41 protein-coding genes and 2 pseudogenes are annotated in these 57,671 nt (G+C 70.9%); 24 read left to right on the forward strand and 19 right to left on the reverse strand.

Translation table 11 applies throughout. The features are described from left to right. Nucleotides 1-59: 59 nt before the first annotated feature. The 8 genes from ABZS80_RS29945 to ABZS80_RS29980 all read right to left on the reverse strand — a co-directional run bounded on the left by ABZS80_RS29945 (nt 60) and on the right by ABZS80_RS29980 (nt 9,719). Nucleotides 60-269, reverse strand: coding sequence for a hypothetical protein (locus ABZS80_RS29945; protein WP_355061081.1), 210 nt, complete (start codon nt 267-269; stop codon nt 60-62). 813 nt (nt 270-1,082) lie between these two features. Continuing rightward, nucleotides 1,083-1,655, reverse strand: coding sequence for a GrpB family protein (locus ABZS80_RS29950; protein WP_355061083.1), 573 nt, complete (start codon nt 1,653-1,655; stop codon nt 1,083-1,085). Nucleotides 1,656-1,982: 327 nt separating this feature from the next. Then, on the reverse strand, nt 1,983-2,825 hold the full coding sequence (locus tag ABZS80_RS29955; protein WP_355061165.1) for a replication-relaxation family protein: 843 nt from the start codon (nt 2,823-2,825) through the stop codon (nt 1,983-1,985). Nucleotides 2,826-3,162: 337 nt separating this feature from the next. Further along, on the reverse strand, nt 3,163-5,514 hold the full coding sequence (locus ABZS80_RS29960; protein ID WP_355061167.1) for a DUF87 domain-containing protein: 2,352 nt from the start codon (nt 5,512-5,514) through the stop codon (nt 3,163-3,165). A 161-nt stretch (nt 5,515-5,675) separates the two neighbouring features. Then, nucleotides 5,676-7,364, reverse strand: a complete 1,689-nt coding sequence (locus ABZS80_RS29965; protein ID WP_355061169.1) for a DUF87 domain-containing protein — start codon at nt 7,362-7,364, stop codon at nt 5,676-5,678. Between the two features lie 104 nt (nt 7,365-7,468). Then, nucleotides 7,469-8,422 (reverse strand): PrgI family protein, encoded by a 954-nt coding sequence (locus ABZS80_RS29970; RefSeq protein ID WP_355061085.1) that lies wholly within the window; start codon nt 8,420-8,422, stop codon nt 7,469-7,471. Further along, the gene (locus tag ABZS80_RS29975; RefSeq protein WP_355061087.1) at nt 8,419-9,339 is read right to left on the reverse strand and encodes a hypothetical protein; all 921 of its coding nucleotides are present in this window, start codon (nt 9,337-9,339) and stop codon (nt 8,419-8,421) included. The genes ABZS80_RS29970 and ABZS80_RS29975 overlap by 4 nt, the downstream gene beginning before the upstream one ends. Before the next feature lie 2 nt (nt 9,340-9,341). Further along, complete coding sequence (locus ABZS80_RS29980) at nt 9,342-9,719, reverse strand: pilin (RefSeq protein WP_355061089.1); 378 nt, start codon at nt 9,717-9,719, stop codon at nt 9,342-9,344. Between the two features lie 647 nt (nt 9,720-10,366). Here ABZS80_RS29980 and ABZS80_RS29985 point away from each other — a divergent pair. Continuing rightward, a complete protein-coding gene (locus ABZS80_RS29985) occupies nt 10,367-10,936 on the forward strand; it encodes a dihydrofolate reductase family protein (RefSeq protein WP_355061091.1) in 570 nt (189 codons plus the stop codon). An 87-nt stretch (nt 10,937-11,023) separates the two neighbouring features. Here the strand turns inward: ABZS80_RS29985 and ABZS80_RS29990 are convergent, their stop codons facing one another. Beyond that, nucleotides 11,024-11,881, reverse strand: a complete 858-nt coding sequence (locus ABZS80_RS29990; protein ID WP_355061093.1) for a hypothetical protein — start codon at nt 11,879-11,881, stop codon at nt 11,024-11,026. 753 nt (nt 11,882-12,634) lie between these two features. Between ABZS80_RS29990 and ABZS80_RS29995 the strand changes: the two genes are divergently transcribed. The 3 genes from ABZS80_RS29995 (at nt 12,635) to ABZS80_RS30005 (ending at nt 15,034) form a co-directional block, all read left to right on the forward strand. Continuing rightward, complete coding sequence (locus ABZS80_RS29995) at nt 12,635-13,546, forward strand: hypothetical protein (protein WP_355061095.1); 912 nt, start codon at nt 12,635-12,637, stop codon at nt 13,544-13,546. Continuing rightward, nucleotides 13,539-14,609 (forward strand): DNA methyltransferase, encoded by a 1,071-nt coding sequence (locus ABZS80_RS30000; protein WP_355061097.1) that lies wholly within the window; start codon nt 13,539-13,541, stop codon nt 14,607-14,609. The genes ABZS80_RS29995 and ABZS80_RS30000 overlap by 8 nt, the downstream gene beginning before the upstream one ends. 86 nt (nt 14,610-14,695) lie before the next feature. Continuing rightward, entirely contained in the window at nt 14,696-15,034 is a 339-nt protein-coding gene (locus ABZS80_RS30005; RefSeq protein WP_355061099.1) for a UTRA domain-containing protein, read from the forward strand. A 232-nt stretch (nt 15,035-15,266) separates the two neighbouring features. Here the strand turns inward: ABZS80_RS30005 and ABZS80_RS30010 are convergent, their stop codons facing one another. The 6 genes and pseudogenes from ABZS80_RS30010 to ABZS80_RS30035 form a co-directional block, all read right to left on the reverse strand. Further along, nucleotides 15,267-15,752 carry a GNAT family N-acetyltransferase gene (locus ABZS80_RS30010; protein ID WP_355061101.1) on the reverse strand — a complete coding sequence of 162 codons (486 nt, stop codon included), beginning with the start codon at nt 15,750-15,752 and terminating at the stop codon, nt 15,267-15,269. Nucleotides 15,753-15,947: 195 nt separating this feature from the next. Beyond that, a pseudogene (locus tag ABZS80_RS30015) lies at nt 15,948-17,213 on the reverse strand (discoidin domain-containing protein); the annotation flags it as partial. A gap of 1,290 nt (nt 17,214-18,503) precedes the next feature. Next, nucleotides 18,504-21,593 (reverse strand): patatin-like protein, encoded by a 3,090-nt coding sequence (locus ABZS80_RS30020; RefSeq protein ID WP_355061103.1) that lies wholly within the window; start codon nt 21,591-21,593, stop codon nt 18,504-18,506. 208 nt (nt 21,594-21,801) lie between these two features. Then, entirely contained in the window at nt 21,802-24,945 is a 3,144-nt protein-coding gene (locus tag ABZS80_RS30025; RefSeq protein ID WP_355061105.1) for an NACHT domain-containing protein, read from the reverse strand. Nucleotides 24,946-25,569: 624 nt separating this feature from the next. Continuing rightward, nucleotides 25,570-27,504 carry a hypothetical protein gene (locus ABZS80_RS30030; protein ID WP_355061107.1) on the reverse strand — a complete coding sequence of 645 codons (1,935 nt, stop codon included), beginning with the start codon at nt 27,502-27,504 and terminating at the stop codon, nt 25,570-25,572. 38 nt (nt 27,505-27,542) lie between these two features. Beyond that, nucleotides 27,543-29,474, reverse strand: coding sequence for a hypothetical protein (locus ABZS80_RS30035; RefSeq protein ID WP_355061109.1), 1,932 nt, complete (start codon nt 29,472-29,474; stop codon nt 27,543-27,545). A 325-nt stretch (nt 29,475-29,799) separates the two neighbouring features. On the opposite strand from ABZS80_RS30035, the gene ABZS80_RS30040 reads away from it, so the two are divergent. Continuing rightward, nucleotides 29,800-31,851: a PQQ-binding-like beta-propeller repeat protein gene (locus ABZS80_RS30040; RefSeq protein WP_355061111.1), complete on the forward strand. Its 2,052-nt coding sequence runs from the start codon at nt 29,800-29,802 to the stop codon at nt 31,849-31,851. 120 nt (nt 31,852-31,971) lie between these two features. Here ABZS80_RS30040 and ABZS80_RS30045 read toward each other — a convergent pair whose 3' ends face one another. Then, a complete protein-coding gene (locus ABZS80_RS30045) occupies nt 31,972-33,915 on the reverse strand; it encodes a hypothetical protein (RefSeq protein ID WP_355061113.1) in 1,944 nt (647 codons plus the stop codon). Nucleotides 33,916-34,099: 184 nt separating this feature from the next. Between ABZS80_RS30045 and ABZS80_RS30050 the strand changes: the two genes are divergently transcribed. Then, nucleotides 34,100-36,364: a hypothetical protein gene (locus tag ABZS80_RS30050; protein WP_355061115.1), complete on the forward strand. Its 2,265-nt coding sequence runs from the start codon at nt 34,100-34,102 to the stop codon at nt 36,362-36,364. 58 nt (nt 36,365-36,422) lie between these two features. Here the strand turns inward: ABZS80_RS30050 and ABZS80_RS30055 are convergent, their stop codons facing one another. Next, nucleotides 36,423-37,688, reverse strand: coding sequence for a Gfo/Idh/MocA family oxidoreductase (locus tag ABZS80_RS30055; protein ID WP_355061117.1), 1,266 nt, complete (start codon nt 37,686-37,688; stop codon nt 36,423-36,425). Nucleotides 37,689-37,837: 149 nt separating this feature from the next. On the opposite strand from ABZS80_RS30055, the gene ABZS80_RS30060 reads away from it, so the two are divergent. From ABZS80_RS30060 to ABZS80_RS30090, 7 genes are all read left to right on the forward strand, one after another. Continuing rightward, complete coding sequence (locus ABZS80_RS30060) at nt 37,838-39,079, forward strand: sugar ABC transporter substrate-binding protein (RefSeq protein WP_355061119.1); 1,242 nt, start codon at nt 37,838-37,840, stop codon at nt 39,077-39,079. A gap of 62 nt (nt 39,080-39,141) precedes the next feature. After that, nucleotides 39,142-40,065 carry a sugar ABC transporter permease gene (locus tag ABZS80_RS30065; protein ID WP_355061121.1) on the forward strand — a complete coding sequence of 308 codons (924 nt, stop codon included), beginning with the start codon at nt 39,142-39,144 and terminating at the stop codon, nt 40,063-40,065. Beyond that, a complete protein-coding gene (locus ABZS80_RS30070) occupies nt 40,062-40,955 on the forward strand; it encodes a carbohydrate ABC transporter permease (RefSeq protein ID WP_355061123.1) in 894 nt (297 codons plus the stop codon). The genes ABZS80_RS30065 and ABZS80_RS30070 overlap by 4 nt, the downstream gene beginning before the upstream one ends. Continuing rightward, nucleotides 40,952-41,956 (forward strand): hydroxyacid dehydrogenase, encoded by a 1,005-nt coding sequence (locus tag ABZS80_RS30075; RefSeq protein WP_355061124.1) that lies wholly within the window; start codon nt 40,952-40,954, stop codon nt 41,954-41,956. The genes ABZS80_RS30070 and ABZS80_RS30075 overlap by 4 nt, the downstream gene beginning before the upstream one ends. 55 nt (nt 41,957-42,011) lie before the next feature. Next, a complete protein-coding gene (locus ABZS80_RS30080) occupies nt 42,012-42,893 on the forward strand; it encodes a Gfo/Idh/MocA family oxidoreductase (protein WP_355061126.1) in 882 nt (293 codons plus the stop codon). A gap of 97 nt (nt 42,894-42,990) precedes the next feature. Next, a complete protein-coding gene (locus ABZS80_RS30085) occupies nt 42,991-44,007 on the forward strand; it encodes an NAD(P)-dependent oxidoreductase (protein WP_355061127.1) in 1,017 nt (338 codons plus the stop codon). A gap of 8 nt (nt 44,008-44,015) precedes the next feature. Next, the gene (locus ABZS80_RS30090) at nt 44,016-45,071 is read left to right on the forward strand and encodes a dihydrodipicolinate synthase family protein (protein WP_355061129.1); all 1,056 of its coding nucleotides are present in this window, start codon (nt 44,016-44,018) and stop codon (nt 45,069-45,071) included. Between the two features lie 43 nt (nt 45,072-45,114). Here the strand turns inward: ABZS80_RS30090 and ABZS80_RS30095 are convergent, their stop codons facing one another. Then, on the reverse strand, nt 45,115-46,335 hold the full coding sequence (locus tag ABZS80_RS30095; protein ID WP_355061131.1) for a hypothetical protein: 1,221 nt from the start codon (nt 46,333-46,335) through the stop codon (nt 45,115-45,117). Nucleotides 46,336-46,416: 81 nt separating this feature from the next. On the opposite strand from ABZS80_RS30095, the gene ABZS80_RS30100 reads away from it, so the two are divergent. The 11 genes and pseudogenes from ABZS80_RS30100 (at nt 46,417) to ABZS80_RS30150 (ending at nt 56,686) form a co-directional block, all read left to right on the forward strand. Further along, nucleotides 46,417-47,592, forward strand: coding sequence for a DegT/DnrJ/EryC1/StrS family aminotransferase (locus ABZS80_RS30100; protein WP_355061133.1), 1,176 nt, complete (start codon nt 46,417-46,419; stop codon nt 47,590-47,592). Continuing rightward, nucleotides 47,589-48,482 carry a dihydrodipicolinate synthase family protein gene (locus tag ABZS80_RS30105; RefSeq protein WP_355061135.1) on the forward strand — a complete coding sequence of 298 codons (894 nt, stop codon included), beginning with the start codon at nt 47,589-47,591 and terminating at the stop codon, nt 48,480-48,482. The genes ABZS80_RS30100 and ABZS80_RS30105 overlap by 4 nt, the downstream gene beginning before the upstream one ends. Continuing rightward, entirely contained in the window at nt 48,479-49,219 is a 741-nt protein-coding gene (locus ABZS80_RS30110) for a hypothetical protein (RefSeq protein WP_355061137.1), read from the forward strand. The genes ABZS80_RS30105 and ABZS80_RS30110 overlap by 4 nt, the downstream gene beginning before the upstream one ends. Then, complete coding sequence (locus ABZS80_RS30115) at nt 49,216-49,974, forward strand: amidohydrolase family protein (RefSeq protein ID WP_355061139.1); 759 nt, start codon at nt 49,216-49,218, stop codon at nt 49,972-49,974. Before ABZS80_RS30110 ends, ABZS80_RS30115 begins: the two co-directional genes overlap by 4 nt. Before the next feature lie 187 nt (nt 49,975-50,161). Next, nucleotides 50,162-51,094 (forward strand): 1-phosphofructokinase family hexose kinase, encoded by a 933-nt coding sequence (locus ABZS80_RS30120; RefSeq protein WP_355061141.1) that lies wholly within the window; start codon nt 50,162-50,164, stop codon nt 51,092-51,094. Nucleotides 51,095-51,110: 16 nt separating this feature from the next. Then, nucleotides 51,111-51,971, forward strand: coding sequence for a class II fructose-bisphosphate aldolase (locus tag ABZS80_RS30125; protein ID WP_355061143.1), 861 nt, complete (start codon nt 51,111-51,113; stop codon nt 51,969-51,971). Nucleotides 51,972-52,285: 314 nt separating this feature from the next. Continuing rightward, a pseudogene (locus ABZS80_RS30130) lies at nt 52,286-52,408 on the forward strand (integrase); the annotation flags it as partial. A 195-nt stretch (nt 52,409-52,603) separates the two neighbouring features. Further along, nucleotides 52,604-53,227, forward strand: a complete 624-nt coding sequence (locus ABZS80_RS30135) for a hypothetical protein (RefSeq protein ID WP_355061144.1) — start codon at nt 52,604-52,606, stop codon at nt 53,225-53,227. A gap of 171 nt (nt 53,228-53,398) precedes the next feature. Further along, nucleotides 53,399-54,463 (forward strand): PQQ-binding-like beta-propeller repeat protein, encoded by a 1,065-nt coding sequence (locus ABZS80_RS30140; RefSeq protein ID WP_355061146.1) that lies wholly within the window; start codon nt 53,399-53,401, stop codon nt 54,461-54,463. Nucleotides 54,464-54,851: 388 nt separating this feature from the next. Then, entirely contained in the window at nt 54,852-55,742 is an 891-nt protein-coding gene (locus ABZS80_RS30145) for a tetratricopeptide repeat protein (RefSeq protein WP_355061148.1), read from the forward strand. 278 nt (nt 55,743-56,020) lie between these two features. Then, the gene (locus ABZS80_RS30150; RefSeq protein ID WP_355061150.1) at nt 56,021-56,686 is read left to right on the forward strand and encodes a hypothetical protein; all 666 of its coding nucleotides are present in this window, start codon (nt 56,021-56,023) and stop codon (nt 56,684-56,686) included. 218 nt (nt 56,687-56,904) lie between these two features. Here ABZS80_RS30150 and ABZS80_RS30155 read toward each other — a convergent pair whose 3' ends face one another. Then, on the reverse strand, nt 56,905-57,300 hold the full coding sequence (locus ABZS80_RS30155) for a hypothetical protein (protein ID WP_355061152.1): 396 nt from the start codon (nt 57,298-57,300) through the stop codon (nt 56,905-56,907). Nucleotides 57,301-57,671 lie beyond the last annotated feature (371 nt).

A 57,671-nucleotide genomic window follows, 5' to 3' on the forward strand; every position in this document is an offset into this window, starting at 1 on the left:
CGCCCGCCCGGAACTCCGGATCGAACTGGCGTCTCGTCTCAGCCATGAACCTTTATCCCTCAAGCTCTGGCCTCCACGCTACGAGGGGAATGGCAGAGCAGCGTTGGGTAGCGGGCGAGGAAGGCGATGCTGTCGTGGTCCTCGTAGACGAGATGGTGCCGGTAATCGGGGTCGCCGGCTAGGAACGCGCAGACGAAGCAGGGCCCGTCGGTTACCCGCCGTGAGTACTGGTCGAAGTCGAACATGGCCCTCTCGGGCTGGTTCCCCATGTGGGGAGACTAGATGGGCTCGGCCACATGACGTGAAGCGAGCACCACTAGCAATCGGCCCTAGCCACGGCGGTGACGCTAGCGTCGCAGACCGGGCCGCTGCTGTTGTTCGATGACGGCGGCGAGCACCTCTTCGTGGTGTCGCCGGGCGACGATCCAACCCACCTGGTCAGGCACTGGCCGTGGTAGCCACGCGACCATATCCGCCCTCCCCGATGCCGACGCTCACCGTATCGGCGGTCCTGGTCAATCAGCCACACTCGGTGCAGACCAGGACGATCCCGAGCTGACGGTCTGCGCGATCGCTAGACCGTCGCCAGCTACGGCAGTTGGTCCTCATCACCGAGGCTCAGCGTGAACGGCGATTTCGGATGATCCGGCTGCCAGCCACGGTCATGCGCTTGCCGTATGGCGCGGGCGACCGCCGAAGGCAGCACCGGCGCGGCGGGAGCGTTTATCCAGTTGCCAGGGTGCGGGGACGCGAGCCGGACGATGAGGGTGGCACAGCTAGGCGGCTCCGTCCGCTCAACGGCAAAGGTCAGCGGCGACCAAGTCAAGCCCTGGCTGTACGTCGGCTTCCGGCGGACGAGCCAGCGGTAGCGGATCCCGTCAACAACGATCGGCCTAGTGCCCCGCTTTCTGAGCGCCATCAGTTCACCCGCCGCTTGTGTGGCCAGCCCCGCCGCCGTGGAGCCTTTCGTGCAGCCAAGGCCGCTGGCCAGGGCCTACGTGATCCGACGCCGACGAGACGGCTTGAGTAGGGAAGGTTACCGCGATCCCTTGACCCCGACCGGGCGCCGCAGTCTTTGGCGCCTATCCGGGGGATGGGGGCAGACTGGCGGCTCTCTGCTCGATCTCCCTCACGAAGTCCCGCTTGTCCCTGGTGTAGCGACCAGGGTCAGCGGCATGTCGGGCAGCGAGGTCCCGTTTCAGCCCGACGTAGGAGGCGGCGTCTTCCGGGTGCGCGCGGAGGTGGTCGCGGAAGGCGATCAGACGACGCCAGTAGTCGCTGTCCTGCTCAGTGACATGCAGGTGATGCGTGCGAAGACGGGTGAGGTCCTCTGGGCCCTTGCGGAAGACCCGGCGGCTGGGGTCGTCTGCCTCGGACTCAGGCGTGTAGATGTAGCCGATCCCCTGTAGGCGCTCCACCAGCGCCGGGAAACCGGTGAAGTCCCGGACAGCGGCGAGGATGTCGATAACCGGTTTTGCCGCCAGGCCAGGCACCGCCGTACTCCCGACGTGCTCTACCGCAAGCAGCGAGTCCGCAAGCGTGCGCGTCAGCAGCTCTCCTTCCTCGGCATAGCGCTCTGGCCAGCTCGGGTCGTACATCTGGACCTGTAGCCGTGCCGCCCGATACCAGAGTGCGTCGCCTGGCTGCCCGTTCATGTGCCCTTCCTACCGGCCTCGTGCGACATGCTTAGCCGCAGCCCAGCTTCGGCGGTGCAGCCAGCCGTGAGTGTGGTTCGGCACCACTCACGGTGATTTCGCGGCCGCAGCTTCGCCCCTGAGCGGCCCATGTGGAGAGTGCGCCGCCGCTGCGATCGAACGAGAGAACGCGTACCGATCGTGAAGGTCCTATGGCGACGAGGATGCCGGCAGACTGGCTGAGCACCTGCCGGGGCGCCAGGTCAGCCACGTTTCCGACCTCCTGTGGGAACACCGAGCCGAGGAGGTCGGCACGGTCGCTGCGCGGTGAGGGGCGCAACCTGCGTTTCAGCCGATGTCGGCGTCTCCGGTGTACCGGTGCGGGTTGGTGGCGGTGTGGTGAGGGCCGTGGTCTGAGGGCAGTTCATGCAGCCAGCGGCGCGGCCCGGGGTCGGAGGCGAGAGCCCAGGCGGGTCCGGCGGGGTGTTCGTCGTGCAGGCCGGTGGCGATGGGCATGATGGTGGGCACCCCGGCGAGCGCGCGTTGGAGGTTGGCCTCCCGGCGGCGGCTGGGCACCCGCAGCAGCACCGGGTAGCGGGGCCCGAACTGGGCGAGGCGCTCGTAGCCGCGCAGCTTGCGTAGGACGACGGCCAGGGACTCAGTGCCGTTGTCGTGCTCCAGGAAGAACCCGACCTGCCGGTCGCCGACACACCACACCCCGTGGGCGTCGGGGCGGATGCCGGCGATGGCGTAGGCGGCGGTCGCGTGCTGCTCGGACCACCACCTCGCCAACCGCACATCCTGGTGGCCACGCGCGTGAGCGACGAGGTCGACGAACAGCTGGTTGGTGCCGAGCAGGTGGGCGAGTTTGCGGCTGCCGACGATGCGTTCGGTGCGCTCGATGCTGCTGCGCGGCGGCCGGGCGTCGGGCCGGTCCGGGTCGTTGTAGGCGGTCGGGTGCACGAGCATGCCGAGCGGGCCGAGGGCGTAGAGGTACTGCCCGTCGCCGGTGGTGATGTCCACGAAGCGGCTGACGGCCTCGATGCCGTGCAGGGTGGCCAGCCGCAGCCGAGCGGAGCGGCGGGAGGTGAACAGCGCTTCGGCGATCTGGTCGGTCGAGAGCACATAGTGCTCGGCGAGCCAGGCGAGGAGTTGACGGTCGCGCAGCGTGAGCCGGCGAAGGTGTTCCAGCCGGGAGCGGCGGTTGGTGTTGCTGCGGGAGGCGAGGACCCGGGGGTTGGCGGACAGCGGGTGGAAGACGGGACGGTCGGTCGACACGAGTGGAATCCCTTTCAGGGGAAGGAATGGATCCCCTCCGTGGGAGGGGTGTCTGGAATCGGCGGCGGTCGCGGCCAGTGCCGGTCGGACGCCGTGTGCAGCACTGACAGCCCTGTCCGGGCGGACCTGTCAGCGGTGAGGGACATCCGGTGGTGAAGGGCTGAGGAAGCGTCCGCGGAAGGGGTGAGGGAAACCCCTGCCGGACGGCTGACAGATGCCGAAGGGATTGCCGCACCCGCGCCAAGGTCGCTCAGGGCTTGCCCTTGTCGCCCCGAGGACGGGATGTGCGCGTCTGGTCGGGCGGCCTGGAGTACCGGTCGACCAGAGCGTCGACCGCGCTGGTGTCCTGCGCCGGGACCGCGCGCGCCGCGACCTGCCGGATCGCCGCCGCCTCACCCACCAACGGCTTGGGTGGGCGGGTTTTCATGGTGAACGCCGGGGTTTGTCGGCCGGCCACCACCAGGCGGGTGGCGGTGGTGTAGGCGTCGAGGTGGGTCAGGTCGTGCTCGTCGAGTTCCGGCAGGGTGTGCCGCGCGAGGACCCGGGCGTCCTCCGGCGCGCAGGAGAAATAGATCTTGTTGCGGGCGTTCGCAGACGCCGCGGCGAGGAGGTCCTTCGGGAACTGGGCGAGGTCCTGGTGTGACAGGACCAGCGACAGCCGGTACTTACGGGCCTCGGCGAGCATCGTGTCCAGGCTGTTGGCGAGGGTGAGGAAGTTCTGCGCCTCGTCGATGATCAGGGTGGCGTCGCGCCGCTTGTCGGGGGCGGTGCGCGCCCGGGCGGTGGCCGCCTGCCACACCTGCGCCAGCACCAGGGAGCCGAGCAGCTTGCTGGTGTCCTCCCCGAGCTGACCCTTGGGGATGCGCACGAGCAGCGCCCCGCCGTCGAGGACCTCACCCATGTCGAAACTCGAGCGCGGGTAGCGCATCGTGCGTTTGACGAAGTCGCGCAGCAGGAACGCCCGGAGGCGGGCGAGCACCGGTCCGATGACCTGGGAGCGCAGGGCGGGGTTCAGTTCGTCGTACCACTGCCAGAACCCGGACAGGCCGGCCGGATCATCGAGGTCAACGGTCATCGCCGAGCGAAACTGGGCGGAGTTGAGCAGAGGCGGAATGTGCTGCAGGGTGACGTTGGCGTGCCGCAGCAGGGTCAGGCACGCCACCCGCATGACATCGTCCATGCGCGGGCCCCACGCCTTGGCGAAGATGTTCCCGAAGATCGACACCAGATTGTCCACGACCAGATCCGGGTCGTCGCCGGAGAGCGGATTGATCGTCGGCGGGTTCGGCTGGTCCGGGTCGAACAGCACCACCCGGTCCGCGACCGATGCCGGGAGCCGGTCGAGGATGTCCAGGACCATGTCGCCGTGCGGGTCGATGACCACCGTCCCGCGGCCGGCGGTGATGTCATCGACGGCCATGTTCACCAGCAACGTCGTCTTCCCGGAGCCGGTGGCCCCCACAACGTGCAGGTGGTAGCGGGCATCCGGCACGGCCAGGGCCACACCGTGACCGCCGACCTGCGCGTCACCGAGCACCTTCATGCCGCGCCCGCCGCTGGCCACGGCGACCGGGGCGGGCATCGACTTCGCCCGCGCCCGATCCAGCCCAGGCACGGCCAGGTCCCGGGGCAGCGCGGCGAGCGCGGCCAGTTCCGGGGTGCAGGTGAGGAACCCGCCGCCGAGACGCCGCGACGCCAGCACCGCGGCCGGCGACGACATGCGGGTACGAGGGACGAGGCGGTTGCGGCCCGAATAGATCGCGAAGGACGACGCGATCGTGTCGGCGATGCCCAGCAGCCGGGGCCGCTGGTCCGTGCTCCCGCGCCGGCTGTCCTTGCCGACGGCGTAGCGCACGGCGGTCTCCCACAGCGGGTGGGAGGTCTTGTCGAGGATCGCCCGCACATCGCGCTCCACGCCCGGGTCGCGCCGCCCGGCCGGAGCTGATCGCGCGGGGCCGGCGGCGCTGCCGGGCAGGAACAACTCCACGAGCCACCGCAGGGGAGTGGCCGGGTTGAGCCCAGGGACGGCGGTTTTGCCGTCGCGCAATCGGGCGGCGGCCCGCCGGGCCCGCGACACGCGACGGGGCGCGGCCGGCCGGGCCAGGACCTGCACACACGTGTACTCGTCAGCCTTGAGCTGGGAGCCGGCGGACATCAGCGCCCGCAGCGGATCGTTGTCGTGGCCGGTGTGCAGCGGCAGCCACTCGGCGGCGATGGGCAGAAGGTGACCGCCCACCGCCGCCGGCACATCCAACGGCATCGGCGGGGGAGCGGTGTCCTCGACCGCGCAGGCGGCGCCGGGCCAGGCGGCGCGGACGGCGGCTTCCACGGCGCCGCGCGCGACGGTGCCGGGCACCCACACAGAGATGAGCAGCCGTCGACCGGTCCACGAGTACTGCCACACCACGTGCGGGCTGCCGTAGAGCAGCCGCCGCCGGCGCGACGGGGTGAGGGTGCCGGCGAGGTTGGCCCACAGCGCCGCGGCGCCGTGCGGGTCGACCTCCGGCGGGGGAGCAATGGTGACCAGGCGGGCGCCGACGGCGTGCCGGCGGTGTCGCCACAGCTGCAGCAGGTTGCGGCCGGCGACGGAGGCGACCAGCATGCTCGCCGCGACGGCGAGCAGCCAGGGCCGCTGCGCCGCCCAGCCGGCGGCGTCGAGCACCCACCGCGCGGCGCCCGTCGGTGGTGTGAGGACATCGGTGCCGGGCGCGGAGGGGCTGGGTTCGGCCGCCGGCAAGGCCAGGTACGTGGCGAGGGAGCACTTCACAGCTCGTCTCCTCCGTCGAGGTCGGCCAGTTCGCTCGGGCTCGTGGTGCAGAGCCGGTGCTCGGCGGGGGAGGCGACGGCCTCGAAGCTGGTCCGGTTGGTGCCGGAGATCAGCAGCCCCGTGCCGACCCGGGCGGCGAGGAGTAGGCGTTGCTCGCCGGCGGTGAGCCCGAATGCCTCGCCGATGGCGTCGATGGCCTGCGGCGCCTGCTTGAGCAGCACCTGGGTGGCGGCGTTGGCGACGACGGCCTGGCCGAGGTCGGTGCCGAGGAGGTCGGCGACGTCTTGGGTGATGACGGTCAGGCCGGCGTGGCGTTTGCGGGCGGCTTTGGACATGCGGAACAGGAACCGGGCGCCCTCGCCGTCGCGCATGAGCAGCCACGCCTCGTCCACGACGACGAGCCGCCGTACGGCCGACCGGCCGGGGGTGTCGACCTGCCGCCAGATCGCGTCCAGGGTGAGCAGGGTGCCGACGGTGCGCAGCTCGTCGGGCAGGTGCCGCAGCGACCACACCACCAGATGCCCGTCGGGGCGGGTAGTGCTCGGACCGTCGAACAGGTCCGAGAACGACCCCTGCACCCACGGTGCGAGGCGGGCGGCGAGCTGCCGTGCGGCGGGGTCGTCGTCGGTCTGCAGGCAGTCGGCGAGGTCGCGTAGGAGCGGGGCGGGCCGGTGGTGGGTGGCGGGATCCGGGGTGATGCCCGCGGCCCGGTAGACGGCCAGGATCGCTCGGTCCAGGGCCGCCCGTTCGGCGGGCGGCGGCTGCTGCCCGAGCAGGACGCTGACGAGGGTGTGCAGGAACAGGCCGCGTCGGGTGAGCACGTCCGGGCGGGTGTCGCCGGCCGGCAGATCCAGGGGGTTGATCTTCACCCCGGCTGCGCCGAGGCGGACCACGGTGCCGCCGACCGCGTCGGCCAAGCGCGGGTACTCGTCTTCGGGGTCGATGACGGCGACCTGCACCTGCTGGTAGAGGTTGCGCAGGATCTCCAGCTTCACGAAGTACGACTTGCCGGCGCCGGAGCGGGCCAGGACGACGCTGTTGTGGTTCTCCTGCGCCCAGCGGTCCCACCACACGATGCCCTGCGAGTCCGGGTTCACCCCGTAGAGCACCCCACCCTCGGCGGGCGGGTCGCCGGGCAGCGGCGCCGGTAGGTCGGCGGAGGCGAAGGGGAACGCGGCAGCGAGGGCGGCGGTGTCCATGGTGCGCCGCATCCCCAGCGAGTCCGTCGCCAGCGGAAGGGTGGTGCTCCAGCCTGCGAGGTGCCGCCAGGTTGCCGGTTGCACCTCGATCAGGGTGGACGCGGCGGCGGCCTTTACCTGCGCGCACGCTTCGAGGAGCTCGTCTTCGGTGCGGGCGTGCACGGTCAGGTAGAGGCCGACGCGGAACAGTTTCGCCGCGCCACGGGCGAGCCGCTGCGCGAGGTCCGCCGCGTCCTCGGCGACGGCGTCGACGCTCGGGTCGGGTAGCTTGCCCCGCCCGGCGTCAGCGCGCCGGGAGGACTCGAAGCGGGCCCGCTGGGTGCGCAGCCCGGCAGCGGCGACCGGGGCGGGCAACGGGTCGATGTGCAACGCCAGGTCCAGGCGGCCCGGCCAGGACAGCAGCGGCTCGAGCCAGGCCGGGCCGACCTCGGCCGGATAGCCGGTGACCACGAGGGTGGCGGCGTACCCGTCGCCGACGCGCAGCATCCGGGGCGTCACCTCCACCGAAGTGGGGGCGACCGTCGCGGTCAGCCCCTGCACCGGGCTGCCCTGCTCGCCCGGGTGGGAGTGGTTGCTTTTCGTCATGCCTGTCAGCTCCTCTCGGGTCGGTGACTCTGGTGCGACGCGGATGCGGTGATGACGGCGTCGGGGCCCGCGAGGCCGCCGGGTCGGGGCGGCCGATAGGGGTCAGCCGCGGCGGCGAGAGCGGCGGTGACGGCAGCGCCATCGAGGGCCCGGGTGGTGACGCCGAGGCCGGCCAGCGCGCGGACGGTGTCCTCGGCGCGCCGGCGGGCGGCGCGCTCGCCGCCGGTAGTGCGGGTGACGATGAGGACCTGCCGGCGCAGTGGATCGCGCCGCGCGGCGAGGTCGTCGAGGAAACGGGCATGGTCCGCCGCCGCGTCCGCCAGGGCGGGGTGCGGCAGCTGCTCGGCTGCCTCGGCGAGGGTGCGGGCGGCGCCCTGCAGGTCCACCGGTTGGGCGGACACGACGATCTGCGTCGGTGCGGACAGCGAGTTCAGCCATCGGCCGTATGTGTCCACCAGCGCTGCCTGCTCATCGGGGGTGCGCAGGGCGAGGTTGACGCTGGTGGCGGCGACCATCGCCGCGCGCGCCCCGGCCAGGCAGATGTCCCCGCCGTCGTCGATCGCGTCGGCGGGCAGCGTCAACGGCGCCGGCAGGGTCACATTCGACGCCGGGGCTTGCACCCAGCCCGGCACCGTGGTGGTCGTGTCGGTCGTCGACAGCGCCTGCGGCGCCCGAGAGTGCCGCACGGCGGCGAGCAGCCACACGTCCAGCGGCAGGCCGTCCCGCCGGCCCACGGCCACGCCGAACACGAGACCGCCGAGCACGACAGCCGCGCCGACCAGTACCAGCGCGGGAACGAACGTGTGCAGGGTCCACCAGGCGCCGTAGAAGGCGATGGCGGCGACGGCGAGGATCGCCAGCTGCCGGAACGTCAGCCCGTACAGCACCTTGTCGGGAGCGTCGACGTCCGCCGGCATCCGCACCCGGCCCGCATCGGCGCGGTCGTCGTGGCGGCTCATCGGCCCACCGCCTTCAGCCCGCGGCCGAGGCCTGGAACGGAACGGGTGACCTGCTGCATGACGATGACCCGCACTGCCGCGCCGAGCATGTTCTCCCCGCGGCCGCTGTTGCCCGTGGCCACGTAGCGGCGCATGAGGGACGGCACCCGCAGCGTCGTCCAGAGCATGACCATGACGACGAACAGGTTGATCGCGCCGCCCGGATCCACCGGCAGTCCGAGCACGGGCAGTAGGTGCTCGGGGTCGGTGAGCATCCAATGCCCGGCGTAGAGGGTGAAGCCCTGCACCACAGGCACGGCGAGGACGCCGGTGTAGGAGCGCCACCACATGCGGGCGATCGGTTCGGTCTGCGGCAGCGCGTGACAAGCGAGGGCCAGTGGCGCGAAGGCGGTCAGGACGATGACGACGGCGAAGCGGACGATCACGCTGAACGCGGTGCCCGCGAGCAGGACGGCGATGATCGCCACGCAGATCACGAACAGCAGCACCGCGGTGGTGTCGCGTCCAGCGAGGATGTGGGTCTTGATGGCGCGCAGCGCGCCGTCGCTGTCGCCGTCGGGTGTGGTGAGCGCGCCGGTGAGGGCGTTGGCCAGGTCGGTGAGCATGCCGCACCACAGCTGGGAGAAGTGCGCGGCGACGAACCCCACGATCAGCCTCGGAATGAGATCTTTGGCGGTGTAGCGGGTGGTTTCACTGCCGCCGGCGGTCATGGTGAGCACCCCGGCGGCCACGAAGGCGAGGACGAAGACGGTGTCGACGACGAGCACCGAACGGCCCGTCAGGGCCTGGACCTGAGGCAGGGCGGTGACCTTCGGGGTGATCAGCAGCGCGCTGCTGATCACCCCGAACAGCGCGTCGAGGCTCGCCAGGATCGCCGCCGCCAGCCAGTCCAGGATCTGGTCGAGTAGCCAGCCCATGATCAGCCCCCGACGATCCCGCGAACGACCTGCAACAGGACAGGGGCGAGGACGGCCAGGCCGTAACCGACCAAGGCGTTCTTCAGTGCGCCCTTGGCCCGCTCGACCTGTGCCGGGTCGCCTCCGGCGGTGGCCCAGTAGACGCCGGCCAGGACGAGGAACAAGGTGGCCAGCGCGGCGAGGATGCCGATCAGCCAGGCCCGCAGATTGGCGATGACAACGGGCAGCGAGTTCACCGCCACGGTCGCCGGCGCACCAGGATCGGCCTGCGCGGCGGCCGGCGCCGCCATGACCAGGACGATCGCGACTGCCACCGTGACGAGGCGGCGGAGGACGTGGACGGTGGTAAGGGCACGAAGACGTGCCCGGATGCGGTACATGGACGGCGTTCACCTCCAGCCCACCCCTCGATCGGGCGAGGGGTGGGCGTTGAAAGGGCATCGACAGGGCCGCCGCCGGGCAGTGGAGACGGAGCGTCGGCGAGCCGCGACAGTCCCTCGGGAGGAGCGCGTCCTCCCTGTCGGGTGTAGCGGGAATCGGTGAGGTGTCAGCGCACCAAGACGGCACGGCACCCGAGGCGCCCGGCTCGCGTCAGCCCCAACCTCGGGCCCGGCGGCGGGCGGAACCCCCGAGCGCCTCGTGCAGCGCTGCGGAGGAGTTCCGCACCCTCAAACCGGCGTTTGTCAGCTCTGCCGGACACCCTCGGATCCGACACCGGTCTGACAGCCATGGCGCTCGCCTGGCCACCAGCCGCGCCGCACGCGTGGGCATAGTGATGCCTGGGCCGCTCGGTCGAGGTCCGTGGCGAGGTGTCCCTCTCAGTTGACCTGTACTTTGCTCAAGCCTTCTGCTGCGACTGGCGGGTTTCTCCGTCGAGGTGACCCATATCCCGTCCGGAGGATCCAGCTCTTGTCTGGCTGTATCTCCGGTGCTCCCGGCCTCGTTTGAATCTGGCACCGACGCCGGCGCCGATGAGTTCTGGGAGGCCGCACGGTCCAACCCTGAAGCCAACGTTCAGGAGGTCTCGATGGGCACCGTGGTGCTGCACAAGAGCATGTCGTTGGACGGCTTCGTCGCCGGCCCCGACATCGGCGCGGAACATCCCATGGGAAAGGGTGGCATGCGGCTACACGAGTGGATGTTCACCGACCGTCCCGACCCGCGCGACAAGGAGGTCATCGCTGCCACGTTCGCCTCGGCGGGCGCGGTCGTGGTCGGCAAGCGCACGTTCGACGTCGGACTGCCCCACTGGCAGGACACCCCGTATCCGGCGCCGACCTTCGTACTCACCCACCAGGCCCGTGACGAACTCGCCATGAAAAGCGCGACGTTCACCTTCGTCACCGACGGCATCGAGACAGCCCTCAGGTCCGCCCAGGACGCGGCCGACGACAAGGACGTGATCGTGATGGGCGCCCAGACTGGACGGCAGGTCCTGCGCGCCGGGCTGCTGGATGAGTTGCAGATCAACCTAGTGCCCGTCGTGCTGGGTGCCGGAACCCGGCTGCTGGACGACCTGGGCAACATCGAGTTGGAGCGCACGCAGGTGATCGCCTCCGACGCGGTCACGCACCTGCGGTTCCGGGTCGTGAAATAGCGGGCAACCGTACCCGCCCCTGACCACGCGACGCCCTTGCCTCCGGGTCCTGCCAAGCCGCCAGCTTGCAGCGGAAAGCCTCGGAGGTCAGGCGGCTGCCCGAGGTGCGCTCCGCAGGGCGCCGGAGCGGCCGGCGCGAGTGCGCGCGCGGTGCGCGGACTGGCGCTGCAGACACTCGCGAGCCTTGGCCGAGACGACGCCGCTGAGCAGTCCCATCGCGAGGGCGTCCGCGAGGCGTTGGTCGATGCCGATCATCCGCTTACGCAGCGCGTCGACGGTGATGCCCAGACGCGCCGCGATCGGTTCGATCGCTCTGCCCCCAAGCCGCACGTCGATGTAGGGCTCGAGGTCACCGGCCTCCAGCAGACCGAGCCGGGCTGCCCGCCGAACCAGGAGGTCGGGGTGGCCGTACGGAACGTGCGGGGCGCGCGGGCCGATGACGTGCTCCAGGTCCTGCACCGGCACCGCGGTGCCCGAGCGGCGCAGCATCTCGTGTCCGGCCCGCCAGGCCGCCATGCACAACGCGGCGTATGGGGCCGGCTTGGCCAAGTCCACGCGGTCGCGCAAGGCGGTGAGGAAACCGGTGAGAATTTCCGCGTCCAGGTCGGCGCCGTCACCGGACCACCCCGCGTGCAGCCGCCCGGCATGCCGGCGCAGCGCGGGCATCGCCATCGCCACCGCCGCGATGACCCAGGACGGTCCGTTCAGGCGAGCGCGGCGAACCAGGTCCCGCCACACCGCGTCACGCGCCGCGTAGGCGCGGGGATGGCGCAGCAGCCAGTCCCGCAGCGCCGGCAGTGTCATGACAGCGGCCGGCAAGCCGGTGCCAGGTCCGAGCCTGTCCAGGTCGATTGCCAGGGGGAGGGGGCCCGTGGTGAGTGCTGCGAAGGCGGCCTCGACAGCGTCCAGTGGGGAGTCCGGCCAATTCGAGTCGGACACGGTCATGTCACACGCTCCGGGGCGATTGTCGACGGCACGCCGAGGTGGTGTCACACCGGCGCGGAAGACACCGATTACGCCACAGCGCCCGCACAAACCTCTGACAGTCCAGGCCAGCAGCACGACGGCACCGTGCCACCGCACCGGCACGCACCAATGCAGGAAACGGCGCCGTCCGCGCCGGATCCTGGCACCGGCCTGACAAGCCGGCTCTGACCTGCTCGTCGACATCGCCAGCTCGGTGGTGACACAAGCCGCGTCGGCGGACCTGACAGCCTCGCCGCCCCCTCAACCGAACCTGACAGCGGTCTGACCATCGCACGGTGCCGCCGTGGCCGTCTCTGACAGCATTCCGCTGTCGGACACCGCCGCTTATGGCGGAACGTGGCCAGGCGTCTGACACGGCGGCCGCACCAGGTCTGACAGCGGCACCGACGGATGACAGACGTGACGGTCGCCGACGAGGCTGCCGCGCCGCGCTGAACCTGACACGCGCGCGGCGACCACGACCCGGCGAATGTCTGACAGCGGCGGCCACCCCAACGGCATCCACCGCTGCCGCCATGGCTGTCCGTCACCTTCGGTCAGGGCGGGCACGACGGCCGCCCGGGCGCGTTTGACCGATCCAGGGGCTCCACGCTTCCACGACCGGGCGGTGCTGTCAGACCTCCGTCAGACGGAAGGGGTGTCCGCCACAGCTGACAACCGCCGATTTGAGGGTGTCAGCGCATCACGGCGCGGCGCGGAGCCCACATCCAGATGAGCGAGCACACGCCGCAACACCCCCACGACCCTGTCCAGTCCGTCGACCCACCCGAGGCCGACCCGACCCTGACCGACGTGGTCACCGGTGACCCACCGGTACCGGTCAGCGTGTGGCGCACCGCCCGCACCGACGCCGACACCGGCCGCAGCATCGGCGCCCGGCTGGCCTACCGGCTCGTCTCCGCCTACAGCCGCCCCGGCGACCCGATCGTCGACCTCACCGACGACCACGCCCTGGCCGACATCTGCCACGCAGGCCGCCGCCGACACCACCCCGGCTGGTTCACCGACGTCTCCAGCCTCATCATCGGCCCCGCCACCGCACCAACCCCGCCCGACCCGGCCGCGCCGCCCGCCGAGGGGGACCTGCCGGACATGGCCGCCTGGTTCGGCGACGACCTCACCGACCCCGACCTGCCCCCGTCCACCGACCCGACCACCCCGGCCCGCCACGGCACCTCACCGCAGGAGGCGACCAGCCTCGTGGTGGCCCGCTGGCCCCTCGACCCCGCCGACACCACCAACCGGATCCGGCTCGCATGGCTGCTGACCGCCTGCGCGAGCCTCCTGCGCCCCGGCGGCTGCCTCGTCCTCGTCATCACCGTCCCCACCACCACGGCCACCGGGCCGGAGGACTTCACCCCGGTGGCCTCCGCCGCCGCGTCCGTGGGCCTGGGCTACCTGCAGCACATCGTCGCCGTCGCCGCGGACACCGAAGGGGACGCCTTCATCTACCACGTAACGGACGAGGAACTCCTCACCATCGCCCAGCAAGCCAGCCCTGCTCGGTGGACGGTGGCGCACCTGAAAGTCCACGCGGACCTCCTGGTCTTCAGCCCGGTACCCGGATGGACCACCGGGCAGGCGAACCGGCGCCGCCGCGAGGGCGGTGACCGCCGTGGCTGACCACACCCCCTTCCCACCCGGCCAGGGCCAGCCCGGCGACGCCGAGGACGCCTACCCCGGCCAGCACGGCGAGGACGGCGGTCACCGCGAGAGCAGCGGACGTCACCGGGCACTGGACCAACCGCAGCGCCTGTCGGTGTGGGCCACCGCGCAGCAGACCGGGCCGGTGCAACGCCGCGGCCGCTACGTCCCCGAGTCCGTCAAGCACCCCGCCCGGATGCTCCCCGCGATCGCCGCGCACGCCATCGCCGCCTACACCCAGCCCGGCGACCTCGTCCTCGATCCCATGTGCGGCATCGGCACCACCCTCGTCGAAGCCATCCACGCCGGCCGCGACGCCATCGGCGTCGAGTACGAGCCACGCTGGTCGAACATCGCCGACGCCAACATCACCCACGCCCACCAACAGGGCGCCACCGGCCGCGCCTCCGTGGTCCGCGGCGACGCCACCCGCCTGGCCGCCCTCCTGCCCGCAGGCCTCGCCGGGCAGGTCGCCCTCGTGGTCACCTCACCCCCGTACGGGCCTACCGTCCACGGCCTCGTCCGGCCCGGGACCGACGGAGTCGCCAAGTTCGACAACACATACGGCACCGACCGCGGCAACCTCGCCTACCGCGACCTCACCGGCCTCACCGACGGGTTCGAACAGATCCTGACCGGCTGCGCCGCCCTGCTACGCCCCGGCGGCACGGTCGTGGTCACCGCCCGACCCTGGCGCAAGAACGGCCAGCTCGTCGACCTGCCGTCCGCGGTCATCGCCGCAGGTTTGCGCGCCGGCCTGGTCCCGACCGAGCGGTGCGTCGCCCTCCTTGCCGCGGTCCGCGGCGGGCACCTCGTTGCCCGGCCGTCGTTCTTCCAACTCCAGGCCGTGCGAAAGGCCCGCACCGGCGGCACCCCGCTACACCTGATCACCCACGAGGACGTGCTGATCTTCCGCCGGCCGCCGATATCCGCCCGCTCCGGCGAACCCAAGGCCGCTCATGCGCAACTGGAGCCTCCTGACGGCTCGCCTTCGCAGAGGGCTGCCCCCGTTCACGGCGTCGCCGAGGAGCCACCGTCATGAGGGGCGGGCACGGGTGCGCCCGTGCTGCCCTCGATTGTCAGTATCGTGCCGCGGGGACCCGTGGCCGGAGTGAACGTGAAGATCGATTGCGCTTCCTCGACGACCTGCTGGTCGTGCTCGAGTGCAACCGGCTCCCGTTGGCGGCCTGCCCTGCCCTGGCCGAGACCGACTTCAACATCGCCTCGCTGTACGCCACCCTGCGCGCGGCGGACCCGCCACAGCTGCCGCGCGTTGCCGATTACTCGGTCGAAGCTCGCCACCCGAAGCCACGAGAGATCGAACTGTTCAAAATCGGTGACACTATTCCGATGCTCGTCGCGACCCAGTTGACCTTCAACCAGGCAGACCGCCCGATCGAGCTGACCATCCAGGTCTACCGAGGGGATTGCTACCGCTTCCGAGCCTCCATCACCAATCGGCCCTGATCAATACCCTTCGGCACCGCCTTGAGCGGTGTCTGGCGATAGCCCCCATATACCGGATGGCCACCGGGTAGCGGGGTGGTCAGTATCCGCATCGAAGGCCCAATGGATTTGCTCTTGGCCATACGGATAGAAACGCTGCTGGACCTGCTGTAGTGACTCGCCGAGCAGCAAGGCGTGCGCATCCGGATCTGCCGCAGATCGCGCGCCCGGTCAGCATCCGCTCGTGCCGAGATCAGTGCGTCACGCGGTCAAGCGTCCGCACTAGCGAGATGCCCGAATCTGCGAACCAGTGTCGGCCATAGAACCGCACGGCGCCGACGTTCCGGTGGTGAATGCCTGCGGACAGGTAGGCGATCCCGTGTGTCACCGCCCACTTCTCGGCCGCATCGAGCAGTGCCGCACCAACACCCTGGTCGGGCGCGTCACCGGCGACAACGGTGTGGACCTGCGCTGAGGATTCCGGACGTAGGATCTGGTGATCCGGCGGATCGGGCATTGACGAGGCCCAGATCGCCCCCGCGCTCACCGCGATCATCCCGGCGGTCATCGGCGCGGCACCGGCCATAATCAGTGCGGTCCAGCAGCTAACCAGCAGACCCAAGCCGCCCGCGCCTGCGCCGCCGCCGTCCCAGCCGCCACCGGCGGCACCGCCCGCAGCCGACACCGCCTCCGCCGGCACCGCCCACACCCCCAACGCAGGGAGCATCGGCAGCACCACGGCCGATGCCGCCGGCCACGGCCACCGCTCCACATCAAGGATCTTGATTGATCTCGATGATCAGGCGGTGGCCGCTCTCCGTCATGTCCACACACCGAACCGATCAGCGGCTATCGGCAGCGTCCCGATTCGGGAGCTAGATTCCCAGTCACGCGTTGGTGGTAGGAATGCGCACATCGCACATCACGATGGTGGGTAGGCCTCCAGCTCGTAGATGCGGGCCGAGGGATCAGTGGTCTGTGTCGGGGTGGTGACGTTGAGGCGGACGTAGCGGCCAAATGCGTCCACGTAGTGGGTACTGACGTTTGCTGTGTTCGCGGTCACGGTGACGACTGTCCACCACTGTATGCCGTCGGCGCTCATCTCAATGTTGAAGGCGCGGGTGTTCAGCGATGCCGGCTCGCCGCCGGCGCCAGCATGACGCAACACGAACTTCCTGATGTTCACGAGCGGGCCTCCTGGGGATCCGAGATCGACGCGCAGCCACTTGCCGATCCCGTTGGAGCACCACCTGTTCGACGTGCCGCCCGTGCTGCCGTTGACTGCCTTCTCCGGGCCTTCGGTCGGAGAGCACTGGCTGTCGGCGATCGCAGGCTTGTTCAGCGCGAGATTGACTTCCGGCGGCAGTGACCCGGCCTGGCCGTAGGCCTCCAGCTCGTAGATGCGGGCCGCGGGATCTGTCGTCTGTGTCGGGGTGGTGACGTTGAGGCGGACGTAGCGGCCGGTTGCCGTCACGTCGTGGGTGGTGACGCTCGCTGTGTTCGCGGTCACGGTGACGGCCGTCGTCCACGTTGTGCCGTCGGCACTGACCTGGATGTTGAAGGCGCGGGTGTTGTACGACGTGGGCTCCCCGCCAGCGCCAGCATGGCTTACCACGAACCGTCGGATGGTCGAAGTGGATCCGAGATCGACGCGCAGCCACTTGCTGGCCCCTTTGGAGCACCACTTGTTCGACGCGCCGCTCCAGCTACCGTTGACTGCCTTCTCCGGGCCTTCGGTCGGCGCGCACTGGCTGTCCGCGGTCGCGGGCTTGTTCAGCGCGAGATTGACCCCGCCGTAGACCTCGAGTTCGTAGATGCGGGCCGAGGGATCAGTGGTCTGTGTCGGGGTGGTGACGTTGAGGCGGACGTTCCGGCCGGTTGCCGTCACGTCGTGGGTGGTGACGCTCGCTGTGTTCGCGGTCACGGTGACGGCCGTCGTCCACGTTATGCCGTCGGCGCTGACCTGGATGTTGAAGGCGCGGGTGTTGTACGACGTCGGCTCCCCACCGGCGCCAGCATGACGCACCACGAACTGCCTGATGTTCGTACTGGATCCGAGATCGACGCGCAGCCACTTGCTGGCCCCTTTGGAGCACCACTTGTCCGACGCGCCGTACCAGCCACCGTTGACTGCCTTCTCCGGGCCTTCGGTCGGCGCGCACTGGCTGTCCGCGGTCGCAGGCTTGTTCCACGCGAGATTGACGTCGGGCGAGGGGGGAACCGCCAAACACGTCGAGCTCACGGTGAAGTCGCCTATGGGGTTGCCCGTGACCTCGGCGCTGCCGCTGATGATCTGCACCCCGGCCTGCACCCTGACCCGCGCCAGCGGCGTGCCATGGATGATGTCACCGTCGGGTCCGGGAACGCTGATCGGGGGTAGTTGTTGGCCTTCCAGCGTCCAGAAGGACAGGGTCAGGCTCGTGAACTCGCCCTGCTCGGGCAGTGGCAGGTCGAAGGTCCACACATCCAAGCCGACAAAGGGACCGTTGCCGGGCACTTGGCAGTTCTGTGGGAAGCCTTCCGCAGTGCGTCCCACCTGCTCCTGCCAGAGGGGGATCTGAGGCTGGGCCCAGGCCGGTGTGGCGACCGACAGACCGATCATGCAGGCCAGTAACGCCACGAACAAACGGAACAGATTACGTATATACATAGGAATCACGATCACCTTTATCTATCAAAATCGGATGAGCGGCACTAAGCGTCCGTGTGAACCGCCTTTCACCGGGCCTAGATGTTCAAGCGGGGCGGGCTCTTGGCCTCGTCGTCCACCACGAGGCTGCCGTTGGTCTGGTCGTCCGTGGTCTTGACCGTCTGCTTCGACATCTGGTGCAGGATTTTGGCCCGACGTTCCTAGATAATCGAGTGCTCGGCGCACGCGTAGTAGCGATTGTCGGTGGCGTGGTTGCCGTTCAATCGCTATTCTTTCCGGGCTCGATGCCCGGACGCAGGTCAGGGTGGTCCTGCTATCGGCGCAGGTCAAGGCCCATCCGCCACAAAACAAGCGGAGCGACAGCCGGAATCAGCATCTGGAACAACACCGTTTTCGGTCACGCGACGGGCAGCTCCTGGAAACCCCTTGTCCCGTAAGGGTTCCGCCAGGTTTCCTGTCGCCAACCCCGCTGTTCCAGCAACTTCATGAGGCTACGTTCGAGCACTAATGCCGATTAGCGGATCTGTTGCGACTGGAGGGCGAAGCGACGGATAGTCATATAGCCTGACTTGCCTTACGACCTCGTCATGTCGCATCACGTCATCCATGAAGGAGCGGGGCCGGTCAAGGCTGCGGTTTTGACCTGCTCACATCCTTTTGCCCGTCTTCCGGTATGGTCCGAGGCAGGCGTGTGTGCGGCGTCGGGGTCAAGGCTGGGCCGTAGGCCCACCCGGTAGGGCCTGGCCTTGACGCCGGCGCCGTGGACGCCCGGGGGTGCACCGAGACGGATCGATCGCCATGACCGCGTCCTCAAAGTCTTGCGGGTCGGCTCGGAGTGGCCTATCCGCGGTCGCGGCCGGACCTCGGGGGCTGTGCGCGGGCCACCCACCAGCCGAGCAGGACGATGAGCAGCGTGACGCCAAGCTTGATCGACAGGCTCCAGATCAGCGCCGCGCCGTTGCGGGACCAGTCCCACCACAGAATGCCGCCAAGTGCGAGCAGGACGACGAGCGCCGCTGCGACCAGGCGCAGGCCGACCGGCCTGGTCCGGGGCGAGAGCAGGGCGGCGGCCGAGAACCCGGCCAGCAGCAGGAGGACCGCGAGGAGAGTCAGCGCGACCGGCACCGCGGGCACCAGCAGGGAGACGGCCAGCAGCACAGCGCCGGCCGCGATGGCGATCTCCACGGCATGCGTACCCATCGCGCTACGGCGGGTGAGCAGGGCCACCATCGCCCAGACGGCGAGTGCGTAGCCGCGGAAGGCGGAGAGCATCACGGCCAGCGGCTTGGTGCGCGCCGTGTCGCCGGCGACGTTGGCGAGGACAGTGGCGGTGTGCGACATGGTTCGGGCGAAGGTGTCACTGCCGACATCGCTCCCGATGCGTTCGCTGCCGATCTGTGCTGCCTCGTCCCACAACCGCCACAGGTCCTGGGCTGACATCTGCTGACCGGACTTCCGGTTGGCGGCGTCGAAGGACGCCAGCCACGCTGTGCTCGTCCTGGCACGATCGGTCCCCTCGGCGCGTACCGCGTCAGCGAGTCCGGGTAGGTCCTCTCTGAGCACCGCGGTCTGGATCGGTCGGGCGAGGGCACGGGTGCAGGCGTTCAACGAGCGAGCGTCCGAGTTGGCGAGGATCTGTTGCGCCTCTCGTTCGCACGCCGCGCGGTCCTGCGCCCACTGCTCGGCCAACCACACTCGGTCCGACGACTGGTCGGGAACCGCGCATCGCTCGAATGCCTCCACCAGCCGGTCCACCGCCTCGGTCTGGGCCGGCCGAGGACCGGCGCAAGTCGTTGCTCCGGGTGCCAGCAGGCATTGCCGTAGTCGCTCCGGTGCCAGCAGGATCCGGATGAGCTGTTCGACCGCGTCCATCCGGCCGTGCAACCAGTCGTTGAGGCGCCACGAGCCGCGGTAGAAGGCGCCGAAGTGATGCAGCTGGATGCCGGTCAGCCGGTCCGGGTGCAGCGACGAGACCTTGGCGAGCTCCACCTCCTGCTCCGGTTCCTGACTGGCGCTGGTGAAGGCGAGCTGCACGACGTCGAGGCGCAACATGTTGTGCAGCACCGTCTGGTCGGCGGCCCGCATCGGGACGAGGAACCGGTGGAGTGCGGCAAGTCGCTGCCTCCACTCGCCGTCCGGATCGAGCACCTCGTTCCCTGCCTCGCTCACCGTCCGCAGGGCGGGGGCGACCTCGCGAAGACTCCGGGCCAGCTCGAGGGCTTGTCGGTGGAGCCGGGCCCGTCGCACGCCGTCACCGGGGACGGGTAGGGCGTCCCACGCCGTCAACGCTGCGGCGAGCCACCGTTCGAGTTCCGGTAGGTTGTCGGCCGTCTGGTTCAGCGAGCCCCGGCGCCTGGGCATCGGGTCGATGCCGTGCTGCGCCGGTCGGGTCGGTGCGGTGGACCAGTAGCGGTTGAGATCGCCCCGGTCTGCGTAGATCTCCTTCAGCGTGTCGGCTGCCTGTTCGCGGCATCGCACGATCGCCGTCCGCTCCGGCGTCCCGAGGTGGGCCAGCCACACCGACCGTTTGAGCAGGTCGACGGTCATGTCGGCCAGGCGCTGGACGGTGGTCTGCCCCCAGTCCCAGCTCGCTCCGGCTCTCTCAAGCGCTTCCGCGAGAGGGCCCTTCGGGACGAACGACATACGTTGCCGCCGCAGCGCGGCGAGCAGTTCCTGCCTGCTCCACTGCTCGGCGGGTCGGCCGCGCTGCCCCGCCACAATTAGCGGGGCGATCGTGTTGGCCGCGTTCTCGACGCGCACCTCCAGGTACGCCGGCCACGCCCCCTCGGAAAGCTGGTCGGCGACGCCGATCATCGCCGTCGCGAACCGGTCCCGAGCCCGGCGGCGCATCCGCACCGTGGTGTTGCGGCTGCGAATCTCGGTGAGTTCCCGGGAGACGGAGTCGGTCGCGCGTAGCCGAGTGAGGACTCCGAGCAGAACCTCGTGGGCCGACGGGAGCGGCGACCCCGGGCCGACGGCGTCCGCATGCGCAGCGGCCGGCGAGTCGGCGGCGGGGGAGGGGCAGAGCTGCTCGCCGGGATCCGGGGCGACGTACGCGAGTACCCGGCGCACCTGGAACCCGGCGGTCTGCCGGTACACCGCCTCCAGAGCAGGGCGGATCGGCTTGTTGAGGAGGACTCCGCCGTCCACCACGTGCTGGGCCTCCCGGAAGTTGGCCCGGCCCGCCGCGGACTCCCACCGCAGATCGCCGCCTGGATCTCCAGGGCTCACCCGCACGAAGTGTGGCTCGAACGCGCCCGGGAAGGACGACGTGCATCGCGCCGCGGCGGCCAACTCATCGAGCACCGCATCGGTGGAGAGGTCACCACTGACCGGCCGTCCGTCGCGGTAGCCGACCCGAAGATCGGCGAACCGGAAGGTGGCGTCGTGGTCGGTCTCGGTGATCCCGACACCCAGGTCGTCGGTGAACGCCGTGGACCGACCCTGCCAGAGGGTCCCGGTCAACACCAGCTCGATCGGCGCTCGTTCATCGTCGGTCCGGCCCGATGGCGATCTGGTGGCGGAGATCAGCTTTTCCAGGGCGTCCCTCACCTTCGGAAGGAAGTAGTCGTCCCCCATGAGCAAGGACTTCGGTCGGCGCGTCAACGGATCGCGCAACAAGCGGTCCAGGCTGCCGTGCTCGTGCCACAGGTCCCGCATGACGGACAGGTCCCCGCCTCTGGCCAGACCCAGCGCGAGGAAGGCGCCATTGAGACCGCCCGCCGAGGTGCCCGAGATGACATCGACACGAACATCGGCCCGAAGCAGATCCAGCAGCGATGCGTACGGCGATTCCGTGTCCGTGCGCGCCGTGGCCAAGCGGAAGACCTCGAGGGTGACGCCGCTGATCCACACCGCCAGGCTGACTCCACCGGTCATCACCACGGCAAGGCGAATGTCCTGCCGGTCGGCTTCGTCGTTCGAGGACACCGGCCGCGGCCGTACCTGGTCCTCACGTGTTTTCGCCATTACTGCCCGACGGTGAGGGCGAGCGAGGGCGTGACCGCTCGGGGGGATCGTCCGTACATGTCCGATACCGTACGCCGGCGGCAGGCTCAGCGGAGCGCGTTCCTGCCGGTTGCGGACGCGCGTCGGCACGCAACCACAGGTAGGCCTTCGCCTCGGTCGGGCGGGCTGGCTACTTCCGCCAAGCGGGGGCCATCCGCTCGGACATCTCCCGCCAGAACGTCCGCAGATCCTGCCGGTTGACCGCCTGCCAGTCCGCCCGCCCGGGCGACCGGAGCGAGCGCCCGACGAGGTCGATTTGATGGGCGCAGAAAGCCTCGTCCATCTGGTACGGCAGTTCGTCTCCCTTCGGCGGCAGCGGGCACAGCCGGAACGGGCAGTCGTCGATGCAGGTGGCGCCCGGTTGTACGTCATGGGCTTGGCGGCGGCTCAGGTTGACCCGCATGGCGGTGCGGTCGATGGTGAGGCACGGAGGCAGCTCGGCCCGGCTCGCCCGGGTGAGCCGGCGTGCCCGCTGGTCGTTGTCCCGTCCCCGGTCGGCGAGGTTGAGCAGCAGCATCACGTCGGCCAGTAGTCGTTGAGCCCGCGGTTCCAGGACGGCCCAGCCGTGCCATGGCGGCAGCCAGGAGGCCTGGTGCCGGCGGATGCCCGGCTGGGGGCTGACCGAGCCGATCTGCCCGACAATCTCCCGCTCGTCCAGCCAGCAGTGCCGCTCGGGATGGCGGTCGATGAGCGCCTCGACGCACAGGTCCGCGACCTCGAGGACGAGGGGGTGGGCGGTACCGCTGCCGGGCTGCGGGGCGCGGAGCCCGCCCCCGGCGATGGAGGTCCAGAAGCCGACCAGGCCGCGCGGGTCCGAACCGTGACCGCGCTCGCGCAGGGCTTCGCCTGGGTCGCGGGGGAGGGCGAGCAGGGTGAGCGCCTGGATCAGCACCAGGTGGGAGTACCAGAACCGGGAGTACCGCAGGGCTTTCTCGGCTTCCTCGATCAGCACGCTGCGGTGCGCTGGGTAGGTGCGGCAGTTCGCGGCCATCCGGAACCCCTGTGCCAGGGTGATCTCGTAGACGCGGGCCCCCTCCCGGAAGTCGGAGGCCAGGCGGTCGACCCAGCGGCGCAGGGTATCCCGCGCCACGCCCTGCCAGTCCGGTTCGTCGGGGGTGTGTGCGGCGTCGGTGAAGAGGAACAGGGGCGGAGCGAGCCAGGTGCGCAGTTCCTCCAGGCGCTCCCGACCCTGGGTGTCTGCCGCCTCCGGCTGCTGGTCGAGCAAGTCGCGCAATGCGCGGACCGCGGCGTTGCCGCCGCTGGCGATCTGGCGGGCTGCGGTCAGCCGGGGAAGGTACGACGTCTCGTGCGCCATCATCTGGAACAGCTGCGGGTACTGCGGTGTGGGCGGCTGTCCCCGGAATCCGGTGGGCTCTAGGGGTCGGTCCCGCAGTTGCCGCGCGGCGTCGCCGTACCGGTGCACCAGGGCGACCTTGGCGTCCTCGAGCGGACGGTCGGTGACCGAGCCGTCTCCCTGGTAGTTCGCCCAGGCGCCGAGGATGGCGTCGGCCAGATTCCGGTGCGCAGTGTGTCCGCTGGCGGCGTCCATCTCCAGCGCTGCCGCGAACAGCTCCAGGGCTCGGGTGCGGTTGCGTGTCCCGGTCGCCGCGGCACACAGCCGGTGGACGAGAGCGATTGACCGGTCCCGGGTGGTCCTCGTGTCGCGGGCGTTCGGGGACGGTCCCACCGTCAGTCGGAGAGCGTTGCGCAGCCTCAGCAGGGCTCCGTGCGCCACCGGTGGCGTGCGCCGCCCGTCCAGCCGCTCGAACGCGCCCGCGCTTCGGGTGTAGAGGGTGAGAGCGGCGAGCAGCTCCCGTCCGGGGCCGTGGTTATCGGTGAAGGCCTGCTCCAGGAAGCCGTCGTCGCGTAGGGCCGCGGTGAGGTAGCGCGAGCCGAGGTACGCCTGGACCACCCCGCTCTGGAAACGCACCCCGTCCTGCCGCTTTACCACGATGTTCAGCTCCTCCCCGGTGGTCTCGGCGAGCCCGAGGTCCTGCGGATTGTCGGCACTGAGCTTGTGCAGCCGGGCCCGGAGCTCGGCCAGAATCCACCGCCGACCAGCGTCCTTCACTCCGTCGCCGCTCACGAGATCGGTCGTACGCACCGACAGTCGGTTGTCGCGCAACCCGATGCAGGCGAGCGCGGAGAGCACCTCCATGGCGTCGGCCCGCTCGGTCTGCGGCATGCCGTAGTCCTCGTACAGATCCCCGGCAACGATTGCCGCCCACCATTCCTCCAGCAACCACCAGCGCAGCGCAGACCTGCCCTGATCCGTCGGCCCGACCCGCTCCAGCCGGTCCACTTCGTGGAGCTGGCTGATGACCCGCAGGTAGAACGGTGAGTCGGCGACGTCGGCGGCCTTGACCAGCTCGGTGATCCGGTCCCAGTGCTGGCCGGCGTCCGAGCGATGGCTGCGGGCCTGCACGTACTCCAACGCGGCACCGGTGGAGAGCGGCTCCAGTTGCAGCAGGAGCGCGTCCAACCCGCGCAGCGGATCGTCCGGCCGTGAGGCGACGACCAGGGGGAGCCGCTCGCGGACCGCGCCGCGCACCGCCTCGCGGAGCACGCTGTCCCGGTCGGCGGGCTGGCCCGAGTCGGCGAGCACCTCCTCCAGGCCGTCGGCCAGCACCACGATCCGGTTCTCCAGCCACAGCCGCCGCCACACCTTGTCGGCCTCGCCGGCGGCGTGCAACTGGCTGTCGATGGTCCTCTGGAACTGTTCGAGGGCGAGCTGGTGGAAGTTCAGCTTCGCGGGGTCCGTGACAGAGCGCAGGTCGATCCCGACCGGCACGACGTCGCTGGCCAACAGCATCTCCGCGAGGCGCACCAGGGTCGCGGTTTTGCCAGTGCCGATGCCGCCCACCAGCAGCAGCGGCCGGCGGCGCTGCTCGTCGCGGAGGCGCTGGACCATCAGTTCGCACAGTTCGTCCCGGCCTACGACGCAGCTCGCTCTGCTGTCGTGTTCGGCGGTGGGAAGCACCATCCGAAGATTGCGCAGGGCGTTGCGGTCGTACCAGCGACGGACCGGGACATACCGCCAGAACAGGAAGACCGCGAGCCCCAGCGCGAGGATGAGCGGCCCCTTGACGAAACCCTCCACCTGCCCGCAGTAGTACGACCTCGGCTGGTCGCCCGCACACCACTTCGACACCCGCAGGAAACCGGGCTCGCTGTTGAAGACCGTCAGGACCAAGGAGAAGACGGTCCACACCACGAGCGCCCCGGCGGCGGCGACGATCCCCCACCGCAGTCCGCGGTGGTGCCGCCAGCTCATCCGGTGGTCGGGCCGCTGGTCCGTGTGTCGGCGGCGGTTCCGCTCGGCATGCCGTTCCCGTCGGGTACGCCACCTGCGCCGGCGCTGGCGTATCCACAACTGGGCCGCCCAGACCGGACCACGTTTCGGCCCACGCATGGACACCCCCATGATCCACATGGCTGGTACCGGCCAGCGGCAGTGAGCCCCCTCCAGGCCCACGCTAATGCTCGTTCCTGGGGCTAGCACCGGGTTCCGGTAAATCCCGCGCCACCCTTCGAGAGGGGGCCGACGGCACACAGTGAGGATGGTGGGGTGGAGGGTCTACGGCTGCATCGGCCGGCGACGCCGACGGGTAACACGCAGCTCCCGCTCCAGATGCCCAGCCAGGGCGCCGTTCCTGTCCTCTCGACGTTCTCGGCGTCCTCCGTCCGGGCTACCCTCCGTGCATTCGGCAGTTGTCTCCTCGCGTTATTGAGGGCCAATCGGGCACCGAATCCGGCTGGTAGTCGCCCTGAGGGGCAGCGGCCTCGAAGCATGCGCCGTCGCGGACCTGCTGCACGGCTTGCTCGTCCTCGGCGTGCTCTGATGGAGTTGGGTGGTGCACACGGTGGTCGCGCCCATGTCCCTACGCGGTACGACCCGTCAGGAGGGCAGTTCGATCAGAGAGAGATTCCGATCCACCGCCGTCCACGCCTTGCGAGCCCCGAGGACGGGCTCGATCCGAGGAACCGTGTACCAGTTGGTGCCGATGCCGGTGTGCAGCGGCACCGCCGACTCCAGCCCAGGGCCAAGCTCGTAGATGTTGTCGCCGAAGTTCGCCCCGGCGTAGACGCGGCCGCGATGGGCGACGATCTCCCCGTAGCCGCTGAGCTTGCCGGACCGCAGGACTGTGCGGGTGGTGAGGTCGTACGCGAGCCACGTGCCGCTCGTGCGCTTGTAGAGCGCGTAGAGCACCCCGTTGAGGACCTCGACGTGTTGCATGCTGGGCTGGTCGGGCAGCGGCGCGAACCGGTCGACCACCTCGCGACGGCTGATGTCGAACACCGCCACCTGGGAGGTGGGTTCGGAGGGCGGGATGCCGTTGCCGCCCCAGGTGTCTCCGGCGATGTAGGCGAGGTCCCCGTCCAGCGCGATGGCGTTCAGCGCCTGGTTCGGCAGGATGTCGAGGCGTACGTCCATCTTCCCGGTCGCCGGGTCGAGGAGCGTGAGGGCGCCCTGCAGGCTGCCGTAACGCGGAGCCGACGCGATCAGGACGAGGCCCGACGGGTCGTGGTGCACCACGTCCCAGGGCCGCTGCTGGTTGTTGCCGATCCTGCCGAAGCTGCGCACCCGGCCCGTGTGGGGGTCCAAGTCGATGACCTCGCTGCTCGGGTACAGAGCGCTGATCATCCCGTTCCGCCACGCGACGATGTCCTTCGCCTCGCCGGCGACGGGGTGCCGGCGGCTGATGCCGCGAGCGGGTTTGTGCACGGTGATCGCGAAGTGCCCGCCGACGTAGACCGAGCCGTCGGGCGCGGCGCACATCGACTGGAGGAGCTCGGGTCCGGCCGCCCGTGCGTCGTCGGTCAGGTCGTCCTGCTCCACCGTGTCCCGGCCGGGCGCGAGGGTTGACACCCGGCCACTGCCGTTGGCGGCGAAGACGGTTCCGTCGGGGAGCAGCGCCACCCCGCGTCCCTCGTCGCCTTCCGGGCCCTGGGCGATCTTGACTAACCGGTCGCCCTCCCGACGGAGGATCGATCCGGTCAGCCGTCCCAGGGCGAGCAGCCCACCGTCGTCGGTGACGGTCAGGGAGTCGACCAGGTACTCCTTGTCGGCGGGCACCTCGACGTAGCCGGAACCGTCGTGGGCGATGTCGTGGACCCCGAAGGCGGACGCGGCGTAGACCCGGCCGCCGCCCGCGGCCAGTGCGCCGAGGCCCGCGTCGAGTGGGGTGCCGGCGGGCATGATGTCGACCTTCACCCCGGTGCTGCGGTTGATCCGGACGATGTGGGAGGGGATCGTGCCCGCGTACACGTAGCTCTCGTCCGCGGCGAGCAGCCGGGCGTACTGGGATCCGGGGAAGGCGCGCCCGAGGTTCGTCAGCGCTCCGGTCGCCGGTTGCAGGGACCAGACCTCCCCCCGGGGATAGGTGCCGAAGTAGACGACGCCGTCCGGTGCCGTGGTGGCGGCGAAGACGATCGTGCCGGACGGGCCGATGGTGCCGAGTCGCCGGGCGGTCCGGGTCGCCGGGTCGTACTCGACGATGTCGCCGAACGAGTAGGTGCCGATGTAGACCTTGCCGCCGGAGACGGTGCAGGCCCAGCCGCCGTCGCCACGTTCGAGCGAGACCACGTCGGTCACGGTGCGGGACACGATGTCGTACATGACCACCTTCGGCGGCGTCTGCCCCCGGGTGACGAAGTACCCGGTGGTGCCGTCGACGGCCATGCCGACGATGGCCGCGCTCAGTGACGCCGGGCCGAACTGCCCCGGCTCGCGCGGGCTGCCGGCCGAGGCCGGCAGTTCACCGAGCATGCTGCCGCCCAGCGCGGACAGCGCCGCGAGTTGAATCACGTTACGTCGGTTGAGATGCGTCATGCGTCTGCTCCTCTTCGCTGAGGGACGTGTCGAATCTGTCAGCGGCCGGCGATCGCGATGCGGACCAGGTTGCGGTCCTTGAGGCCGAACAGCGCGCGCCGGGACGGGTCCAGGGCGAGTTTGGGTTCGCCGCCGAACCACTGGCCGGCGAGTCCGTCGACGATGGTCGTGACCGTGAACGTCACCAGATCAATCTTGTAGACCGCGTTGCCGTCGGTGGTGTACGCGACCCGGCGCACGATGTGCAGGTCCGAACCGCGCGCGCCGACCTTCGTGGTCCGGGTGACGCGGCGCCGTAGCAGGTCGTACTCGAAGAGCACCCCGCTGTCGGTGATGCCGTAGACGGCGAGCGCGGTGTGCGCGAGGCCGGGGATGACCTTCGCCCCGGACACCGGTTCGACCTGCCAGCGCAGCCGGCGGGTGCGCAGGTCGAAGGCGGCGAGCCGGGCGGTGGTGGTGACCGGCGGCAGGCCGAGCCCTTCCTGGATGTTCGTGCCGAGGTAGGCGACGCCGGCACGGCACGTCAGGGCGTAGAGGCTCTGCCGCTCGACGACGGGCCGGTAGGTGTCGAACCGGCCGGTCCGCGGCGCGTAGAGAGCCAGCGTCCCGTTGAGGTGACCCGGCTCCGGCTGCGTGGTCATGGCGATCAGCCCGGTCGCGTCGTCGTACGCCAGATCGCGCGGGCGGTCCTGCTGGTTGCCGGTTCCGGCGAGCAGGGTGGCCTCGGGCTCGCCCGCACGGTGGCGGTAGAGCAGGGCCTGGGTGTAGACGCCGAGGTACGTGGCGTCGCGGACGGTCAGCGCCGTCTTGGGTTCGCCCGGTATGCCCAGCCGGGTCCGTGTGCCGGTGGCGAGGTCGTGGATGTCTGCGCCGCCCTTGCCGCCGACGTAGACGCGCCTCCCGTCGCTGTGCACCGACATGGGCTCCTCGGGCGCGGCCCGGAAGCCGCGCTGCACCAGGTTGACGTAGCGCAGGGAGCGGTCGGCGGGGTCGAAGACGAAGATCGCGCCGTCCTGCACGCCGTAGACGAGGCCGTCGCGGACGAGGAGCCGGTGGGTGGCCGCCTCGGGCTGGGCCACGCCCAGGGTCTCGACGGTTCCGCCGTCGATCGCGCAGCGGTAGAGCATCCCCGACGGCCGTCCGGCGAAGTAGACGTAGCCGTCGTGGATGAGCACCGAGGTCACGTACTTCTCGCCCGTGGTCAGCACCCGGTGATCGGTCGGGGCGGCCTTGTTCAGCACGAGCACCTCGCCGTTGGAGGAGATGCCGCCGGCCAGGTGGGTGTCGGACAGCGTCATGCTCGCCACGAAGTCCCGGCCCGCGAGCGCGGCGGGAAGGATGTCGCGCCTGGCCCCGGTCGCCCGGTCGATCGCGACCAGGTGGGCGTGCGCGCCGACGCCCGCGTAGATGGTGGTTTCGTCCGCGGCAATGCTGCGCACGTAGGCCTCGCCGTCGACCGTCACGCCCAGGTCGCGGCTTACTCCCGTCGCCGGGTCGTACTCGACGATCCGGCCGGGCTCGGAGATCGCGAGGTAGACCTTGCCGTCCGGCGAGGAGGCGAGGTTCCAGATGAAGTGGTACGGGTAGGTGCCCACCCTGTCGAGCGCGCCCGTGACGGTGTCGAGGCGGTAGAGGTCGGAGCGGCTGTGGGTGCCGACGTAGACGTCGGTGCCGACGCGGCACATCGCCCACACGCCGATGCCGGTCGGGATGTCGGTGTGGGAGGTGACGGCGTCGGCGGTGAGGTCGTAGCCGCCCACGAGGTTGGGCGAGAGCCCGCGGGTGCCGGCGTAGAGCACCGAGCCGACGAACTCCCCGTTGCCCAGCGGAGTGGTGACGCTGGCCGGGCCGAGATCGGTGAGGGTGCCTTCGGGCTCGGCCGCGGCTTCGGCGTGGGCGGGGGCCGAGGGGAGGAGCGCTGCTGCGCCGGTGAGCGCGGCGGCCTGCAGGAGGTGACGGCGGGCGACCATGAGCACCGCCTTTCGGTCGGGGCCGGAATTGCGCAGAGTCTAGTACGGCGGTCGCCCGCCAGGACATGGTCGAGGGGGAATTAGTTGATTAAGTTGAGGACACACCCCGGACGCGATCGTGAGTGCGGGGCGTTGACGTTGGCGGAGGACCGAGCCTAGGGTGGTTGCGGACCCGCCCGATATGGGTTGCGGAGGCTCACGCCAGCAACAGCTCACCGACGCCCCCGGAGGGATCGCCTCCCGGGGCCTCATCCAGATTCCGGTACTGACCGTCACGGCTCGGCCGCCGGCTCCCCGGCGGTCGCTGGAAGAGAAGCAGGCGCCCATGACGAACCGCCGTACGTTGCTCCGCTCCGCCGTCGCCCTCACCGCCGCGCCGGCCCTTTCCCTCGCCTGGACCGTGAACCCCGCGACCGCGGGCGTCGCCACCGGCGACTCCGCCGCCGGGGTGACCGTTGACCCCTTCGGCATCCCGCTGCGCGACGTACTGCTCATCGGTGGCACCGTCGCCCCCGGCCCGACCGGAAAGCCGGTGCTCTGGTCCGCGGTGTCCGGGGAGCCGGCCCGGCTGGCCGCGATCGACCCCGCGACCGGCCGCACCGTCTCCGCCCAGGACCTCAGCGGCGCCCCCGGCTCGTACGCGGTGGCCGCCGCGCCCGACGGCACCGTCTACGTCGGTGCCTACAACACCGGTGACCTGTATCGTCGCCGGCCCGGGCCGGACAGCCCGGTGGAGAACCTCGGCCGGCCGCTGGCGTCCGAGACGTACATCTGGCGGATGGCCGTGGATGACGCGGGCGTCGTCCACGGCGGCACCTTCCCGGGCGCGCGGGTCTTCGCCTACGACCCGGCCGCCGGGACGACCCGCGACTACGGCCAGGTGCTTCAGGGCGCCCAGTACGTCCGCAGCCTCGCCGTCACCGCGGACAAGATCTACGCCGGCACTCAACCGGACGCCCACCTGTTCGAGATCGACAAGGTCACCGGAGAGCGGCGTGAACTGCCGCTGCCCGAGGGCCTGGGCGACGGCGTCGGCCTGACGGTCTACGACCTCAACGTCCACGACGGCCGCGTGTACGCGCGGTTCGGCTCGGCCACCAACGGCCGGCTCGGCGTGTACGACATCGCCCGGCGCCGGTGGACCGACCTGATCGACGACGTCGCCGGCTTGGACGTCTCCGCGCCCGGCCCCGGCGGCCTGGTCTACTTCACCCGCGCCGGGCGGCTCACCGGCTACCACCCCGGCAAGCGCACGTTCACCGACACCCCGCTGGTCTTCCCCGGCCGGGTGGTGAACAACCGGGGCATCGGGTGGGTGACGCTCCGCGACAAGGACTGGCCAGGGCGAACGCTGGTCGGGCTGCTCTGGCGCGGCGACATGTTCCGCTGGAACCCGGTGACCGGGCGGGCCGACGTGGTGCAGACCGACGTGCCCGGCGCGCCGATCCCGATCGCGGCACTGCACGTCGGCCCGACCGGCACCGTCTGGGTCGGTGGCTACCTCAACGGCGGCTTGGCCCGGGTGGACCCGGACACGGGCATGTCGACCTTCCAGCGGTTCGCTCAGGTGGAAAGCGTGCTGGAGACCGGCGACCGGGTCTGGCTCGGCGCGTACCCGGACTCCCGGCTGTACCGGTACGACCCGGCCGCGCCGTGGCACAGCCCCGAGTACTCGCCCGGCCTGCCCGGCAGCGCCGACAACCCGGCGAAGCTGCTCGACCTGAAGTCCGCCGACCAGGTACGAGCCCGGGCGCTGACCGACGCCGGCGACAAGGTCGCGTACGGCACCATGCCCAACACCTCTCTCGGCGGCGTGCTGGCCATCGTGGACAAGGCAACGGGCGTGTCGCGGGTGCACCGGCCGGTGGTCACCGACCAGTCGATCGTCAGCCTGGCCCATGTCAACGGCCTACTCGTCGGTGGCACCTCGATCTCCGGTGGGTACAGTGTGCCCCCGCCCACGCAGACCGAGGCGACGCTGTTCGGCTGGGACGTCGCCGGCGACATCAAGATGTTCGAGTTCGTGCCGGTGCCGGGCGCGACGGCGATCCCGGCGCTGACGCCGGACCGCACCGGGCTGCTCTGGGGCCTGGCGGGCGGCCAACTCTTCGCCGTCGACCTGGACACCCACTCGGTCGTCCGGCGCCTCCAACTCGCCCCGGGCGTCGCCGACAGCCGCGGCAAGCTCGGCTACCACGCCCCACGCCACCTGCTGTACGCGTTGGTACGCGGCCAGCAGGTCGTGCAGGTGGACCTGGCCACCGGCGCCACCCGGCAACTGCTGCAGCAGCCGGCGGAGTTTCTCGCCGCACACCCGGACGGCCGGCTCTTCCTCGGCGACGGCGAGCACCTCTACCGCGTCACCGTGACCGGCTGACAGCCGCCGGCCCGGCAGCGAAGGCCGGCGCCGGCTGCGGCCGCACCAGCGCAGGCATGGGCAGGAGCGGGCCGGCGATCCCCCCTCGGGATCGCCGGCCCGTCGTCACGGGTGCGAGCGCTACAGCTGGATGCGAACGAGGTCGCGGCCGCGCAGGGCGTACAGCGCCGATCCGTCCGGAGCGGCGGTGATCAACGCCCCACCGCCGTACCACTCGGCGTTCAGGCCGGTCACGAACGGGGTCACCGACATCGTCGCCGGGTCCAGCTTCCAGACGTCCCGGCCGTTCGTGCCGTAGATCGTCGAGCCGACCTGCACCAGGGTGCTCTGCCCGGCCGCGACCGTGGTGGTCGCCACGACCTGACGGGTCCGCTGGTCGACGGCGAAGAGCACACCGGTCTCGGTGAGGCCGATGATCCGGTTGCCGGTGGCGACCAGGTCCACGACCTGCTTCGCGCCGGGGACCGGAGTGATCTCCCAGGTCTTCGACCTGGTCGTCAGGTCGACGCCCGCGAGCCGGGCCTCGGTGGCCCGGGGCGTGGTGCCGAAGCCGCCGTTGACGCTGCTGCCCAGGAAGGCGGTGCCGTGCTTCACCGCCACCGACCGGATCGACTGGTCCGCGATGACGTCGCGGTGCACGTCCAGCGCCCCGGACCGCGGGTCGTAGAACGACACCGCGCCGCCGTAGCGGCCGTAGTCCGGTTCGGTGCCGACGACCAGCAGCTTGTCGGCGGGGGACCAGGCCGCGTCGAGCGGCCGGGTCTGTTCCTCGCCGATCGCGGCCACCCGGCGCGGGTCGCCGCCGGGTGCCATCCGGAACAGGTACGCCAGCGTGTACACCGACATCCAGATCTCGCCGGCGACCGGGGTCATCGCCTTCGCCTCGCCGGGCAGGAACCGGCGGGTGGAGGTGCCGGCGGCCAGGTCGTGCACCTGCACGCCGGCCTTGCCGGAGACGTACACCCGGGGGCCGTCGGTGGCGATGGCCATGGCCAGTTCCGGTGCCGGCGGCATACCGGCCTGGGTCAGGTCGACGCCGGTCAGCTCGCCGGTGGCGAGGTCATAGGTGACCACGCTGTTGGTCACCACGCCGCGCAGTTGGTCGCCGGTGACGAAGAGCCGGCCGAAGGAGGCGCCGTCGTAGGGCACGGCCAGGGTGCTGAGCTGCCCGGTGTCCCGGTCGTACCGGCGCAGCGTGCCCGAGGGCCGGGTGCCCACGTAGACGTCGTTGCGCTCGGGGTCGATGGCGATGGCGGTGATGAAGCTGTCCGGCGTCTGCACCACCTCGTAGCGCGACGGGTCCGCGGTGTCGATCAGCAGCATGGTGCCGGTGGGGGAGAGGGCGGCGGCGAGGAGACCATTCTTGAGAGCGAGGGTGCCGACGAAGGTGCGATCGGCGAACTCGGGCGGCAGGATCTCCCGCTTCGCCCCGGTGGCCCGGTCGATGGCGATCAGGTGGGCGTGCGCGCCGACGCCGGCGTAGATGGTGGTCGCGTCGACGGCGATGCTGCGCACGTACTGCTCACCGGGGACGACGACGCCGTAGTCGCGGGTGGCGCCGGTGGCCGGGTCGTAGGAGAAGACCCGCCCGTTCGGGTAGGTGCCGCCGTAGATCACGCCGTCGGGCGCGGTGTCCATGGCCCAGATGTACCGGTCGGGGGAGACGTCGGCGACCTTGGTGACCCCGGTGCCGGTGGTGTCCACCCGGTACAGGTCGCCCGGCTCGTAGGTGCCGACGTAAAGGTCGGTGCCGACCGCGGCGGTGGCCCAGGCGCCGCCGCCGGTGGGCAGTTCGTAGCGCCGGTTCACCCGCTGCTCGTGCAGGTCGTAGCCGCCCACCACGATCGGCGACACGCCGCCGGTGGCCGTGTAGATCGTGCCGTCGATCAGTTCCGCGCCGTTGACGGAGGTGACCTCGGACGCGGGTCCGAGGTCAGTGACGGTGCCGGGCGGCGCTCCGGCGTGGACGGTTTCCGCCGGGGCCTCGGCGTGGGCGGTTGCCGCCGGGACCGCCAGCGCGGCGGCGGCCAGGGCGAGGGCCGCGGTCAGCGCGGTACGTCGCAACACTACCTCCAGAGATTCAAGGTTTCGGTCAGGGCTGTAACTGCTACAGCGCATCATGTCGAGCAATGTTGTGTCGAGACCCGAACCGCAGGATCTCCGCCAATAGCCTGCATCGATCGGTGCCTCTAGAATTCCGGACGCCACCGTAATACGGTGACGGCATCGTCGAACGTGGAGGTCGCCGGTGTGGTCGTTCCGCCGTACCCTTCTGACCGCCGCCGTCCTGGCACTCGCCGCCGCCCTGCTCCCGGCCGCCGCCGCCTCGGCCGCACCACCCGGGGCCACGCCCGGCACCGTCACCGATTTCGGTGTCCAGCAGACCGCCCTCACCGTCTTCGAGGCCCACTACGGCACCGGCGCCGATGGCCGGCCGGTCGTCTACGGGGTCCAGATGGGATCACCCGGGGTGCTCAGCGTGACCGACCCGGTGACCCGCGAGCTGCTGGACACCGCCTACCTGCCCGACTCCTCCGGCGCCTGGGGCATCACCCAGTCCGGCGACGGCACCGTGTACGCCGGCAGCTACCCCAACGCCCACCTCTACTCATACGACCCGCAGGCCCGGACCACCGTGGACCTCGGCGCCCCGGTCGCCGGGCAGACCGTCCTCTACGGCCTGCGGCCCGGCGCGGACGGCCGGGTATACGGCGGCACCTACCCCGGCGCGCACGTCTTCTCCTACGCCCCCGGCGAGGGCTTCCGCGACCACGGCCGGATGTACCCCGGCGAGCAGTACGTCGTCGACGTCGCGGTGGACCCGTCGCGCAACCTGCTGTGGGCGGCCGTCGGCACCGCCGGCCACCTGGTCCGTCTCGACCTGGCCACCGGGGAGAAGCGCGACATCTGGCCGGAGGCGCTGCGCGGCGACGCGAACTACCCGTACGACATCAACCTGGTCGGCGGGAAGCTCTTCGTCAAACGCAACAAGCTCCAGGGGCTGGTGCTCGACCCGGACATCGGCGCGGTCCTGGCCGATGGGTTCACCATGGGTTCGCGCGGCACATCGCCGCTGGCCCCCGACGGCCGGTCGGTCTACTTCACCTCCGGCACCGAGCTCTGGCGCTACGACCTGCCGACCGACAAGGTCGGGCCGGTGCGCGACGCCACCGGGGCGCCGGTGCGCAGCGACGGCGCGGGCATCGGCTTCGGCTTCCTCGACGGCCAGCTGTACGCGGTGATCGGCAACTACGGCGGGCAGGCGCTGCGCTACGACCCTGCCGCCGGGGCCAGCGAGCGGTACCAGCTACCCTTCCCGCCGCAGGCCCTGGACATCAACACCATCACCGCCGGCCCGGACGGCCGGATCTGGACCAACCTCTACATCAACGGAAACCTCGCCGTCCTCGACCCGGCCACCGGCACGGCGACCAACGTCGGCCGGCTCGGGCAGGCCGACGGCTTCGGCTGGCACGAGGGCAAGATGTACCAGGGCGTGTACCCGTACGGCGGGGTGCTGGTCTACGACCCGGCCCGGCCGTACCAGCTCGGCACCAACCCGCGTGAGCTGTTCCGTCTTCAGCCCGACGGCCAGAACAGGCCGATCGCCTTCGCCTCGTCCGGTAGCCGGATCTACGTCGGCAGCACCCCGGACTACGGCCTGTGGGGCGGCGCGCTGACCGTCTACGACACGGCCACGGGCGCCCGTACCACCCGCCGGAACATCGTCGCCGACCAGGGCGTGATCAGCCTCGCCGTGATCGGCGACCGGCTGTGGGCGGGCACCACGATCGGCGGTGGCGGGGGCACCGTGCCACGCGCCACCGAGGCGAAGGTGTTCACCGCCGACCTGGCGACCGGCGAGAAGACCGCCGAGTACACCCCGGTGCCCGGGGCCGACGCGATCACCTCCCTCGTCGCCGGCCCGGACGGGATGATCTGGGGCCTCGCCGACGGCGAGGTGTTCATCCTCGACCCGACGACCGGAGCGGTGACGCACCGCCTCGACGTGCCGGGCAACTCCTCCGGGGTGGCCGACGAACTTGTCGTGAGCGCCGCCGACGAGCACGTCTACGCCTCGCTCGACGGCTACCTGCACAAGATCGATCCACTGTCGAAGGCCGTGCGGGTCATCCGAGACGCGCAGACCTACCGGGTAACGCAGGACGGCGCCGGCAACCTGTGGTTCCGCAACGGAGTCAAGGCCGCAAACGGGGCGGTCCAGTACGGCTCGCATCTGCTGCGATACATGCCGGAGCCGGACGACTGCCCCCGCTCCGACCTGCGGACCCAGGTGTACGCGGGCGGTGGCACCGGCGTACCGAACCGGTACGCGGAGCGCGGGTGTACGGTCAACGACCTGATTCGCGACGAGGCGCACTGGGACAGCCACGGTGCGTTCGTGGCGCACGTCGCCGAGGTCACCGGCGGTCTGGTCGACGCCGGCCTGCTCACTGGCGGCGAGAAGGACGCGATCGTGGCGGCGGCCGCGCGCTCCGGCACCGGCCGATAGCCGGCGGGCCCCGCTCCTGCACCGCACGGGGGAGGAGCGGGGCCGACCCGGACCAGGTTCAGGCCACCGTGGCGGCGGTGAGGTCGACGGGAGCGCCACCGCTGAGCCGGCTGCGCTCCGCCGCGAACGCCATCCGGTGACTGTCCAGGGACTCCCGTGGCCCCGACCGCACCGCGGACCGGTCGCCGGTCGCGACCGCCTCGACGAAGGCCGCCATCAACCGCGTGTCCCCGCCGCCGTGGCCGGAGCCGGCGTCCGCCCCGCCGCCCCGCGTGTCGGTGGTGACGGTGGCGCCGGTGACGAAGTCGGTGACGCTGACCTGCTCGCCGTCGCCCTCCAGGTAGCCGTGCGTGCCCATGACGCGGGTGCGCCGGTGGCCCCCGGGGGTGAACGCGCTCATGGTCAGGGTGGCCGTCGTCCCGCCGACGAAGGAGATCGTCACGCTCTGGTGGTCGGCGACGTCGTTGTCGCCGGTGAAGACGCACCGCCCGTACGGGCCGTCGCGCAGTGCCGCGGTCACCCCGGCGGGGGTCAGGTCACGGGTCACCACCGACAGAGGCCACTCGTGTCGGTCCGGGTCGGCTAGGCAGTCGCGGTAGAAGCGGGCGGCCGAGTACGGGCACCGCGACTCGACGGGGCAGTCGAGGCAGCGGTCGGCGGCACCGGCTGGCCGGTTGCCGGGGTGGAAGTAGTGCAGTCCGCCGACGCTGCTGACCCGCACGGGGGTGTCGTCCACGATGTAGCGGAGCCAGTCGAGGTCGTGGCAGCACTTGGCGAGCAGGCTGCTGGACGAGGTGTCGGCGCGGCGCCAGTTGCCGCGGACGTAGGAGTGCGCGAAGTGCCACCAGCCGACCGGCTCCAGGTGTTCCACGCCGATGATCCGGCCCAGGGCCCCCGCCTCGACGTACCGCTTCACCGCCTCGGTGAAGCGGGTGTAGCGCAGGACGTGGCAGACAGCGAGCAGGACGCCGGTCCGTTCCGCCGCCTCGGTCACCGCCGCGCACTCGGCCTCGGTCGGCGCGATCGGCTTCTCCAACAGGACGTGGTAGCCGAGTTCGGCGAAGCGGGCGGCGGGTTCGGCGTGCTCCCGGTCGGGGGTGGTGAGCACGACCGCGTCGGCCAGCCGGGGCCTGGCGGCAAGGGTCTGCCAGGAGTCGAAGTGTCCCGCTGGGGGCACGCCGTGGGCGTCGGCGAGCGCGTTGCGGTGGGTCGCGCGGAGGTCGGCGACCGCGACGACGCGGGCCCGGTCCGGGAATCGCAGGGCGTAGCCCGCGTACGTGCTGCCACGGTTGCCGGCGCCGACGACGGCGAGGGATACGGTCATCGGGTTCCTTCGCTATTACGGGGCTGGATCGATCCGGTGGGTTGCCCGCACGAACAGTAACGGTGTGACCTCGATGCTCCTCGGCTCTAGTATCGGCCCGGACCGTAAGTTAATGTACGGCGAACCTGACTCCCCCGGAAGGATGCGAGATGCGTGTTCGCAAGAGCCTGTCGGCCGTCGCGGTGGCGCTCGTCGCCGCACTCGCGGCCACGGCTTGTGGCGGTTCCGGCTCCGGTGACTCCGGCAAGACCACCGTGACCATGTGGATCTACCCCGTGATCGTCGACGAGGCGAAGCACGGCGCGTACTGGGACGAGACCGTCAAGGCGTTCCAGGCCGCCAACCCCAACATCCAGGTCAAGACCGAGATCTTCCCCTGGGCCAACCGTGACCAGGCGCTGGCTACCGCCATCGCCGGCAACAAGGGGCCCGATGTCGTCTACCTGATCCCCGACCAGCTGCCCAAGTACGCCCGCAACATCGAGCCGGTCGACAAGTACCTCGACGCCGACGCCAAGAGCGACTACCACGAGAACGTGACGAAGTCGGTGAGCATCGACGGCAAGATGATGGGCGCGCCGATCCTCACCAGCGCCGCCACCCCGATCTGCAACAAGAAGGTCTTCGCCGCCGTAGGCGAGACCACCTACCCCACCAGCTGGAACGAGCTGCTCACCCTGGCCCCGAAGTTCAAGGCCAAGGGCTACGACATCACCGCCTACCCGGGTGACTCCAAGCAGACCCTAAACCAGACGTTCTACCCGCTGCTGTGGTCGGCCGGCGGTGACGTGTTCAGCCCGGACGGCAAGTCGGTCGCCTTCAACAGCGACGCCGGGCAGAAGGCGCTGACCTTCCTGAAGCAACTTGTCGACGGCGGTTACGTCGACAAGAGCCTGATCACCAACGTCCCGTCGATCGAGCAGACCCGCATCGGTCAGAACAAGGTCGGCTGTGTCTGGCACGTGCCCGTGGCGGAGGCCGAGAAGCTGTGGGGCAAGGAGAACATCCAGGCCGTCCCCCACTTCACCGACGTCAAGCAGGTCGGCTACGGCACCGTCGGCTCGCTGTCGATGCTGAAGGGCGCCAAGAACAAGGAGGCGGCCGGCAAGTGGATCGCCTTCGCGACCAACGCCGAGAACACCAAGAAGTACGACGTGGCCTCCAACTTCTTCTCTCCGCGGAAGTCCACCGGCACGCTCTACGCCAGCGACCCGGTCCTCAGCGTGCAGGAGCAGCAGGTGGCCACCAGCACCGTCGGCCCGCTGCACGAGAAGGCCCGGGACGTCCAGGGCGTTCTGTCCCCGGAGATCCAGGCCGCTCTGCTCGGCAAGAAGTCGGTGCAGCAGGCGCTCGACGACGCGGCGAAGGCCGTCGCTCCGCTGCTGGGCTGACCTGGCGCGGCTCGCGGTGGGAGTACCCTCGCCCACCGCGAGCCGCCGAGAAAGGTTGTCAGATGGTTGCACTACCGGGGAGCAAGCTCCGTCGGCCACGCCGGCCGGCCAAGGCGGTCCGGCGCCGGCCGTCCGCCCGCGAGGCCGGCGCGGCCCTGCTGTTCGTCCTGCCGTTCCTCCTGCTCTTCGTCATCTTCCGGTTCGGGCCGGCGATCGCCGGCGTGATCCTGGGCTTCACCGACTACACCGTCGGCGGCGACACCAGCTGGACCGGCCTGGAGAACTTCCGCCGGCTCGTCGACGACCCGACCTTCTGGTCGGCGCTGCGCGTGACGGTCATCTTCACCGCGCTGTCCGTACCCCTGTCGATGCTGGCCTCCCTCGGTATGGCGTTGCTGACCCGCCGCGCCTTCCGCGGTGCGAAGCTCTTCCGGTCCGTCTTCTTCCTGCCCGTTGTGACCAGCCTGGTCCTCGCCGGGGTCGTCTTCACCTGGGTCTTCGCCGACGGCGGCCCGTGGTCGCGGGCGATGGGGGCGCTGGGATTGCCGGCCGGCTCCTGGCTCGCCGACAGCGCGCTGGTGGTACCGGCCCTGGTCCTGGTGTCGGTCTGGTCCCGCTTCGGCTACGGCATGCTCATCCTGCTCGCCCGTCTGCAGGACATCCCGGCGGAGCTGGAGGAGGCGGCGCTGACCGACGGCGCCTCGGCCTGGCAGCGCTTCCGGTACGTCACGCTGCCGCACTTGCGGCCCGCGCTGTTCTTCGTCGCCATCATCGAGACCACCGTGTCGTTCCAGGTCTTCGACATGATCTACGTGATGACCGGCGGCGGCCCGGTACGCGCCAGCTACAGCCTCGTGTACCTGCTCTACGACCAGGGATTCAAATACTTCGACCTGGGCTACGCCAGCGCGGTCGGCGTCGCCCTGTTCGTGATGACGATCGTTGTGGCGCTGATCCAGCGGCTGACCCTGGGGAGGGAACAGTGACCGACACCGCAACGCTGCCGGCCGCCCCGGCCACCGGAACCCAGCAACGCGACCGGCGCCCCTACCGGGCCGGCCGGGCCAGCAAGGGCTGGGTGATCGGGCGTACCGCGCTGCTGCTGGCCGGTGCCGTGCTCACACTGTTCCCCTTCTACGCGATGGTCGTGCTGTCGTTCAAGCCGACCGGGCCGGTCACCTTCCCGGAAAGCCTGCTGCCCTGGCCGCTCTCCACCGAGGCGTACGACCAGGTCATCGGCGCCAAGAGCGTGCTGCGCTGGATGGCGAACACGCTCGTCTACTCAGTGGTGTCGGTGGTCGGCGTGCTGCTGTTCGCCTCCATGGCCGGCTACGCCTTCGCCAAGAAGCGGTTCCCCGGCAAGGAGACGATGTTCTGGTCATTCCTCGCGATGCTGATGGTGCCGTACCACGTCACGATGATCCCGACGTTCATCATCATCTCCGAGCTGAACGGCGTGGACACCTACTGGGGCATGATCGTGCCGACGCTGGCCAACGCCCAAGCCGTCTTCCTCATGCGACAGTTCATCGCATCCCTGCCCGACTCACTGTTCGAGGCCGCCCGGCTCGACGGCTGCTCCGAGTGGCGGGTCTACGTCGCGATCGTGCTGCCGCTGATCAAACCGATCCTGGCCACGCTGGGCGTCTTCGTCTTCCTCTGGCACTGGAACGACTTCCTGTGGCCGCTCATCGTCGGACAGAGCCTCGACATGCGGACCCTCACCACCGGCATCGCCTCGCTGCAACAGGAGAACGTGCCGCTGAACATGCTGCTCGCCGGGTCGGTGGTGGCGTTCGTGCCGATCTTCATGGCCTACCTCGTCGGCCAGCGCTACTTCCAGCAGGGCGTCTCCACCACGGGCATAAAGGGGTGAGCGTCATCGCGGTGGCGGCCACGCCGTACGTCCGCGAGCTGTTCCTCGACCCCGACACCGTGGCCGCGCTGCGGCGCCTCGGTGAGGTGCGGCTGCCCGCCGACGGCGCCGACGTGAGCGACGAGGCCGTGCTCGCGGCGCTGCTCGCCGACGCCGACGTCGTCGTCACCGGCTGGGGCACCGCCCCGCTGACGGCCGCGGTGCTCGCCGCCGCGCCCCGGCTGCGGCTGCTCGCGCACACCGGGGCCAGCGTGAAACCGTTCGTCACCCCGGAGTGCTTCGCCCGTGCGGTACGCGTCACCCAGGCCGGCGACGCGATGGCGTACGCGGTGGGGGAGCAGGCTCTCGCGCTGACGCTGGCGCTGCTGCACCGGCTGCACCGGTTCGACCACGCCCTGCGCACCGGGGCCGGCTGGACGAGCGCGAAGGACGCCCCGCCCCGCCGCGAGCTGCGCGGGGCGACGGTAGGGGTGGTCGGCGCCTCCCGGACCGGCCGGGCATACCTCGGCCTGGTGCGGGCGCTCGGGGCGCGGGTGCTCGTGGCCGACCCCTACCTGTCCGACGCGGAGGCCGTGACGCTCGGCGTCGAACGGGTCGGCCTCCACGAACTGCTCCCGCGCAGCACGGTGGTCTCCCTGCACGCCCCGGTGCTGCCGGAGACCGTCGCAATGATCGGGGCACGCGAACTCGCCCTGCTGCCGGACGGGGCGCTGCTGGTCAACACCGCCCGCTCGGCGTTGGTGGACGAGGCCGCGCTGCTCGCCGCGCTGCGCACCGGCCGGATCGACGCCGCGCTGGACGTCTTCGACGTCGAGCCGCTGCCGGTCGACCATCCGCTGCGCCGGCTGCCGAACGTGCTGCTGACCCCGCACGAGGCGGCCGGGACGGTGGAGTCGCGGCGCCGGGCCGGTGCGATCCTCGTGGCCGAGATCGACCGGTTCCAACGCGGACGACCGCTGGCGCACGAGGTGCGCCCGGAGCAGCTCGACCGGACCGGCTGACCCGGGCTGACCTGCGCTGGCGCGGCCGGAGGCAGGAGAAGTAGCCTCTGCGCTCATGCGCATCGCTCTGGCCGGACTCGCCACCAGTCACCCCTACACCGATGCCCGCGCCCTGCGTGACCACGCGGAGCTGGTGGTGTGGGAGTCGGATCAGCAGCGGCTGGCACGGTTCCGGGCCGAGCAGCCGGACGTCGCCGTGGCGCCCGACCTGGCCGCGTTGCTGGCGACCCGCCCGGACGGCGTGGTCCTCACGGTCCCCACCCCGGACGTCCCGGACGCGCTGGCCCAGGTGCTCGCCCGCGAGCTGCCCTGTTTCGTCAACAAGCCGGCCGCGGCGACCCTGGGGCAGCTCGACCGCCTGGAACGCGTCGTGCGGCGGGCACCGGAGCTGGTGCTCACCTCCTCGGTGCTGCGCTTCGCGCCGGACTTCGTGGCGTTCGATCTGGCGCGCGAGGAGGTGCTGTCGGTCCGGGCCACGGTGCGGCACGACGTCGGTCTCTGGGCCACCGGCTACAACCCGTGGCAGGACGACCCGGCGGTCGGCGGCGGCACGCTGGTGATGATGGGACTGCACGGCGTGGAGCTGCTGGTCGCGCTGCTCGGGCCGGCGGTGCGGCTGGTCGGGGCCGCCGGCACCGTACGCCGCCACCGGGGACTGCGTTCCGAGGACACCGGGCTGCTGGCGCTGCAGTGGGACGACGGCGTGCCCGGCGTTGTCGAGGTGCTCGGGGTCAGCCAGGGCGAGGCGTACGAGGTGACCGTCCACACCGCCGGCGGGACGCAGCGGGTGGTGCTGAGCGGCGGCGCCGACCAGCTCGGCTACCGGGCCACCATCGACGCGTTCCTGGGCATGGTCCGGGGCGGGTCGAGCCCGGTGCCGTGGGCGCAGACCCGGGCCGTACTGGGCCTTCTCGCCACGGCGCGTGCCACCGCCTGAACCACACGGCCGGGTCGACCCACCGCCCCGAGCACCTTGACGCCCCCATGGCGGGAAGTTACGGTCATGACCGTTACTTCGGAAGGGGTGTGGTGGCATGCGTACGGTGGCGGACCTGGAAGAGCGGCTCTCCCGCCCACGGGACGTCCTGGTGGACGACCTGCGCAAGCTCGACGGGGACATCCTGATCCTCGGCGCGGGCGGCAAGCTGGGGCCCAGCATGGTCCGGCTGGCACTGCGCGGGGTCGCGGCGGCCGGCACGGGTGCGCGGGTCGTCGCCGTGTCGCGCTTCTCCGAGGCCGGGCTCGCCGACGCGCTGCGCGACGAGGGCGCCGAGGTAGTCGAGGCGGACGTCGCCGATGATTTCGCGCTGGCCGCGCTGCCCGACGCGGCGAACGTCATCTTCCTGGTCGGCGCCAAGTTCGGCACCTCGGGCCGGGAACACGCCACCTGGACCACCAACGCCTACCTGCCGGGCCGCATCGCGCAGCGCTTCGCCGGCTCACGCCTGGTGGCGCTGAGCACCGGTAACGTCTACCCGCTCGTGCCGGTCACCACCGGCGGCTGCGTCGAGCAGACCCCGGTGCAGCCGGTCGGCGAATACGCGATGTCCTGCCTGGGCCGCGAACGCGTCCTCACCCATTTCGCACTGCGCGACGACACCCCGCTGGCCCTGATCCGGCTCAACTACGCCGTCGAGATGCGCTACGGCGTGCTCGTGGACATCGCCCGCGCCGTGCACGCGGGCGACGCGGTGGACCTCACCATGGGGCACGCCAACGTCGTCTGGCAGGGCTACGCCAACGAGGTCGTCCTGCGCGCCCTGCACCACACCGCCACACCGCCGTTCGTGTTGAACCTGACCGGCCCGGAGCTGGTCTCGGTACGCCAGGTCGCCACGGCGGTGGCCGCACGGCTGGGCCGCGAGCTGGTCCTCACCGGCACCGAGGCACCGACCGCGCTGCTGTCCAACGCCCAGCTGTGCCACCGCCTGTTCGGCTACCCCGATGTGCCTCTGGCCGAGCTGATCGACCTGACGGCGGACTGGGTCGCCGACGGCCAGCCCCTGCTCGGCAAGCCGACGGGCTTCCAGCGCCGCGACGGCAACTTCTAGGAGAGACCGTGTTGACCGCATCAAGCACCCGACAGGCCGCGGCCCTGGCCCGGTTCCGGCGCGGGTGCGTCATCCCCGCCCACCCGCTCGCCCTAGACGCCGACCGCAGACTCGACGAACGCCGGCAGCGGGCCTTGACCCGCTACTACCTCGCCTCCGGTGCGGGCGGCATCGCCGTCGGCGTGCACACCACCCAGTTCGCCATCCACGACACGAAGGTGGGCCTGCTCGCCCCGGTGCTGGAACTGGCCGCCGAGACCGCGGCCGCCACGGACGCGATCCTGGTCGCCGGTGCCTGCGGGGACACGGCGCAGGCGGTCGCCGAGGCGGAGCTGGCAGCCTCGCTCGGCTACCACATGGTGCTGCTCTCGCCGTACGGGCCGCTGGACGAGGACGGCCTGGTCGAGCGGGCCCGCGCGGTCGGCGAGGTGCTGCCGGTCATCGGTTTCTACCTGCAGCCGGCCGTCGGCGGCCGGGAGCTGTCCCGGGACTTCTGGGCCCGGCTGGCCGCGCTCGAATCGGTGGTCGGGATCAAGGTGGCGCCGTTCGACCGCTACCGCACACTCGACGTGCTGCACGGCGTCTGCGCGGCCGACCGCAACGGCGACCTCGCCCTCTACACCGGCAACGACGACCACATCCTGGCCGACCTGGTGGCCCCGCACCGGGTCGTGGTCGACAAGCGGACGGTAGAGGTCGAGTTCGTCGGCGGGCTGCTCGGCCAGTGGGCGGTCTGGGCGCGCACGGCGGTAACCCTGCTCGACGAGGCCCGACGGGCGCGGGCCGGCGACGACGTCGCGCTGCGCCGGCTGCTCACTCTGGACGGTCACCTGACCGACGCCAACGCGGCGATCTTCGACGCCGCGAACGGCTACCACGGTTGCATCCCGGGCATCCACGAGGTGCTGCGCCGGCAGGGCCTGCTGGCCGGCCGGTGGTGCCTGGACCCGGACGAGGAGCTCTCGCCGGGTCAGCTCGCCGCGCTCGACCGGGTGCACCGCGCCTACCCGCACCTGCGCGACGACGACTTCGTGGCCGAGCACCTGGACGAGTGGCTGTCCTGACGCGTGCCGGGGCGATCGGTCCACCGGCGTGGACCGGATCGCCTCAGAGAGTCAGCCGGTAGAGGGTCAGAGGGCGGCCGCTGGTGCCGGAGGCGAGGTTGCCGGTCCGCTCGGCCAGGCCGGCCAGCTCCAGCCGGTGCAGCATCCGCCGCGCGGTGCGTTGCTGCACCCGCAGCTGGTCGGCCACCTCGCGGCTGGTCAGCGGCTCGTCGCCGACCGCCGTGCGCACCTGCCGCAACCGCAACAGGGTGGGCACCGACAGGCCGACCCGCTGGGCGATGACCGCCAGGTTCACCTCCGACGGCCGCGGTGTCGGCGTGGTCGACTCGAGCACGATGTCGGTCTCGCCGCGCAGCGACAGCACCGCCGTGGTCGGGCCGACCCGGCGCGCCCGGCTCAGCGCGCGCCGGGCCAGGTTCTCCGCCTCCGCGGCGCTGCGTCCCAGGCCGAAGCCGATCTGCACGGTCTCGTGCCGGTCGGTGAGGCGCCGCAGCATCGGCAGCGCGGTGAACCCGCCAGTGGCGTCGTACAGCGGGCCGCGAGTGGTGACGATGAGGTACGTGTCGGAGGCGAACCGGGCGAGCGTCCCGCCGAGCCCGGCCACCTCCTTGAGCAGCCCGTCGTCGCCGCCGGAAAGGTTGGCCAGCCCGAGCGCGATCTGGGCGTCCTCCTGGGCCTGGCTGCCGACCTGCAGCAGGAGCTGGCGCAGCGCGGTGCGTACCGAGTGGTTCGACGGGGCGAGGCGCAGCGCCGCCATCTCGTGGCGCAGCACCTCGTACACGGAGCTGATGCACGTGACCGCGACGTCCGCGCCGGCCTTCCGCTGCCGGCGGTGGAACGCGATCACGTCCTCGGAGCTGAGGCCGCTGCGGTACGGCAGCGACCGGACCCGTTCCATCGGCAGGTCCGCCTCGCCGAAGGTGGTGGCGACGTCGGCGCCGGTGACGGTGTCGATCGACATCCGGGTGACGTCATGCCCGGCGCGCAACAGCCGTACGGCGGCCTGGAGCAGCGTCGCCCCGGTGTAGTCGACGAAGACGGCCGGGCGGTTGAGAGAGTTCGCCTCCCGGGCGAGCGTGTAGGGCACCACGCCGGTGAACAGCCATGCCTCCACCTGGCCGGCGTGCGCCTCCACGATCGCCGGAGCCTGCGACTCATGGTCGTAGTGCCACCGGCGGGCGCTGACGCCGGGCTGCTCCTCGCAGGTCGCGGCCACGTCGTCGACCAGGTCGTGCGGACCGATGACCGCGATCTCGATGGTCACCGCTGCCTCCTGTCGGGGGTTGCATTGTTCGCAGTCCAAGATTACGGTCAGGCCCGGTATTACTGTAGCCCGGGAGGGTACGTGTCGTCGTTTCCCAGCATGGCCGACGCCGGCGGCCGGACGATCGGCGCGGAGGAGTTGGCCGCGGTCAGCCGGGTGCTCCAGTCGGGCATGCTCAGCTCGGTCTGGGGCACGGAGGTCCGCGCCCTGGAACGCGAGATGGCCGACCGCCATGGAGTGTCGCACGCGGTGGCCGCCAGTTCCGGCACCGCGGCCCTACACCTGGCCGTCGCCGCCGTCGCGCCCGATCCGGGCGACGAGATCATCACCTCTCCGATCAGCGACTTCGGCACCGTCGCGCCCATTCTCGCCCAGAACGCGGTGCCGGTGTTCGCCGACGTCGATCCGTACACCGGCAACCTCGATCCGGCGGCGGTCGCCGCCGCGATCGGGCCGCGCACCCGGGCGATCCTTGCCGTGCACCTGTTCGGCGCCGCCGCCGACCTGCGCGCGGTCGCCGACGCCGCCGGCGTGCCGCTGATCGAGGACTGCGCGCAGGCGTGGCTCACCCGCTACCCCGACGGCACCCTCGCCGGCACGGCCGGCGCGATCGGTTGCTTCAGCCTCCAACAGTGGAAGCACATCACCTGCGGCGACGGCGGCCTGGCCATCACGGACGACCCGGTGCTGGCCCGCCGGATGCGGCTCTTCGCCGACAAAGGCTGGCCGCGCGACGAGGCCCGCCGGCACGTCGGACTCGGCCTGAACTACCGGATGACCGAACTCGCCGGCGCCGTCGCCCGGGCCCAGCTGGCAAAGCTGCCCGGCGTGCTCGCCGACCGGCGGCGCACCGCCCGGCGGCTGGTCGACGCTCTGGCCGACCTGCCCGGCGTGCACCTGCCGGCGGACGTGGATGCGCACGCCTGGTGGCTGTTCCCGATCGTGCTGGACCCGCCGCTGACCAACCACGACGTGGCCGGGAAACTCGCCGACGCCGGGATACCCGCGCGAGCCGGCTACCTGGAACAGCCGCTGCACTGCGCCCCGGCGCTGACCGAGGCCGCCGTCTACGGCGCCTCCCGCTTCCCGCTCACCGTGCCGCCGGCGGACCGGCTGCCGGCGTACGGACCCAGGGCGTTTCCGGTCGCCGAGCGGATGATCGAGCAGACGCTGCTGGTCATCGACTGGAACGAGCGGTACACCGACGCGCACGTCGACGAGATCGCCCAGGCCGTCCGCGCCGCGGTGACCTCGTGATCGCGCCGGCCGCCGCCGCGCTGCGCGACCGGCTGCGCTGGCGGCTGATCGCCGCGACCGCCACCCCGGTGGACGCGACCGGCGCCGTCGACCCGGCCGTGCTCGACCGCTACCTGCGCGGGCTCGTCACCGACGGGGCGGAGGCGCTGGCGGTGCTCGCGCACACCGGGCGCGGCCCATACCACGACGAGTCCACCCGCGACCTGGTCATCAGTCGCGCCGTCCACACCGGGGCGCCGGTGATCGTCGGCGTCGGCGGCCGGCCGGGGGAGCGCCCCGACGACGTGGCCGCGCAGGCGGCGCGGGCGGCCACCCTCGGCGCGGCCGGCCTGCTGGTCTTCCCGGTGGACGACCCGGTCGCCCACCACGACGCGCTCTGGCACGCCGCCGGCCTGCCGATGCTCGCCTTCGACCTCTACCTGCGGCCGTACGCCGAGCCCGCGCTCGCCGCGCTGCTGCGGCACCCCGGTGTCGCCGGGGTGAAGGTGGCCCGCCTGCACGACGCCCTGGCCTGCCAGGCAGCCCTGGCCGCCGCCCACCGCGCCGACCGGCTGGCGGTCACCGGCGAGGACCGGATGTTCGGCCCGTCGCTGATGTGGGGCGCCGAGGCGGCCCTGGTCGGCCTGGCCGCCGCCGCGGTCCCGACCACCGCCCGGGTGCTGCGGGCCTACGCCGACAAGCGCTACGACGAGTTCGTCACCGCCTCCGCCGACCTCGACCGGCTGGCCCAGGTCACCTTCACCGCACCGATCGAGGGGTACGTGCAGCGCATGCTCTGGATCGCCGCCGACGAAAGGCGGATCCCGACGGGCCATGCCAGCGACCCACACGCCCCGGCGCTACCCGACGGCGACCGGGACCGGGTGCTGCGCGTGGCCGGGCGCCGGTGAGCGGCAACCCGTTCGTGGCCGCCGACCTGCCGCCGGTCACCCTCGACATCGACGTGCTCGTCGGCCGGTACGCGGACCGTCCTGGGCCCAACGGCGAGCCCGTGGCGGTCGCCGGGGCGCTGGCCGCCAACGGCATCGAGCGGGCGGCCGTCGCGAGCCTCCGCGCCGCCCTGTTCGACGTGCCCAGCGGCAACGACGAGGTGGCCGCCCTCGCAGGCCTCGGCGTGCTGCCGGTCGGCGGGCTGGACCTGCGGGACCCGCTCGGCGCCGAACGGGAGGTCGTCCGGCTTGCCGAGCGCGGCTTCCGGGCCGTGCGGCTGTTCCCTGACGAGCAGCGCGTCGAGGCGGACTTCCCGTCCGTGCGGCACGTCGCCCGCCGGGCCGCAGAGGCCGACCTGGTCGTGCTCACCGGCGGGGATGTCCGCCGGTTCTGGCGGCCGCTGCGCGGCGCGACAGTTGTCTTCCTCGACACGCACTTCTACCACCTGGGCGACTTCGTGGTAGTGGCCCGCGACGAGCCGGGCTTCCACACCTCCACCCGGCTGCTCAACTCGCCGGACGCGCTGGAGACCGTCGCCGCGCACGTCGGCATCGAGCGTCTGCTCTACGGTTCCCGGACCCCGTTCTACGAGCCCGTCGTCCCGCGGCTGCGGCTGGCCCGGGCCGGGATCGGCCCATCCGGAGTCGCCGCGGTGGCCGGGGGAAACGCCCGCCGGATCCTGGGGCTGACCAAATGATCATCGACGTTCACGCCCACTGGGGACCGTGGTTCTTCAGCATGGAGGTCGGCGCGGTCGCGACCAACCTCGCGGTGATGGACCGGTACGGCATCGACCTGGCCGTGGTCTCCGCCACCGAGGCGGTGATCTACGACGTGGCCGCCGGCAACCGGGCGATGGCCCGCGTGCTGGAGAGCAGCGACCGACTGCTCGGTTACCTGACAATCAACCCGCGCCGGTTGGACGACGCCGAGCGGGACCTGCGCGATCTGCTGCCCACCGGCCGGTTCGTCGGCGTGAAGATCCACACCGACTACACCGGCTCGCCGGCGAACTCCGCGCAGACCCGGGCCGCCCTCGAACTGGCCGCCGCGCACGACCTGCCCGCCCTCGTGCACACCTGGGACACGACGCCGCTCGACCTGGCCCAGGCGGTCGCGGACATCCCCGGGGCACGGGCCATCGCCGGGCACATGGGCGCGAACGGGTGGCGCCACGCTATCGAGGCGGCCAACGGGGTGGACCGGCTCTGGCTGGAGCCCTGCTTCTCGCACACCGAGGCGGGTCGCTTCGCCGCGGTGGCGGCGGCCGTGGACCCGCGGCGGCTGCTCTTCGGCACCGACGCCACCCTGATCGACCCGGCTGCCGCGTACGGGGCGGTGCTCGCCGCTGACCTGTCGCCCGAACTGGCCGAACGGGTCGCCTGGCGAAACGCCGCCGAACTGTTCCGGCTCGACCTGTCCGCCCAGACATTCGCCAGAGCCAACGGATGAGGCAGCGGGCCACCGCGCGGCAGCGCCCGCGAGGCGTCACCGAGCGGCGTCCCCGCAACGATCGGCAGCGGCGTCTACCGGCTCATCGAGGCCGCGCTGCGGGACGGGGCGTCCGCCGCCGTCACCGGGTGGCTGCGAAGCGGCGTGCCGCCCGGCTTCGGGCACTCGCGACGGACGGGGGCGCGACATGATCGTCACGGTCACGCTCAATCCCGCCCTCGACATCACGCACTCCGTCGCGTCGTTGGTGCCGCACAGCAGTCACCGGGTCAGCGACGTCGGCGCCCAGGCCGGCGGTAAGGGGATCAACGTTGCCCGCGTCCTGCACACGCTGGGGCTACCCACCGTCGCCGTGGCGTTCCGCGGCGGCCCCGCCGGCGCCGCCATCGCCGCCGACCTCGACAGCCACGGCATCGCCCACCGGTTGGTCGGCATCGCGGGGGAGAACCGCCGGACGTTCGCCGTCGTCGATGTCGGCAGCGGAGACGCCACCGTCTTCAACGAGCCCGGTCCTGGGGTGTCGGACGACGAGTGGCACGCCCTCCGCGAGCAGGTGCACCTGCTGCTCCCCGACGCGTCGGTGCTCGTCCTCTCCGGAAGCCTTCCGCCCGGGCTGCCCGCCACGGCGTACGCCCAACTGATCGGCGCCGCCGGCCGGGCCGGGGTGCCGGTGATCCTGGACGCGGCCGGAGCGCCGCTGCGCGCCGGGGTCGCGGCGGGCCCGAACGTGGTCAAGCCGAACGCCACCGAACTCGTCGAGGTCACCGGCCTGCCCGACCCGCTCGCCGCCGCCGAGGCGCTCCGCGCGGCCGGGGCGCAAGTGGTGGTGGCGTCCCTGGGCCCGGAGGGTTTGCTCGCGGTCACCCCTGACGGCACCTTCCGTGCCGGACCGCCCGAACCGCTGGCCGGCAACCCGACCGGAGCCGGCGACTCGGTTGTCGCCGCGATCGCAGCCGGCATCCACATCGGGACTCCGTGGCCGCGTCGGCTGGCGGAGGCCGTGGCGCTGTCCGCCGCCACGGTGCGTGCCCCCCGCGCGGGTCAGTTCGACGCCGACACCTACCACCGGCTTGCCCCCCGACCGGTCGAGTCCCGCACGTCGAGACCGCACACCACCTGACGACCGGAGTCCCTCAATGCCCCTGTCATCCACTGCCGACCTCGTCGGGCGGGCCATGGGCCGCGGCCACGCGGCCGCCGCCTTCAACGTCATCACCCTCGAACACGCCGAGGCCATCGTCGACGCCGCCGAGCGGGTCGCCGTCCCGGCCATCCTCCAGATCAGCGAGAACGCGGTGAGGTACCACGGCGGGCGCGTGCTCCCGATCGCCCGGGCGGCCGCCGAGGTGGCCCGGGCCGCCGCCGTCGACGTCTCGCTGCACCTCGACCACGTACGCGACGAGGATCTGCTGCGCCAGGCTGCGGACGCCGGGGTGAGTTCCGTGATGTACGACGCGGCCGGGCTGCCCTACGCGGCCAACGTCGAGGCGACCCGGCGGGCCGCCGACTGGGCCCACGAGCGGGGCCTCTGGATCGAGGCGGAGCTGGGCCGGATCGGTGGCAAGGACGGCGAAGCGCCGCTGGACGCCCACGCGCGGGGGGCCCGCACGGATCCGGACCAGGCGGCGGCGTACGTGGCGGCGACGCGGGTGGACGCGCTCGCCGTGGCGGTCGGCAGCAGCCACGCCATGACCACCCGGACGGCGACCCTCGACCACGCGCTGATCGCCAAGCTGCGGGACGGCGTTGGCGTGCCACTGGTGCTGCACGGCTCGTCGGGCGTGCCGGACGAGGAACTCGTGCGGGCGGCGGCAGGTGGCATCGTTAAGATCAACATGGGTACGGCGCTGAACGTCGCGTTCACCTCCACGGTCCGCGCCCACCTCGCCGGCGACGGCGCGGTCACCGATCCCCGTGCGTACCTGTCCCTCGGCAGAGCCGCGATGGCGGATACCGTGGCGCACTTCCTCCGCCTTCTCGCCTCGCCAGGGGATTGATCTCCCCGAGCTGCTCGGCGACGTCCTCGCTGGGCGCAGCAACCCCGGCCTGGTCTTCAAGACCAGCCTCGGCGGCAGCAACGACGCCTACACCGCCATGTGCCCTGGTGACACGACTCCTGCCGGATAAGATCCCACGCCGGGGAAGCGGGGTCGTCTGCGGCGGCGTTCAGGGCGTGGACATCCCGGTGTCGGATCTGTTCGGCATTGGCGGGCGGGAACTCCTTGGGCACCGGCCGCAGCCGGGTAGCCGGACCGTTGCCACACCATCGGCGGCACCAGCCATCCGCTGCTGCCGCCATGTCGGCCGGCGCGACGTGCAGATCGCCGCCCGCCACGCTGACCCGCGCACCACCATGCGCTACGACCGCGCCCGCAAGAACCTCGACCGCCACCCCAACTACATCCTCGCCGCCTACATGGCCTCCGGAACGTAGCGGCTGCTCAGGACTCTGCCGAATAACGGACGTCGGCTCCCCAGACGGTCGGGGCATGATGTGGGTGTGTTGGTAGAGAAACCGGAGGCAGTGGAGTGAACGGAGTGCTCACTAACGATGAACGCCGTGTCGTTGCCTGGCAGCCACAACGGGGCTATCGATCGCTCGGGATCTTGTCGTATTAGTCTTCGCCGCATGGCCTTGCGACCGGACGAGTTCTATGACCACGCAGTCGCCGTCGCGGACGGCGAGCGCCGGCTCCCGTTGGCACGCATGACGGGATGGGAGATCAGTCCGTTCGAGCCGGACGGACTGCGCGTAGCGCCGTTGCGCCCGCCGGTGCTCCCGGAGCCCGCGCGGCACGGCGAGGATCCGTCGGACTGCAACGCTTGCCGCGACCGGGACGAAGGGATCTGGTTCAACGATCACTGGCGGCTGGTCCGGATTCCGGGAGTGGGCGTCCCGCTGGTGCTCATGCTGTATCCGCGCGCTCACTACGACATGGCGGATCTACCTGACGAACTGGCCGCCGAACTGGGGCTATTGAGCACTCGCATCGTCCGCCATATGCAGGCACTGCCGCACATCTCGCGGGCCCACGTCTACCGCATCGGAGATGGTGGCGCCCACCTGCACGTCTGGTTCTTCGCTCGGCCCGAAGGACAGGCCCAATTGTGGGGGTCGTGGCTGGTCGTCTGGGACGACCTGCTACCGGAGTACCCAGCGGACGTCGCAGAAGCTGACGCTCAAATCGTGGCAGACGCGTTGGTCGCGTCCCACGGAGGCCACCGGTCGTCCACCAGCAAACCGGCCGCCTGACCGGCCTGATCCACGACCCGAATGTCACCGTCACGGCTGTTGCCACGCCGCCGTGCGGATTTGCCAAGGTCACGTATCCGGATCTGCCGCTGACCGCGCGTCACGAGGTGCCGGCTTCGACGGGCAAGGCGTCCGGACGTGCCGAGTTGAGTGCGTGTCACCCTCGTGCCGATGCGTGGAATCATGCCGGGCATGGTGGATCAGTCGGTCAGCGTGTTGTGGTCGCGGCCTTTACATCTGAGGTCGGGCTCGCAGGCGATGGCTGCGGCGTCCGGTTCGCTCGTCGTGGCGGAGCGGCACTCGCGCCTGGTCCGGCTGGATCCGCGCAGCGGAGCGGAGTTGTGGGAACAACGTGTCGAGGATTGCTGGGGCACGGCCGTTATCGCGGGCGAGCGCTGCCTTTACCTGAGCCAAGCAGGAGTTCTGCACTGCTTCGACCTGGGCAACGGGCAGCGGTTGTGGTCGACGCCCGGCATGAACCTGCGGTATTACGTCAGCGTCAGCGGCTCTGTTGTTCTGCTGGGAGGGTGGCGCGGTTACCACCCTTTGATTCGGCTGGCCCTGGCCAACGGCAAATGCCTGCCGTCCGACGGCGCTGCGTTTGCCGGAGCCGGTCCACTGGCCTGGCCGCAGCCGGTTCGTTGGAGGCCCGAACACGACTCTGCCGCCGGTGCGGTGCTCATCGCGGGCACCGGTCTGCCAAAACTACTGGTAATGGCCGCCTCCGGGGCGGTCCTGAGGGAGTGGTCGCTGCCGGCGCCGGTGGTCTTCCCTGATGGCGACGGCAGCTACGGAGTCAGCGACGATGGCCGTGTCACCTTCCTCAGCGGTCGACGCACGGTCATGACTTTTCATTCGGTGCGCGGTGTGCAAGTGCTGTGGCACCACGAACGTGATCTCCGCCCACAATCGCCGATCCTCCACGGCGACACGCTGTGGCTCGTCGAGGACGCCGGCATCACGGTCATCGACCTGAGCCAAGGTGTTGTCACCGAGGTACGGCCATCGCACGGCGCTGTCTGCGCCGCGGCCCTGGTCTCCGGCGGTGTGCTGTTCGCCTTTGCGGACGGCTCGCTGGTCACCATCGACCGCGCTGGCAACGCCGGCGCCCGCATACGGCTATCGGCGCGGATTGACCGGCTGGTCCCCGCAGACAACGGTCTGATGCACGCAATCGGCGAAGGCCACCTCGTCACACTCGATATCCCGGCCACGGCAACCGTCCCGCTCTGTTAGCAGCGTCCGCTTCTGCCGCCGATCGTGCGCGCCGCCCGGCGGCGCGACCGTAACTGCCTGTAGCCGGCCCATGTGGGTAGACATCCTGTCGTGCCGAGAACAGTGCACCCAATGGCCGGGCGGCTCCGCCCGATCGGGGTCCAGTTTCGTGTGCTCGAACAGGTTGGCTCCACTACCGATTGCCGAAGGCCCCGGCTTGCTGCCGCTACTGCGGGAGATCAGTCGAGGTGGTCCTCGAACGCTATCTACGCGGCGGACATGAGCAAGTTCGGGTGGACCTGCGGGGGCTGGGCCCAGACGTCCGTAGCCTGGTGCACTCTGCCGAGTCGGAATATGGCGGTGCGAAATCGGGTGCAGCCGTAGCACAAGCGGGTCGTATCGTGCCGGCATGATCGATGAGCCGATTGATCCGGACGATCGCCTCGAGTGGCTGGTCGAGCACGGGCGGGTGGACGAGGCGATCACCATTCTCGAAGCCCGGGTCGGCGGCGGGGACTGGCTGGATGTGGACCGCCTGACCGACCTGTTGATGGAGAACGGCCGCGTCGAGGAGGCGGAGGCGCATTGGCGGGCTGCCATCGAGGCCGGTCTGCCTCGGGCGTACGGCGGCCTCGCGGACATGCTGGCGAATGCGGGCCGAACCGACGAGGCTATTGCCGGGTGGCGGGCCGCGGTGGAGGCGGGTGAGCCACGAGCCCGTGCCCGTCTCGCCGCGTTGTTCCGCAAGACCGGCCGGGTGGACGAGGCGATCGCCGAGTACTGGGCGGCGATCGCGGCCGGTGACGCGGCGGCGGGCGTCCGGCTGGCCAAGGTGTACGCCCGGGCGGGCCAGCTGGACGAGGCGGTCCGCGCCTATCGGTCAGCGATCGGCGCCGAGGGTGTTTCGCGATGGCCGCTGGGTGCGCTGTTGGAGAAGCTCGGTCGCGCCGACGAGGCGGTAGCCGCCTACCGGGCTGCCGTTGACGCCGGCGAGGAGCGCGCTCGCGTGCGGCTGCTGGCGGCACAGGGCCGCCTGGAGGAGGCGACTCAGCTCGTCCGGGACATGCTCGCTGAGCCGGGCCACAACCCTTCCTACCGGCAGCTTGGCTGGCTGTTGACCGAGCAGCGGCGCGTCAAGGAACTCGAGGCCGAGGCACTGCTGCTCAAGGACGGCAACCTGGTAGGGCTGTCATATCTCCTTGCCGGCGCCCAGCAGTCCGCGAACTACCACGAGGACTGTCCAGCCGACTGCAAGGGCAGCACCCGGGTGGTGCGGTACCTCCCAGGGACCCTGGGATGACCTGCGGCGGGGCCTGCTGAACAGCGCAGTTGCCGCGGTCGGAGCAGTTGGGGCGTGACCTGCCCGCGCCTACTGCTCGGCCTTGGCATCCTCAATTGCCGCTGAGCATGCGCGCCGGCTTCGGCCGGGTCCGTCACCGATCGTGTACGGGCACCGGTAGGTACGGCGCCTTGGAGTGCACGACCGGGCCGAGATCAGTGCGTCGGTGTAGCCACTCAACTCATGGAGTCGGCACGTGTCGCGCCAGATGTGGATGAGCGAGATATCCAGATGTTTGCGTGGATGACATCGAGTTCAATAGCGCCGTGATCACGATGCAAGCGGTCGTCGAAGTCCCCGCGCTGGACAACGACCCGGCGCCGCCATGGCCGGTGGCCCAGGCCGCACCTTGGTCATGGCTGCCCCTCAACGTCGACTGCACCGATGAGGAGCTCGGGCTGTTCGTGGCCGCTCTGGCTGCTCGGATCGAGGTGCTGCCTCCTAGCGGCCGCGATGAGGTCGTGGACGCCCTGCTCGCCGAGGAACTACTAATCATCGCCGGCGGCCTGCAGGTGGGCGACCCCAGCACCGGAAGGGTCGTGGTGCCGGGCTGTTGCGCCGGATTGGAGGACTGGCGGGACTGGGCGCAGGCTCTTGCTGGCGGCTCGCCATGGCTGGGTCACGACCCGGGCCCTGAGATCGAGGCGGTTGGTGAGGACCTGCGGGTGTGGCAGGACGGCGGCCCGGACCGTCATCGCGGCCGCTGGGCCGGGCTTCATGTCGACCTCCCGCGTCATGCGCTGCCGCAGCTGCTGATGGGCGTGCAGCGTGACCTCGTCGGCTTCCTGGACGCCTTGGCCAGATGGGCTGCCCGGGCCGACCTGGGCCGGCAAGGGACCGCCTTGGTGAGGGCGATCGACCACAGCTTCACGATCACTGCACCATGGGACTCGCCGGAGGGTTAGCGGACCGTCCACGGGCCGGTTTCGGCTTGCGCAGTGCTGACATCGACACGTGTCGGCATCCGCTTCTGCCGCCGACCGTGCGGGCTGGGAGTCATCCGAGTGTGGTCCTCACCGAGCAACGGGCGGCGGTCTTGCGGAACCCGCAGCATGGCGAGCTGTTCATCGTTGACCAGCCGGCGCAACCCTGCCCTGCCCACGCGGACGCCCCGGGCCCGCGCTCAGTCCATGTCGGCCGGGATCGGGTCGAACGACGTTCCGTCCGCCGGGCCCACCTCGTGCAACCGCCCGTCCCGCACCAGGTACACGAAATTGTGCCGGGTCCGCGCGGCGAAGTCGGCCCGTTGGCCGTCGGTCCAGTCGTCGAGGTGGGTGCGGGGGTACTCGGCGTGGTTCGGTTCGGTCAGCAGCCGGACCACGTAGACGGCGCTGGCGCGCACCTCGATACGCCAGCGGTCGTCGGGCCACTCGCCCTCGGCCGCGATGACGCCGTCGACGACGTGGTCGAAGGTGAACGTGTCCAGCGCGGGCGGATACACCCGGCCGGGCACCGGGTCGACCCGCTCGCGCGCGACGGTGGCGTCCTGCTTCAGGAAGGTGTGCACCAGGTACCCCATCCAGAATTCGGCATTGTAGAACTTCTCGTGCTCGTTCCAGGCGATCGCGGTGCCGTCGGCGGTCGGCGCCCACTTGCACCAGTACCCGGGCTTGCTCGGGTCTGGATCCCTGGCGTCCTCGATCTCGTCGCCGTAGCCGAGGGCGTAGGGGCCGGTGGAGCGTGGTTCGGCCTGGTCTCGGCGAACGCCAGCAGGTAGTCGATCTCGTGCTGGTTCAGCGGAGGAGTGATCGTCACCTGGCCGGTGAACCTGGTCTCGTAACGCACGGCGGTTCCCTTCGACGAAGCGTCGCATGTGTATACCAAAGCGTGGAAGGCGCTGATCCGAGCGAGCAGGAGTTCCGGAGTGGAGCTGACCGGCATGTTGGCGGA

The sequence above is a fragment of the Micromonospora sp. NPDC005305 genome, assembly GCF_040607315.1.
Lineage (GTDB): Bacteria > Actinomycetota > Actinomycetes > Mycobacteriales > Micromonosporaceae > Micromonospora.

Coding starts and splice junctions, on each gene's coding strand:
- ABZS80_RS29985 (WP_355061091.1), top strand. CDS start 10,367: ATGGGCACCGTGGTGCTGCACAAGAGCATGTCGTTGGACGGCTTCGTC.
- ABZS80_RS30035 (WP_355061109.1), bottom strand. CDS start 29,474: ATGGTCGCCCGCCGTCACCTCCTGCAGGCCGCCGCGCTCACCGGCGCA.
- ABZS80_RS29945 (WP_355061081.1), bottom strand. CDS start 269: ATGGGGAACCAGCCCGAGAGGGCCATGTTCGACTTCGACCAGTACTCA.
- ABZS80_RS29990 (WP_355061093.1), bottom strand. CDS start 11,881: ATGACCGTGTCCGACTCGAATTGGCCGGACTCCCCACTGGACGCTGTC.
- ABZS80_RS30025 (WP_355061105.1), bottom strand. CDS start 24,945: ATGAGCTGGCGGCACCACCGCGGACTGCGGTGGGGGATCGTCGCCGCC.
- ABZS80_RS30030 (WP_355061107.1), bottom strand. CDS start 27,504: ATGACGCATCTCAACCGACGTAACGTGATTCAACTCGCGGCGCTGTCC.
- ABZS80_RS30125 (WP_355061143.1), top strand. CDS start 51,111: ATGCCCCTGTCATCCACTGCCGACCTCGTCGGGCGGGCCATGGGCCGC.
- ABZS80_RS30145 (WP_355061148.1), top strand. CDS start 54,852: ATGATCGATGAGCCGATTGATCCGGACGATCGCCTCGAGTGGCTGGTC.
- ABZS80_RS30155 (WP_355061152.1), bottom strand. CDS start 57,300: ATGGGGTACCTGGTGCACACCTTCCTGAAGCAGGACGCCACCGTCGCG.
- ABZS80_RS30085 (WP_355061127.1), top strand. CDS start 42,991: ATGCGTACGGTGGCGGACCTGGAAGAGCGGCTCTCCCGCCCACGGGAC.
- ABZS80_RS30060 (WP_355061119.1), top strand. CDS start 37,838: ATGCGTGTTCGCAAGAGCCTGTCGGCCGTCGCGGTGGCGCTCGTCGCC.
- ABZS80_RS30055 (WP_355061117.1), bottom strand. CDS start 37,688: ATGACCGTATCCCTCGCCGTCGTCGGCGCCGGCAACCGTGGCAGCACG.
- ABZS80_RS30080 (WP_355061126.1), top strand. CDS start 42,012: ATGCGCATCGCTCTGGCCGGACTCGCCACCAGTCACCCCTACACCGAT.
- ABZS80_RS29965 (WP_355061169.1), bottom strand. CDS start 7,364: ATGCTGCGCGTCGGCGACGGGTACGCCGCCACCCTCGTGGTCACCGGC.
- ABZS80_RS29980 (WP_355061089.1), bottom strand. CDS start 9,719: ATGTACCGCATCCGGGCACGTCTTCGTGCCCTTACCACCGTCCACGTC.
- ABZS80_RS29970 (WP_355061085.1), bottom strand. CDS start 8,422: ATGAGCCGCCACGACGACCGCGCCGATGCGGGCCGGGTGCGGATGCCG.
- ABZS80_RS29995 (WP_355061095.1), top strand. CDS start 12,635: ATGAGCGAGCACACGCCGCAACACCCCCACGACCCTGTCCAGTCCGTC.
- ABZS80_RS30115 (WP_355061139.1), top strand. CDS start 49,216: ATGATCATCGACGTTCACGCCCACTGGGGACCGTGGTTCTTCAGCATG.
- ABZS80_RS30135 (WP_355061144.1), top strand. CDS start 52,604: ATGGCCTTGCGACCGGACGAGTTCTATGACCACGCAGTCGCCGTCGCG.
- ABZS80_RS30120 (WP_355061141.1), top strand. CDS start 50,162: ATGATCGTCACGGTCACGCTCAATCCCGCCCTCGACATCACGCACTCC.
- ABZS80_RS29960 (WP_355061167.1), bottom strand. CDS start 5,514: ATGCTGGTCGCCTCCGTCGCCGGCCGCAACCTGCTGCAGCTGTGGCGA.
- ABZS80_RS29975 (WP_355061087.1), bottom strand. CDS start 9,339: ATGGGCTGGCTACTCGACCAGATCCTGGACTGGCTGGCGGCGGCGATC.
- ABZS80_RS30065 (WP_355061121.1), top strand. CDS start 39,142: ATGGTTGCACTACCGGGGAGCAAGCTCCGTCGGCCACGCCGGCCGGCC.
- ABZS80_RS29950 (WP_355061083.1), bottom strand. CDS start 1,655: ATGAACGGGCAGCCAGGCGACGCACTCTGGTATCGGGCGGCACGGCTA.
- ABZS80_RS30140 (WP_355061146.1), top strand. CDS start 53,399: ATGCGTGGAATCATGCCGGGCATGGTGGATCAGTCGGTCAGCGTGTTG.
- ABZS80_RS30040 (WP_355061111.1), top strand. CDS start 29,800: ATGACGAACCGCCGTACGTTGCTCCGCTCCGCCGTCGCCCTCACCGCC.